Here is a 55,948-nt window from a genome sequence, read left to right on the forward strand (position 1 = left end):
GAGCTTGTCTCGCGATCTTTTGCTTTTAAAGATCAAAAGATCGCGAGACAAGCTCGCTCCTACAGCGGCAGGGGTATGGCTTAGAACGTCGTGCGCAGGCCTACTTCAACACTGCGGCCCGGTGCCGGGGCGATGTCTCGCAGGATTGAGCTGGCATAACGCACGGTCTGGTCGGTCAGGTTGTCGCCTTTGACGAAGGCCAGCCACTGGCTGCCGCCCACCGTAAAGTTGTAACCGGCGCTGGCGCCCAGGGTGGTGTAGCCATTGGTGCCCGACTCGTTGTCCGGTACGCGGCCCTGGTTGCTGGCGTGTTCAACATCGACCCGTGCCTGCCAGCGATTGAGTTCCCACAGCAAACCGCTGCTCAGGCGCAACGGCGCAATACGGGGCAACGCTTCGCCAGTATCGAGGTTGGTGGCGCGGGTGTAATCGCCCGACAGTTCCAGTGCAAATTTGCCGTAGGCGCTTTCGCCAAGCTTCCAGTGATCCTTGGCCTCAAACCCTACGAAACGTGCACGTACGCCGGAGTAGGTGTATTCCGGAATACCGCTGGCGTCTGGCTCGCCTTCGTCGTTCAAGGTGCGGCCCGTGCCGAGAAGGCCGATGTAGTTGGAGAAGTGGCTGTAGAACACGCCAACGCTGCCGTTGTGGGTGCCATTGTCAAAGCGCAGGGCCAAGTCGCTGGACACGGCCTTTTCTTTTGACAGGTTAGGGTTACCCAACTCGTAAGTGCCGGTGGCAACGTGTGCGCCGTTGGCATACAGCTCGTAGAAGGTCGGCGCGCGCTCGGTGTAACCCAGCGTCGCGGCCAGCGACCAGATCGGTGTCAGGGTGAACACCGCGCCTGAAGACAGGCTGCCCGCGGTGAAGCGCTTGGAGTTGTCGGCTGCTTCGAAGCGCTCATTGCCCTTGGCATTCGGGTCAACCACGGTGTGTTCCAGGCGCCCGCCGAGGCTGAGTTTGAGTCGCTCGGTGGCTTGCAGCTCTTCAAGAATAAATAGCGCGCCGGTGGTGGTGTCGGTCTGCGGTACGAAAGCCTCTTCGCCAAGGGCCGAGAATTCGTTGCGGTTGACTTGCGCGCCAATCACCCCGTTCAACGGGCCGATCGGCACATGACGCGCTTCAACACGTGCTTCGTAGCCTTTGTTCTTGAAGGTGGTGCCGACTTCGCCGCCTTCGATCTCGCGGTGTTCGTAGTCGGTGTAGCCGGCGTTCAGTTTGAGCGAGCTGAACGGGCCTTGCAGGTTGCGGATCTCCGAGGCGAAGGCGTAGTGATCCTGCTTCATGCGGATGCGCACGTCGTCTTCCGCAGGGGAGCCGTAGTTGGAGTCGTAGTTACTGTAGGAGATGCCCGCGTAGCCGTCATCCCATGTGTAGGAACCGCCAACCGCACCGCCGTCCTGTCGGCCACTGCTATTGCTCAGGCGGCCTTTCTTTTGATCGCTGTCGTCTTCGCCTTCCGGGGCGTGACGGTCGCGGGCGTAACCGGGGATTTTCAGGTCGTTGAACTGGCGGGCATTAGCGTCCAGGTGCAGGGCAAACGTGCCGTCACCGGCTTCCAGCTTGCCTGCGCTGCTGCGCGTGGTGTCGGCGCCGCCATAGCGCAATTCGCCTGCACCTTGAATGCCGTTGATGGCTTGGGTCGGGATGCGGTTGTCGAAGGTGTTGACCACGCCACCAATGGCGTTGCCGCCGTAAAGCAGGGCGGCCGGGCCTCGGACGATTTCGATGCGCTCAACGTTGACCGGGTCCAGTGGCACGGCGTGGTCGTAGGACAGCGACGAAGCGTCCAGCGCGCCCACGCCATTGCGCAAAATGCGGATCCGGTCGCCGTCCAGGCCGCGAATGATCGGTCGGCTGGCGCCCGGGCCGAAGTAAGACGACGACACACCCGGTTGCTTGTTCAAGGTTTCACCCAGGCTGGCTTGTTGCTGCAGTGTCAGGTCATCACCTTCCAAAACGGTAGTGGGAGAAGCCAGCTGGCTGCTGCCCAGCGGGTTGCCGGTGATGACTTGGGGTTGCAGCTCCAGGGCATAGGCGGGGGAGGCGATAAGCAGGGCCGTGGCGAGCGGCGTCAAACGCAGACGGCGCAGTGGGCGTGGCAAAGCAGGGGAGGACATTGCAGATTCCTTGGCAAGGGTGATGAAAAGCGTGGCGCTGAGCGCTCTGATAACGACTGTATAGTTACAATATAACATCGCATTTGGTCGCGCCAAGCGGAACTTTTTCTGCAAGGGCTCAGGCCCCGCTAAACTCACCGTGTTCCAAATGACTGGCCCCTGAGCTAAGGTGCGCGGCTTTCCTACTTCTGCTTAAAAAGGCTCGGCATGACTGAACCCAACAACAACCCCCTGCACGGCGTCACGCTGGAACAGATCCTGATTGCGCTGGTGGCGCATTACGAGTGGGAAGGGCTGGCCGAGCGCATTGATATTCGCTGCTTCAAAAGCGATCCGAGCATCAAGTCGAGCCTGACGTTTTTGCGTAAAACGCCGTGGGCGCGTGAGAAGGTCGAGAAGCTCTACGTGAAATACGCCCGCACCAAGCGCGAGCTCTGATCGGCGTATGCGTGCAGCGCACACTCACCGCTGGTTCGCGTTAATGGCCATTCTGGGCTGGAGCGGGTTGGCGATTCAGCTCGACCTTGTGCTGATTGCCCGCTGGACATCCGGCGCTAGCCTGCTGGGCGGGCTGGTCAATTACTTCAGCTTTTTCACGGTGCTGACCAATACCCTGACCGCCACCGTGCTGACTTACGCCGCTCTTGCGCAGGATTCCAAGGGCCGGAGGTTTTTCTTGCAGCCGTGGGTTAGCAGCGGGATTACTGTGAGCATCATCGTGGTGGGCGCCGCCTACAGCTTGTTGCTGCGCAACCTTTGGCAACCGCAGGGGCTGCACTGGCTGGCCAATGAACTGTTGCACGATGTCATGCCCGTGCTGTTCACCCTGTATTGGTGGTTTTGCGTGCCCAAAGGTACATTGCGCCTGAGCCATATCGCGGTGTGGGCGCTGTACCCGATTGTGTACTTTGCCTATTTGCTGTGGCGCGGGCATACGCTGGGCATCTACCCGTACCCGTTTATTGATGTCAACAAACTGGGGTATGCGCAGACGTTTGTGAACGCGTTGGGGATTTTGGCGGGGTTTGTGGCGGTGGCGCTGCTGATGGTGGCGATTGACCGCTGGCGCGGCCGATCATCCGCCAAACCTCTGTAGGAGGGGCCGCCCCGTCTTCGACGCCGCGCTGTCGCGCAGCAAACAGGACAGCGAGTATCTTCAGCATCCCCCAATCGGTTCCCTCTCCTTCGGGAGAGGGCTAGGGTGAGGGGCTCTTGATTTTTTGTACATATCCGTTGCTGCGGCAACGGCCACTTAGGGTTCCGGCCTTACGCCGTGCCACTTTGAAAAGCGCAAAGTGGCCAAACGCTTTTTGCCCCAACCCCTCGGTGCCTCGCTTAGGCTCGGCATGCCCTCACCACAGGCCTTGCTTAGAGTGCCGCCGCGATCGGCCATCCCTGGCCGTGTCGCGGCTAACCCGGCGTCCTGCCGGGTTACCCTCTGCGCAACACCTGCGTTCGGCCAGCGTGGTTTAACGGGGCCTCTTAGATCAAGATCAAAAACCAGATCAAGATCAACAGATCGCGAGCAAGCTCGCTCCTACAGTAAAACGGGATATTTGGGATTACTCTTGCGGGCTGTCGTCCAGGCGCCAGTAACCCACGGCTTTAACGAATTCATCGTTCAGGCCGTGGGTGTCGAGCAAGATGCGACGCACTTTGCGTGACAGCGCGCTTTCAGTCGCGACCCAGGTGTACAGCTCGCCTGCTGGAACCTTCAGGTGTTCGACGGTGCTCAGCAGGTCTTCTGCTGGCGCATCGCGGTGCACCCAAATCACTTCAACCGATGCAGCGCTGTTCAGCGGCTGTTGTTCCTGCGCGTTTTCAATTTCAACCACCACCAGCGCACGGCGATTGGCCGGTAGCTCTTCGAGACGGCGGGCAATGGCCGGCAGGGCGGTTTCGTCGCCGATCAGCAGGTAGCTGTCGAAGATATCCGGCACGATCATCGAGCCGCGTGGGCCGCCGATGTGCAGGAACTGGCCCGGTTGGGCTTGCGCGGCCCAGGTGGAGGCAGGGCCGTCGCCGTGCAAGACAAAATCCAGATCTAGCTCAAGCGCGTCCAGGTCGTAGCGGCGCGGGGTGTAGTCGCGCATGGGCGGCATGACTTTGTTTTTGATCCCGCCGCTCAGTTCCACGTTCTCCAGAGCGCTTTGTTCTTCGGCGGTCTGCGGGAAAAACAGCTTTACGTGGTCGTCGCTGCCCAGGCTGATAAAACCGGCCAACTCGGGGCCGCCCACCGTGATGCGGCGCATGCGCGGGGTCAGGTCGACCACGCGCAGCACCTCTAACTTGCGACGTTTGATTTCATGCATGACGCGGTGAATGGTTTGGGGGTTAGCGGTATTCATTCAGCGTTCTCCTGCGCAGGCTGGGCAGTAACAGGGCCATCGACGATGGCTTTGGCGGTGTTGTTGAGCAAGTCGCGTACCCGGGCAATTTCTGCCGGGTTCCAGCGACCATGGTGCATCTGCAAGGCATGGCGCAGGTTGTGCACCGCCTCGTGAATTTCGGCAGGCCGGTCATGGCCGCGCAGCGAGCGCTTGCTGACGTCGATGCGCATGCGCACACCGTCCAGTGCAATGGCTTGATCCAGCAGAGACTGGCGACCGGCGTCGGTCACGCTGTAGCGTTTTTTCCCGCCTGCGGCGTCGCCTTCAATCAGCTCGCTTTCTTCCAGAAAGGTCAGGGTCGGGTAGATCACGCCCGGGCTCGGGCTGTAGGCGCCATCGAACATGCCTTCGATCTGGCGGATCAGGTCGTAGCCATGGCAAGGCTGCTCGGCAACCAGGGCCAGCAGCAGTAATTTCAGATCGCCGGGGGCAAATACCCGTGGGCCTCGGCCGCCGCGTTGACCGGCGCGTTTTTCAAAACCGTCTTGACCGACATTGTGTTCGCGGTGGTGGGGGTGGTGATGCTCTCTCATTTTCGTCGTCCTCTGTGTGTGCGAAGCAACTTAAGATATATCTTAAGGTTGTGCAAATAGAATTGACGAACGGTAATTGTTCTCATCTTTGTGGGGAGTGGGACGGGTGAAAATGGGGCCGCTGCGCTGCCCATCGCAGCCTTCAGCAGCGGCTACAGGTTTTTACAGGCGCGCAAAGTGACGGGATAGAGCCCTTGCTCAGGGTAAATACGCCCTAGGTAGGGGAATGACTGTGCACCAACCCTGTGCAATACTCGCCGCCGATCTCAGTAGGGCATTTCCCTTTTGAACGTCCGACCCACGAGGTTAGAGGCCTTTGCAAGGGGAGTCTGGCAACCGGCCAAGCTCTTGGAACGCTCTAGTGATGCACATCCAATAACAATTATGAGGTTGTACTTTTATGCCAGTCGGCAACCACCAGCCCCACGGTGAAACCGCGCAGGGCGGCCCGCTCAAACGCGAACTGGGCGAACGCCACATCCGCTTGATGGCGCTTGGCGCCTGTATCGGCGTAGGCCTGTTCCTGGGCTCGGCCAAAGCGATCGAAATGGCCGGTCCGGCCATCATGCTGTCTTACATCCTGGGTGGCCTGGCCATTCTGGTGATCATGCGTGCATTGGGCGAAATGGCCGTGCACAACCCGGTAGCCGGCTCTTTCAGCCGCTATGCGCAAGACTACCTCGGCCCGTTGGCGGGCTTTTTGACCGGCTGGAACTACTGGTTCCTGTGGCTGGTGACGTGCGTTGCCGAAATCACCGCCGTGGCGGTGTACATGGGCATCTGGTTTCCGGATGTACCGCGCTGGATCTGGGCTCTCGCGGCACTGCTGAGCATGGGGTCGATCAACCTGATCGCGGTTAAGGCGTTCGGTGAGTTCGAGTTCTGGTTTGCCTTGATCAAGATCGTCACCATCATCGCGATGGTGATCGGCGGCATCGGCATCATTGCTTTCGGTTTCGGCAATGACGGCGTAGCGCTGGGTATCTCTAATCTCTGGACCCAGGGCGGCTTTATGCCGAACGGGATTCAGGGCGTGCTGATGTCGCTGCAAATGGTGATGTTTGCCTACCTGGGCGTCGAAATGATCGGCCTGACCGCCGGTGAAGCCCGTAACCCGCAAAAGACCATCCCGAGCGCGATTGGCTCGGTGTTCTGGCGCATTCTGCTGTTCTACGTGGGCGCACTGTTCGTCATCCTGTCGATCTACCCGTGGAACGAAATCGGCACCCAAGGCAGCCCGTTCGTCATGACGTTCGAGCGCTTGGGCATCAAAACCGCAGCGGGCATCATTAACTTTGTGGTGATCACCGCAGCCTTGTCGTCTTGCAACGGCGGCATTTTCAGCACCGGCCGCATGCTTTACAGCCTGGCGCAAAACGGTCAGGCCCCGGCCAACTTCGCCACCACTTCGCAAAACGGCGTACCGCGCAACGCACTGCTGCTGTCGATTGCCATGTTGCTGCTGGGCGTTGTGCTCAACTACCTGGCGCCGGAGAAGGTGTTTGTGTGGGTGACGGCGATTGCGACCTTCGGTGCGATCTGGACCTGGTTGATGATCTTGCTGGCGCAACTGCGTTTTCGCAAAAACCTCAGCCGTGAAGAGGCGGCCGCACTCAAGTACCGCATGTGGCTGTACCCTTACAGCTCCTTTGCGGCGCTGGCGTTCCTGCTGATGGTGGTCGGGCTGATGGCCTACTTCGAAGAAACCCGCGTGGCCCTGTTTGTAGGCCCGGCGTTCCTGATCTTGCTGACGGTGTTGTTCTACGTGTTCAAACTGTCGCCAAAAGATCAGACCGCAGTGGCTTCTTCAGCTCATTAAGGTCTGCTTAAAACGCTGCCTGTAAAAGAGAGCACGCCTCGCGATCTTTTAAAGACCAAAAGATCGCGAGGCATACGTCATGCCTTAGGCGCCATCCCCAGCCGCTTGTTCCAGTCCAGCCACTGGGCCAGCACGGCCATCAGCCCTACGCCCATCAGGGCGCTGAACACCTGCACTGCCCAGCCGTCGCCGCCCAGCGCATTGAACATGTCTGCCAGCGGGGCGAGGATCACGCCCAGGCAGAACACCTCCAGCGAATAACGACCCATGCGGCAGACTTGCCGGGCGAGCCATTGGTTCAGCCATTGGCCGTGGGGCACGATTTTGGCCACCACATACACCAAGGCCAGAAAGTGCAGTAAGCGCAGAGGGGACAAGTTGGTCTTGCTGATGGGGTACACCCACTCGCCCAACGCCACGGGCATGACTGCGTCGTGCAGGTGCGGCCATTTCCATGACACCGCCACCAGCCCGGTGACCAGCAGGTAAACCACCGCCCCCAGAAACAACGGTTGTTGGCTTAACGGCCGATGATCAACCGCTGGGTTGTCCTGGCCATACAGCGCCAGCGCGCCGCCGAGAATAAACAGGAACTGCCAGGCAATCGGGTTAAAAAACCACACGCCGCCTTCTTGTGAGGCGAAGTTCCAGTACGGCGCTATCAAGTACAGCGCCAGCGAAACACCCACCACGTAGCGCGCTTTGCGCAGCAGCATGGGCAGGACCAGCGGCAAGCCGATCAGCAGCACGATGTACAACGGTAGCGGGTCCATCAGGTTGGGCTTGAAGCGCAGCAGCAACTCATCGGTGAGTGCCTGCTGCGGGTTGCTCAAGAAGTACTGCAAACCCATTTCTTGCACCAGGTCACGGGTTTCAACGTGGCTGTTGGCAAAAAAGACGATGCCCATCAGCACCGCAAGCAAGAAGATATGCACCACATACAGCACCCAGGCGCGGCGCCAGATCTTCACGCTGGCGATCAACAAGCCATCACGCCGGGCAATTTTGCCGTAGGCCAGCACGGCGGCATAACCGGCCAGAAAGACAAAAATCTCCGCCGCATCACTGAAACCGAAATTACGCACGGTCAGTTCAGCCAGCGGGTTGTGCGGGATGTGGTCCCAAAAAATAAAGATCAGCGCCAGCCCGCGAAAAAAGTCTATGCGGTGGTCGCGTCCGTTAATCATCACGGCAAATTCTCAAGCAGAAGGTAATAAAGTCTTACGCGATAAACAGAAGTTTCGCGCCGCACATCGGCGGCGCGCAGGGTGAAGCTATTGGGCGAGAAATGCAAAGTTCGGGTATTACTGATTGTCACTGAAGTTCGGATTTATTCGTCCTGGTTGACGGACAGTTGTTTTTTATCCAGTAGGGTTTGCGTGAGTTTGACCATCACTTCGTCGAGTTCAGCACGGGCCTTGAGTTGTAACGCGTAGTAGTCCTCATCGAGCATCGGCGCTTTGGTAAGCACCTTTTGCTCATCCACCCCCAGCTTTTTCGCCAGGGTTTTCAAGTCATGGGTCAGCGTTTGAAGGGCATCGCTGTCGCCTTCGGCCTGCTTTTCGGCCCACTGTTCCTGCAGCTCCTGCAACTGATCGATGTCTTTGATGCGCTGTAGGTGCGGCTCACGCTCAGCCTCAATCTCTGCGCCGTAGTGCTCAGTCAGATAATCCATCCAGGGCTCTTCCTCGAGCATTTTTTTCGGCAGGTAGCCGGGGATTTTTTCCTGGTTAATGACCAGGTTGAAGGCCTCTTCAATTTGCGCGGGAGTGATTTTCGCCAGGGTGCGAAACTTCATATGCGAAGGCTGCCAAGGCAGTTCCAGGCGGTCGCCGAGGTCAACCTGATAGATCAGTTGCACTTCGAGCGGGTCAGGTTTGAGTTCTGCGATCTGTCCCGGCGAGAGCCGGGCTTCCTCGCGGGCTGTGTTGTAGGCGCTGGTCTGGAGGTCGATTTGGGTTTGCGCGATGTCATCCAGTTGCAGCAGGCGTGTCCGGCCCTTGATCAATTTGACCAGTTCGGTCTCTTTGGCGACGCCTTGCAGTAGACCGATCTCATGCAGCAGCACCTTGTAGCCAAATCGGCTGAATACCGTCTGGACGCGGTCAATGCAGGTTTGATGCTCAACCGCGCCGCCAAAAAATTCGTGCCTGAGCGAGGTGTCTTCAGCGGCCGCCGCGATGACACGCCACACCCGTTGGGTGAGTTGTTCACGTGCAAAGCGAAAGTCAGGCGACTCCGACAGGTCATGAATCACCCTGAAAAAATCCCGATTACCGGGCTCTGCTTGCAGGGCTGACCAGAGTTCGAGCCTGCCCTGGCGCTGGCTTGAAGGCTGCGTCTTATCCAGCCAGACGTCCGCCGGATGTGGCGCAGAGCCTTGCGCATGCACGCGCGCTTCAAAGCGCAAGCCCAGTTGTTCGCGATAAGCCATCACTGCTTCAAGTGTAGCGGTGGGCAGTGGGTTGCCATGAACATAGGTGCTGCGCAAGCGCTCTCGAGGCAACTGGAAAAAACTCTCCGGCAGGGCCGTCAGGTTGTTCTCCCGAAGATCAAGGTGGGTCAGGTCATCCAGCGTCTCAACACCTGTGGGCCATGCCATAAGGCGGGTATTTCTGAGGTTCAGTTGCTGCAATTGAGTCATGCGGCTGAAGACGGGGACCTCACCCAACGGGTTATTGCTCAAGTCAAGCGTGCGCAGTTGGGTCATTTCGCTGAATGTGCCGGCCGCCTCTGCGGTCAGGGTAATGCTGTTGCCACCCAGGTGCAGATGGGTCAATGAGTCCAGATCGAAAATGCTCGAAGGTATTTCAAGCAGATGCGTTGAACTCAATTTGAGCGAAGTCAGACCAGGGAAATGCCTCAGAAACCCATTGATACCGGGTTGCAGGTAAAAGTTGCTGAACTGCAATTGTTTGACATGGCTGAAGTCTGCGGTGAGTTCGGGAAGTGCACCGAAGTGGATACCGTCAATGTCCAGCGTTACGCCTGACGGTATCTCGGTGCTGCCTCGGGGTCTGGTGATTCTGCGTTGCCAGCACTTGATCAGCTTGTTGATGACCCGTTGCCTGTCCATGGGATGAACCAAACGGACATGGTGGCGACTGACCTGAGCCAGCTCCGGCGGTTTGGCTTTCCAGTTTTCGAGGTCTTTGACCAGCGTTCTAAACTCTGTCTTCAAGGCTTCGAGGCGCTGCAGGCCTTCGCGGCTGTAGAGGTCTTCAAGCCCCAAAAACTCTTCAACCGCCTCGGCTGTATGGGTTGGGTACAACTCGGTTATCAGGCTTCTGACTCGCCGCGGGTTTGATCTGAAACAGGCGAACGGTGATCGGGCGCAGCGCGCTGCAGCCGGCTGAGGGAATGAATCGACGGGGCGTCCTTTTGCCAGTTGCATGGGTGAAGTGTCTTGGCCACGGGGTATTTGCAGCACATCCCGCAGGGCGCTGCGGCTCATGGGCGCGCGCTGCGCCAGCGCTGCCTTGAGGGCCGGGCCCTGGGCCGGATGGGGAAACCCCAGTGCTCGGCGCTGTACATCGGGCAGGGCATGCAACACGCTGGCGTAGAGGTCATCCAGGCCATGCAGGTTGAGGTTATTGGCGTCGTAGGTCTGATAACGAGCCCCTTCCTTGACCAACACTTTAAGGATTGGAGCATCGGCTGCGCCCACATGGTCGAGCAGCCGGCCTGAAAATTCGCCGTCGCGCACTTCGATGCGCACGTCTTTCGACCAGCCCGGCATGTCCGCAAGGCTGTGCAAAATCAGTTTTTGCGTGTCGGCATTGTTCAGGTATTCAAGGTAAAGGCCTTCAAAGGCCCGGGTCAGGCGCAGTTCCTGAGCGTAAAGAGTGGCTTCCTGGGCAATGCGCACGGGCACCCGTATTTGCTTTTCGAGTACTTCCAACTCGGCTTGCGTGGCAGAGACCAGCAGTTCATTGACCACCGGGCCGGGAAGGGTGGGGAAGCGCTTGAGTAATTGCTGTGCTGCAGGTGAATCCGGCATGGGCGGTGACATGTAACGCGAGGTAAAGAGTTTGCCTGTCCGTTGTCTGGCTCGCCGGGTCAGGCGTTTGTGCAAGGCGTCGGCCTTTTCCGCCAAGCTGCTGCCAATCTCACCCTGCTCAGTACTGAGCCCCACCAGCGCGGTCACTTCTTCGGGAGCCAGGGATTCGAGCACCACTTTCAACATCTCGCCACGGCGCAACTGGCTGTCGAGGACCTGGATGATGGGCAGTTTTTTGGTCGCGTTATTGCCGTACTCAGTGATGGTTTTTCCCTCTGTATCGATAAAGCGCAAGGCTTTGGTGGGAGGCCACATATCCTCCTCAACCAGCAGTTGGAGCTGAATCTGCGGGTCGGCTGTTCGATCTCCCGCCTGCATCCGCTGGATAAAACGTTGCAAGTCCTGGTCGATGGCCAAGCGTGTGATGCTGTCATCGAGCAGTGCCGGAGGCGGGCTTTGGTCGACGTGCACCTGAAGGAGTTCAGCGTCGTCGACACCGCAGGCATGCAGCATCTGTTCAACCGTGTCACTGTCGACGGTGCTCAGGGTGGGGTGCAGGCGCCTGAACAAGGTGTTTTTATCCCAATCGGCATGCTCTTCTGCTCCGTGTTTCCAGGCGCCGTGGTTGTTATGGGACAACTCAGGCCCATAGGCCGATGGTTGCGTGGGGTGGAGCAGTCGATACGTCTGCTCGCCGGTTTTTTCAACGCAGTAGTGCTTGTCTTCCAGCTTCAGGTAATAGCGGCTCATGTGGTAATACAGGCCCTTGGCATCGGGCTTTAGCGCCGGGGGCAGGCTGATGTCATGTTCGAAGGGGGTGATATCGGGCTTCCAGAGCCGGGTTTGCCCTTGCTCTTGGGTAAAAACTGCCAATTCTTCAATCAGCGGCACGGGTTTTACCGGCAACGGGCGGGCGAATTCCGAGGCTAATTTGCCAATGGCCGCGGCAGTGGCCAGATTGATCAGCACACTTTTGGTGTAGGCCCAGGCGAGGTCCTTGTCATCTTGCTCCCAGGCTTCAATGCCGTGGTAAACGTCGTTCATGATCTGCGCTGCAAAAACCACCGCCATGACTTCGCCCAGCCCCGGCACAAAGAATGCGGCGACGTTCAGCACATTCAGGCTGACGTCCAGGTAATGCTCCAGGCGATCCAGTAAGGCGATGCGATTGATGTCATCGGTCGGCACGGCCAGGAACCGTGCATCCGCCATCAATTGCTGGATCTTGCGGGTATACAAATGCTGGAAGAGATTACCGGAGACAGGCTGCTGGGTCATTCCCAACGGGTCTCTGCCGCCTTTTGCAAAACGGTTGTTAAAACGTTTGGTCAGTGCAAGTTTCTGTGATTGCGGGGCCAGGTGAATAAAGAACTCACGGTAAGTGGCGTCTTGCAATTTAATCATTAAGTCGGCGTGGGCGGCTCTTAAATTGTCGTACTCTTTCAAGCAACTGATCGGGTCGCCAGGGATATAAACAATACAACGCTGTTCTTGTTCAAGAGGGTCGCCATGAAAAAGGACCATGGATGAAAATTGCACTTCATCCAGTTTCATATAGTTACAGCTTATGGGCAGAGTGCCAAATAAAGATCGTTCATCTCCCGCACCCAAACGCATCAAGGTGGCGTGGGTCTCGGGCTTGATATGTTTACTCATCAAGGCCACATCGGCTTGTAATAACAGCATGCTGCGCTCATGGTCGATAAAAGCAGAGGCGACCGCGAGTTTGTCTTGCGCGTGAGGCGGTCTGACAATGGCGGCCAGATGTTCCTGGTAGCGTTTCCCGATATCCAGTTCCCGGCATAAACGGGCGAAGGCAGCGGGGTCAATCTCAAGCAGTTTTGGCGCCGGGTCGCTGGAGCGCGTGGATTTGTAATCCCAGAGATGTGAGCCTCTCGGTATGCCGCCCGTTTCAGCTTGCTCCGGCAAAAAATTGTGCAGGGCGGCTTGCAAGAGCGTCTGTGTGGCACGGCTTGTAATCTCCCCTGTGAAGGTATTGAGCGTCGTGAGGGTGATCACGTTTTTTCTGACATCACAGGCAATCCCGAACGCTTTTAACAAGGCGTCTTGCAACAGGGGTTCGGCAAAGGCCTCGACACTGCTGATGTCGTCCAGATAATGGCGAAGATTGATCAGGTGAGTACGTGACAGTGCTTGATGTTCGCGAAGACCTTGTTGCTGTTCAGCACTCAGAAGGTTGTAACCGGACATCGGCGGATAGGCTTGATTGTGCAGGGCTGGAATCAATGAAGCATGAAAGTTATTGATCGCTGATTGTGCTTTGGCTTTGATCAGGTCGTGATGAATACCCAGGTCTTTTAAATCAGGCGGTTTTAATGATGTGTGGGTTAACGGAGCAGTTGGCATGAGTGATATCCGCAGTAGGGGAAGTCATGCCAGTCTAGAAACAATGCCGGGACTATTAATAGGTTAAATAACTGATGGTGCGGTCGGTCACTTGAGCAAGTATTCAAGTGTTGTTGTTAACTATGTAATACCTTATTGCTCTACTGCTGTGTTGGACCTGTACCCGAACATTAAACTTTTGATGTTCGGGAACAGGCATCCGATCACGCAGCGGTGATCACGTCAGGTTCAAAACTGTCCGCTCGGGCCATTTGCCACATGCGCGAATAGAACTCGCCATTGGCCTCGCCGGTCAGCAGCTCGCCGGGTTTGAGAAACACGTGCAACTGGGAGAACAGCTTGATTTCTGTGCGAGAGATACGCCGTACCAAATGTTTGGCGTTCAGTTGTGCGGGGTGCTCAAGACCCGCAGCGGCGAGCATTTCGGCCAGCGCCTTGAGGGTGTTGGTGTGGAACTGGAACACCCGCTGAGCTTTATCGGGCACTACCAGGGCGCGCTGGCGCAGCGGGTCTTGGGTGGCTACGCCGGTCGGGCATTTGTTGGTGTGGCAGCTCTGCGACTGGATGCAGCCAATCGCGAACATAAAGCCGCGTGCCGAGTTGGCCCAGTCCGCGCCAATGGCCAGCACGCTGGCAATATCAAAGGCGCTGACGATTTTGCCGCTGGCCCCGAGCTTGATCTTGTCGCGCAAGTTGAGGCCGACCAAGGTGTTGTGCACAAACAGCAGGCCTTCGCGCATCGGCGCGCCCATGTGGTCGGTGAACTCCACGGGTGCGGCGCCGGTGCCGCCTTCCTTGCCGTCAATCACGATGAAGTCAGGCAGGATGCCGGTTTCGAGCATGGCCTTGCAGATCCCCATGAACTCCCACGGGTGGCCCAGGCAGAATTTGAAGCCCACCGGTTTACCGCCCGACAACTCACGCAGTTGCGCGATGAAGTGCATCATTTCAATGGGGGTTGAGAAAGCGCTGTGGCGTGACGGCGAGATGCAGTCTTCGCCCATGGGTACGCCACGGGTTTCGGCAATTTCCGGGGTGACCTTGTGCTTGGGCAAAATGCCGCCGTGGCCTGGCTTGGCGCCTTGGCTCATCTTGATTTCGATCATGCGTACTTGCGGGGTTTGCGCCTGGGCGGCAAAGCGCTCCGGGTCGAAGCGGCCATCCGAGGTGCGGCAGCCAAAGTAGCCGCTGCCCAGTTCCCAGGTCAGGTCGCCACCGTTCTCGCGGTGGTAGGTGCTGATGCTGCCTTCGCCGGTGTCATGGGCAAAGTTGCCGAGTTTGGCGCCTTTATTCAGGGCGCGAATCGCATTGGCGCTTAACGAGCCAAAGCTCATGGCCGAGATATTAAAAATCGAGGCTGAATACGGTTGGGTGCATTGTGGGCCGCCGATGGTAATGCGAAAGCTGCTGGGGTCGGTCAATGGCGCGGGGCGCATGGAGTGGCCGATAAATTCAAAGCCCGGTTCGTACACATCAATCAGCGTGCCGAACGGTTTGTCGGCCGTTTCATTCTTGGCCCGCGAATACACCAACGAGCGCTGCGCCCGTGAAAAGGGTAGCGCGTCACTGTCGGACTCCAACAGGTACTGACGGATTTCCGGGCGAATGGCTTCAACCAGATAACGAATATTGCCCAGAATCGGGTAGTTGCGGCGCACCGCGTGGGGCCCCTGGAGCAAATCGAAAATGCCCAGCAGGCTCAGGGCCAACGTCACCGCAGTGAAGGGCCACAGCCACTCGTGGTGCATAAATGGAAGGCTGGCGAGGGTGAAAATGACACAAAAGGCAAAGAAGGCGTAACGGCTTAGTAACGACAGGCTCATACGGTTTTCCTTGGATTTGACGCTCAGGTCGGTCAGGCATTCTGCGCCTGTCGGTAAAGCCCGGACAAGGACTAAGGGCTCTGCGGCCGGGCTGAAGAGCCCTGAGCTTAGTCTGTCCGGGGTGTGCCATGCGCCTGTTGTGCCTGCGAAAAAATCGTAAAAAGCCTCTGGATTGCCTCAACGTGCCGCCCATGACAACTGCCCTGCGCGTCCACGGCATGCAATGGTCAGATCGGCTTGAAGCCTAGCCCCGCACGAAAGCGATTTTTGATGTAGTGACCATCACGCGGTGGCAGCACGCGTGGCGGGTTTTCAGCTTTGATCTTGATGGTCGCCAGCTTGATGCCGTCGCGCGTGGCGACACGCTCGCGCAGGTTGTGCACGCCTTGCATGTCACGGATTTCATCGGTCCAGCTGAAGCCGCAGGTCTTCGCGACCTGGTCCAGGGCAATACCAAAACCCGCATGACTGACCTGCATGCCGGTCTCGCCAAAGTGGCCGTTATCCAGCACCGCAATGGTCAGGTTGGCGGGTTTCTGAAGGGCGGCGGTGGCCAGGGCGCCGAAGCCCATCAGCAACTCACCATCACCCGTGACCACCACCACCGACTTGTCAGGCTGAGCATTGGCCAGGCCCAGGCCAACGGTGATGGCACTGCCCATCGCCGCCCACAGGTAATAATTCAGATCATGGTCGCCTGCGGCCATGACGTCATAAGCCGCTGAGCCCAGGCCGGTGACGACCAAAAGGTCCTTGCGGTCGGCCAACAGGTGTTTAACGACTTCGCGGCGGCACAGCGTGTGGTTTGCGCTTACTTGACCCATTTCTTTTCTCCAATCAGGCGTTGACCAAGCAGCAGAGCCGTCGCGCTATCGCCGTTGAATGCCATGGTTGCGGCACCGTGAAGCAGTGGCGCTACGTCTTGCGGGACGTCCGCGCGCCAGGTCATGACGTTCATCAGCTTCAGTGAAGCTTCGGTGGCCTGGCCCATAGGGTTCTGCCACGCGTTGAATTCAGCCCAGTCGCCGCGCAGGGTGACGACCATCAACAGCGGGAAACCGGCGCACACTTGAAGCGCCAGTGTATTGATGCAGTTTCCGACGCCACTGGACTGCATCAAGAGCGCGCCACGCTCCCCTCCCAGCCAGGCGCCAGCGAGGTAGCCGATGCCTTCTTCAGTAGTAAGCACGACGGCCTTGATGTCGGGGTCTGCATAAGCCATGCGGATGGCGGCTGAATGCCCCGCATCCGGGACGAAGACCACGTGTTTGACGTTATGGGCCTTGAGCACGCGAAAGACTTCTTCCTGCCACTCTTGCCCCACGGTGTGTTCTGCTTCTGTTGACATACCCATCTCCCGAGCAGTGCTGTTTTTGTGTTTTCAGCCATTCTGGGAGTGCTGGAACCCAACGGCGACTACCGCTTTTGTCTTTGAGATATGCCCGTTTTGTATCGTTGGTCGCCGTCTGTGTGGTTTGCCGGGCCCACACGGTAGTCTCCACAGTCGCAAGGTCTAACGGATAGGCCGAAATGCTATAGCTTGCCCTCAGCCCCCTGAGAGCCTTGGTGCAAAGCCTGCCCGCACGTCTTCAGGGCCAATGCACCGGCGGCCTGGCGCCTTCCCCCTGGCAGCATTGCGGGTACACTGAGGTGTCTTCGCCGCATGTCGCGCCGAGCCTGAATTTGACTGGCCTGGTAATGGATGTCGTTCAACTCAAGACCCTGATTCATGTTGCCGAGCTGGGTAGCCTTAGCAAGGCCTCTGACCGGCTTCACATCGCACAGCCGGCCCTCAGCCGACAAATTCGATTGCTGGAAAAAGAACTCGGCACTTATTTGTTTGATCGGCACGGGCGGGGAATGGAAATCACCGATGCTGGCCGCGAAGTGTTGGCGCATGCCACACGAATCATGGAGGAAATGGAGTCAATACGAAGTTCGGTTGCCGGTGGGAAGTCTTCATTTCGGGGCACCGTCATCATCGGCACTACGCCGACCGTCGCGGAAATCGCCACGGTCCCGCTGGTTCGAAAAGTCAAAGAACAACACCCAGATCTCGGTATCAGGTTCTCTTCTGCCTACAGCGGTCACCTGCTCGATTGGGTGCAACGTGGGGAGTTGGAGCTGGCGATTTCTTATGACCCGCAACCTCTGCATACGCTGCGGATCATGCCGGTGATGATGGAAAACCTGCTATTGGTGGGGCCCGCCAGCGCCAATCTGCGCATGGATACGCCAGTGTCATTCGAGTCTCTGGGAGGGAAACCATTGGTGTTGCCCAGTGCCCGACACAGTCTTCGCGTCATTCTGGATAACTGCGCGCGTGAAGTCGCCATCAAGCTAAAAACGAGCGTTGAAGCTGACTCTTTCGGCGCGATGATCGATCTGGTCCGCCATGGCTTTGGTTTGACCGCTTTGCCATTAGCTTCGATTCACGCACAGATCGAGTCCGGCGTGCTCAGTGCCGCACCTTTGGTCGACCCTGTCCCCATGCGTAAACTGGTCCAGGTGTTTCCTGCGGACAGGCGCGTCAGCCCGGCTGCAAAATGGGTAGGCGATACCTTTATCGAGATTGCCGCCGATCTGGTAAGTCGCAAGATGTGGGCAGGGCACATGCTCTGAGCCACTTGATTGGCCGGTCCCGTCATTCAAGAGACGGGATGGGGGGCGCCCTGGTCCCTTTGAGCCTGTAAAAAGATCGAGAACAGCTCTGATTGCGACTTGATGCCCAGCTTGCGGTAGATGTGCTTCTTATGAACTTTCACGGTTTCTACCGAGATATCCAGCTTGCGGGCAATCTCTTTGCTGGAGCAGCCGCTGAGCATCAAGCGGCCCACATCCAGTTCGCGGGCGGTCAGGTGCGTGCCCCATTCGTCGTTGAGCTCGGGGGGCTCGGGCGTACTTACTTGCTTGAGTTCGTAGGGTAGACGCTGGCGCAGCAGGCTCAGCACCCAAGGCTGGATCAGCGACAGCAGGGCGATCTGTTCGCGGTCAAAACGCTGGCGCGAGCCCAGTGACAGGCACAAGGTACGGCCGTCCGGCTGGTGGCTGTTGAACTGGATCTCATCGGCTACCACGTTCAGTCGAAAGTAGCGCTGGTAGTACTCGGTGAGTTCGAAATGCTCCGGCGCCACTTCGGCCAGGCGCAGCAAGCCGGTGCGCGAATGTTCGCGGCTGGCGATGTAGAACGGGTCAAGCAGGTAAAGGCCGTTGAGGTAGTCCTGAAACAACTGGTCGGGGCTGCCGTCCTGGCCCGGGCATTCGGCAAATACCAGCGGTTTGTGCTCGCTGCTGAACAGCAGCACCACCCAACTGTCAAACGGCACGTAGTGCTCCAGCAGGCGTACCAGTTGAGTCCAGAAGTTGGCCTGGTCCAGAGCGTCTATCATTTGCCCAACTGAACGGTGCCAGGCGATGTCTTCAAGCGACATGGTCATCAATCTACCCCTATCGGGTTACCCCCGCCGCGTGATTCCCTGGCAGGTTGTGGCTAAGCATACTGCGGCAACGAGAACACTTATAAAAGAACGGGAATACCCATGAAGGTCGAATTTGCTCAATTGGCAGGCCGTGACAACGGTACCGCCTACAACCTTGAACGGGCCCTTGCGTCCATTGCAGCGTGCGCGGCCGACACACAGTTGATCGTGTTCCCGGAAACGCACCTGATGGGTTTCCCCTCTGCCGAAACAGTAGCAGCGGTTGCCGAGTCTATCGACGGCCCGACTGTGCAGGCCATTATCCAGGCGGCTCAAGCGCGCAACATTGCCGTGGTCATCGGCATGGCCGAAAACGACGACGGCAAATTCTACAACACCACGCTGATGGTCAACCGGGTGGAAGAGGGCGATGGCGGGTTGTTGTTCGCGGGCGGCAGCGCCCTGGTGGACCCATTCGGCACGCTGCTGTTTGAAGCAGGGCGTGAAGAAGGCCAATTCCGCGTAGAGCTGGATCTGGCGCAATTGAAAGCGGCTCGCAAGGACTACCGCTACCTGGACGACCAGCGCTTGAAATTACCGGGTGAGGTAATCGAGCGCGCTGACGGGACACGGGAACTGTTGATCCCAGCGTAATTGGGACGCGGAGCGTCCAAGGCGACCTTCCTGCGCTGTGCGCGGGAAGGCTCGACCATAAAAAAAATCAGCTTCACCGACTTTCAGTTCTGCCATAAAACCAATAATCGCGCGGAGATTCACCCATGGCTCGTTTGCAACGCACCCTGTCGCTAGGGTCGGTGGTGCTGTTTGGCATCGCCTATATGACACCGATCATCGTGCTCGGCACGTTCGGCATCCTGGCGCAATCCACCGGCGGCATGGTGCCGGCCGCGTACCTGGCCGCCCTGGTGGCGATGTTCTTCACCGCCATGAGTTACGGGCATATGGCTTCGGCCTTCCCGGTGGCCGGTTCCGCTTACACCTATGTGCGCAAGGCCATTAGCCCCAAGCTTGGCTTCATTGCCGGTTGGGCGGTGCTGCTCGACTACCTGTTCTTGCCAATGGCCATCTGGCTGATTGGCGCTGCGTACCTGCACTCGGCGTTCCCTGCGGTGCCGCAGTGGATTTGGGTCTTGGCCTTTATTGGCATCACCAGCCTGATCAACATCGTTGGCCTCAAGCTGGCCAACGGCGTCAACGCCTTGCTGATGTTGGTGCAAGCATTGGTGCTGATCGCATTTGTGGCGCTGTGTGTGCATTACATCGGCGGTGACGCGAGCAAGCCGTTGTGGACCATCGAACCGTTCTTCAATGGCCAGATGCAAATGCCGTTGATCATGAGCGGTGCGGCCATCGCCTGCTATTCGTTCCTGGGTTTTGATGCGGTGAGTACCCTCACTGAAGAAACTCGTGACGCACGTCGAACCATTCCACGGGCAATCATGCTGATCACCTTGATCGGCGGGCTGATCTTTGTCGGCGTGTCGTACTTCGTGCAGATCGCTCACCCGTCGTTCCAGTTCGCGGACGTCGACTCGGCGGCTTACGAGATTGCCCGTAACATCGGTGGCGACCTGTTCGTCTCGGTCTTCATGATTGGTTTGATCGTCGGCCAATTTGCCTCGGGCCTGTCGGCTCAGGCCAGTGGTTCGCGCCTGCTGTTTGCGATGGGCCGTGACGGTGTATTGCCCAAGTCGTTCTTCGGCACCCTGCACGCCAAATACGGCACGCCGGTGAACAGCATTCTGCTGTGCGCTGTGGTTGCCCTGCTGGCGCTGAAACTGGACGTGACCACCTCGACGTCGTTCATCAACTTCGGCGCCTTCCTGGCGTTCACCCTGGTGAACCTGTCGGTGATCTTCCACTACTGGATCGGCGGCAAAAATCGTGGCCTGCGTGAAGTCGTGCTGTTCCTGGTGTTCCCGACCATCGGCCTGCTGGCAGACCTGTGGCTGATGATCAGCCTTGACCACCTGGCCATCTACCTGGGCCTGACCTGGCTGGTGATTGGCTGTATCTACCTGGGCTTCCTGACCCGTGGTTTCACCAAACAGCCACCGGAAATGGACTTTCAGGAAGCGTCCTGATAAGCCTTGAGTCTAACCTTATTGCAATCGGTTCTCGTTTGGGTGTATTTGTTGTGTTACTGTATAACACATCAAAAACACCCAGACGCCCCGGAGGCTTTATGAGACCTGGTATCCATCCCGACTACCGCACCGTACTGTTTCACGACACCGCCGCTGACGTTTTCTTCCTGATTGGCTCCACGGTCGACACCGATCGCAGCCACACCCACAGCGACGGCAACACCTACCCTTATGTGGCCCTTGACGTGTCCAGCGCTTCCCACCCGGTGTACACCGGCCAGCAGCGCAAGACCCAGTCCGAAGGTCGGATCGCCGGGTTCAACAAACGCTTCGCCACCTTTGGCTCAGGCAAAAAAGCCGAAGCGTAATCAGGCCAGCTGATTTACCTCAGGGCCGCTTCAGATAATGAGGCGGCCCTTTTTTATGGCTGCTATTTACGCGGACCGTCTGTCGCGGGTCGACTTTTCGTACATCGAGTGTTGGGGGATTAAGAGTACGGTGATTATTAACGAATAACGTTAAGCGTTAAATTATGATAAAAAGCTTCAGATGCGCAGACACCAGAATCTTTTTTGAGACCGGCCGAACCCGACGGTGGCTCGCAATAGCTTCGGTGGTTGAGCGAAAACTGACCATGCTGGACGCTGCCCTTGAACTCGCCGATTTGCGCTCGCCACCTGGAAACAGGTTAGAGCCACTGTATGGGGATAGAGAAGGCCAATACAGTATTCGAATCAACGGTCAGTATCGGATCTGTTTTTTTTGGGGCCCCAACGGCGCAGAAAATGTCGAAATTGTGGACTACCACTGAGGTGAATCATGTTTAAAAACGGCATGCGGCCCATACATCCCGGAGAGATTCTCAAGGAGGAGTATCTGGATCCGCTTGGCCTGACAGCCGCTGCACTGGCGCGAGCCTTACGGGTTTCTGCACCGACAGTGAATGAAATTGTATTGATGCGTCGTGGCATTAGCGCGGATGTGGCGTTGCGCTTGGCTATCGCCTTGGACACGTCGGCGCAATTTTGGCTGAATCTGCAAACAGCTTACGATCTGCGCACCGCTGAAATTGCAAAAGGGGCGCAGATTGAAAGAGAAGTCGAGAAAGTAGTCCATTGCGCCTGACGAAAAGAACACCGCAGTCAGTCAGGAGGCGGTTCAGTGTGTTGAATACAGCGCTCGACAATGCATCGGTTGTGGTCGACTTGAGACTCGTGTGATCCTTGCCGCCTTTGTGTTCAAGGCGTCTTTTTTCATGTCCAAAACCATCCGTATTGCTGCTGCTTTATTGATCGAGCCCAATGGCCAGACCTTGCTCGTACGCAAGCGCGGTACTCAGGCTTTCATGCAGCCCGGTGGCAAGATTGATGCAGGCGAGCAGCCTGCCGAGGCCTTGGCCCGTGAGCTGCACGAGGAACTTGGGCTGATCATCGAGCCTACGGACGCCGTGTACCTGGGTAACTTTTCGGCAGCCGCCGTCAACGAGCCGGGATATACCGTGGAGGCCGAGTTGTTCCAGGTCACCATCGACGAGCCGGTCACCCCGGCCGCCGAGATTGAAGAGGTGCGCTGGATTGATCCGGCAGCCGATGGCGATCTGATTCTGGCGCCCTTGACACGTGACCTGATCCTGCCGTTTTATCGCCAATCGCTGGCCTGATATCACACCCAAGGACTGCCCATGATTCCTGCTCATGACCTGCTGATTTTTGCTGCGGCCTGTTTGTTGATGGTGCTGACGCCAGGGCCGAACATGATTTACCTGATTTCACGTTCGATCTGTCAGGGGCGTAAAGCGGGGATCACTTCCCTGGTCGGCGTCGTGGCCGGTTTCTTCGTGCATATGTTTGCTGCGGCAGCGGGGCTGACAGCCGTGTTTCTGGCCGTGCCGATGGCGTATGAGGCGTTGAAATGGGCAGGCGCGCTGTACTTGTTGTGGATGGCCTGGCAAGCCTTGAAACCTGGGGCGCGCTCTCCGTTCGAAGCGCGTGACCTGGCGCCGGACTCAACGCCAAAGCTGATGCTGATGGGGTTTATGACCAGTGTGCTGAACCCCAAAGTGGCGATGTTTTACCTCTCGATATTCCCGCAATTCATCACCCCTGAGCATGGCTCGGTGTTTATCCAGAGCCTGGTGCTGGGCTTTACTCAAATCACTGTCAGCTTCAGCGTTAACCTGCTGATCGCTTTGTTTGCTTCCGGTATCGCCGTGTGGTTTGCGCGTAACCCCACGTGGTTGATCGCGCAACGTTTTGTGATGGGTTTTGTATTGGCGGGGCTGGCGATCAGGCTGCTGTTGGAACAACGTAAAACCGTTTGATTGGGACCCACCGTAATGGCTATTGAACTGCTTGATCCCTCCTACGCCAAGGCTTATCGCCAGTTGATGCTGGAGGCGTACTCGCTGCACCCTGAGGCCTTTGTGTCTGGTATTGCTGACCGTGAGAAATTGCCGCTGAGCTGGTGGGAAGGGCAATTGGATGACGAGTTAAGCGCCCTGTTTGGTGCTTTTATTGACGCGCAACTGGTGGGCATTATCGGATTGGCGTTTGAGCCCTGGGAAGACGCGCAGCACAAAGCCACGTTGTTTGGCCTGTACGTACCCCACGCCTTTCGCGGGCAAGGGGTGGGCGAGCAACTGGTGCAGGCGGTGCTGTCGCTGGCCGAACAAGAACCTGATATCAAAGCGGTTGAACTGACCGTGAGTGCCAGCAGCACGGCGGCGCTGGCACTGTATCGGCGTTGTGGTTTTGAGCAATCGGGGCTGGAAGACAGTGCGATTCGGGTGGGCGACGACTATTACGACCGGGTGCATATGCGGCGTCTGACTACGCCCGAGGAATAACGGCAGGAGCGGTGCTTTATTTCACTGCGCTTACGCCATCCAGCGTCGAGAACGACGTGTCTTTTGCGGTCAGCAAGAAGTCCCGCATGTAGGGCGCATCCAGCATGTCGGTGCGCACGGCGGCATACAGCGTGGCGAACAAGCCTTTCTCACCCAGGCGCTTGGCCTGCACATAGCCCCGTGAGCTGTATTCATGCAGCGCCCAATGAGGCATTCCGCACACACCTCGGCCACTGGCCACCAATTGCATCATCATCACTGTCAGCTCGGAGGTCCGAACGTGTGCCGGTTCAATATCCGCAGGCTCAAGGAAGCGGGTGAAGATGTCGAGGCGGTCTCGCTCCACCGGGTAGGTGATGAGGATTTCTGTGCTCAGGTCTTCCGGCACGATAAACGGCTTGCTGGCCAACGGATGTTGGTTGGCCACTGCCAACATGGCTTCGTAGGTAAACAGCGGCACGTAAGTCAGCCCGGCGATTTCTTGCGGGTCAGATGTCACCACCAGGTCCAGATCACCCCGTGCCAACGCGGGCAAAGGCGCGAAAGCAAAGCCCGACGCCAGATCGAGTTCAACCTCAGGCCAGGCATCGCGGAACTGGTCGATGGTGGGCATCAGCCACTGGAAGCAACTGTGGCATTCAATCGCCATGTGCAAGCGCCCGGCGGTGCCGCCCACCAGCCGCGTGATATCGCGTTCAGCCGCACGCAGCAATGGCAACATGGCGTCAGCCAGTTGCAGCAGGCGCAACCCGCCGCTGGTGAACCGCACGGGTTTGGTCTTGCGCACAAAGAGCGGCATGCCCATGCGCTCTTCCAATTCCTTGAACTGATGAGACAGCGCCGATTGAGTCAGGTGCAGGCGCTCGGCCGCTTCAACCAGGCTGTCGGACTCGCGTAAAGCGTGCAGGGTTTTGAGGTGACGAATTTCCAGCACGGTGACTCCATGAGTAAACTTGATGATCAACACGAAAGCGTTGAGTTTGTCTCATGTTGCCGTGGGTGTCGATGGTTGAACTGGCTACCCTGTAGGAGCGAGCTTGTCTCGCGATCTTTCAAAAATTAAAAGATCGCGAGGTCATGCGCTTACCTGACAATCTTGTCGACATGAATATCGAGTTTTTTCAGGCGATACCAAAAGCTGCGCTCTGAAATCCCGATCAATTGCGCGGCCGCTGCCTGCACGCCTTGGGCTTGTTGTAAGGCGGCCAGGATGTAGGTCTTTTCAACCTCGGCCAGGGCGGCTTCGAGGTCAGGCGGCACGCAGACTTCAGGGGTCAGCAAACTGCTGTTCTGCAGCGGCTGGGCACTGAACAGGTAAGGCGGTAAATCGCTGTCTTCGATGGTGCTGCTCTGGGCCACGATGGTGGCGCGTTCCACGCAGTTTTGCAGTTCGCGAATGTTCCCCGGCCAGTTGTATTGCGTCATTGCTTGCAAGGCGCTCGGGCTAAAACCGCTGATCCGTTTACCTGCGGTTGCACCCAGGTTGTGGGCAAAGTGCCGCGCCAGCGGGCCGATGTCTTCAACGCGCTCGCGCAAGGCGGGCAGCGGGATCGGGAAGACGTTCAAGCGGTAGTACAAGTCTTCGCGAAACTCTTTGTTGGCCACGGCTTCCAGCAGGTTTTTGTTGGTCGCGGCAATCACCCGCACGTCTACTTTACGTTCCCGCGGGTCGCCTACGGGTTCAATCACCCGTTCTTGCAACGCGCGCAAAATCTTGGCTTGCAAGGCCAACGGCATGTCGCCTACTTCATCGAGAAACAACGTGCCTTTGTCGGCCTGCATAAAGCGCCCGACGCGATCGGCCACCGCGCCCGTAAAAGCGCCTTTGCGATGGCCAAACATCTCGCTTTCCAGCAGCCCTTCAGGAATGGCCGCACAGTTGACCGCGACAAAGGGCTTGTCTGCCCGGCTGCCATGCCGATGGATGGCGCGGGCGACCATTTCTTTTCCGGTGCCGCTTTCGCCGGTCAGCAAGATGGTGGCGTTGCTGTCGCGCACCGAGTCGATGGCTTGCAGGACTCGACGAAAACTCGGGCTCTCACCCACCAGGCTGTCTATGTGCTGGTGTTCGTCGAGTTCGGCGCGCATGCGCGCGTTGTCGCGCACGATGTCGCGAAACTGCAGGGCTTTGCTGACGGTGATGTCGAGCTCGTCGATGTCGAAGGGTTTGGCGATGTAGTCGTAGGCACCGTTACGCATCGACTGTACGGCGTTTTTCACCGTGCTGTAGGCGGTCATCACGATCACCGGCAACTGCGGGTAGCGCACTTTGACCTCGGCCAGTAACTGCGGGCCGTCCATGCCGGGCATGCGCCAGTCGCTGATCACCAGGTCAATATCTTCCTGCTCAAGAATGGCCAGGGCTTGCAGGCCGTTGCCAGCGGTGAACACGTGAACGTCGTTCTGGGTCAGCGCCGAGCTGAGCAGGTCACAGAGTTTGGGCTCATCGTCGACTACCAGTACGTTATGGCTCATGACTCATCCCCTCCGTGGGCCGGAATATACAAGTTGAAGGTGGTGCCAGCGTCTTTCTCGCTGAGGCATTCAACACGGCCGTCATGGTTTTCCAGGATCGAAAAGACTTTGGGCAAGCCCAAGCCGGTGCCCGAGGCTTTGGTGGTAACAAATGGGGTGAAAATGCGTTCGATCATGTCAGCTTCAATACCTTGGCCTGTATCGATAATGCTCAACACGGTATCGCCGTTGTCGTCCTGCGCAATGCGCAAGGTCAGGTAGCCACCGTCCGGCATGGCGTCAATGGCATTGATGATCAAATTCAGGCACGCCTGTTTCAACTGCCGGGCATCGGCATACAGAGTCGCACCGGGGGCCTGATCGTCGATCTGGGCCTCGATCTTGTGGCTCTTCAGCTCGGGCTCGCAGAAGCCCAGGATGTCTTCGACCAATGGCCGCGCCAGTTGCTGCGAGCGCACCGGGGCGCTGGGTTTGGCGAAGTCGAGGAACTCGGTAATGAGTTCGTTGATGCGCGTGACTTCACTGACCACGTATTCCAGATGGCGCTTGTCGGTCTCGCCCAGGTCGGCCCGGCGGTGCAGCAACTGGGTGGCGGTTTTAATGATGCCCAGCGGGTTGCGGATCTCGTGTGCCAGGCCCATGGCCACTTCGCCCAGGGCATGCAGGCGGTCGCGCCGACGCAGTTGGCCTTCGAGGTGTTGTAACTCGCCCAGGCGCGCAGTCATGTGGTTGAAGGTGCTGCTCAACTCGGCCAGTTCATCGTGCCCCGACACTGCGACGCGCTGGTTGTAATCTCCCGCCGTCACTGCGCGTACGCCCTCGGACAAGGCGCGCAGCGGCCGCGTCAGTCGCTCTGACACCAGCCAGCCGACGGTCAGTGACAGTAGCGAGCCGAGCAGAAAAATCAGCGCAAACAGGTTGGTCTGATTGACCAGTCCGACGAGGCTGGAATGGCGCAGCAGGCCGCTGTAGATCACGCCTTGCAACTCGCCGTTGTCGTTAAGGATGGGCCAGTACAGACCGCTGTAGCGGCTGGTGAATTGCTCACTGGGCAGCTTGGTCTCGCGCAGGGTCTTCTCGATGCTGTGGGAGAGCGTGGGCTTGTGTTCATCAAAGTGCTGGCTGGAGAAGATCTCGGCAAAGCCATTGGCATTGGACAGGTACAGGCGCAGGTCGAGGGAGTGCACATCCGCCACGCTGGTCAGGAAGCTGCTGTCCATGAAGGTCGCCACCAGCAGTTGGAAGTCCTCGCCGTCTTGAGCGGTAGGAAACGTCGACACCACGGTGCCGGTCGGTACGCCGCCGACATTGATGGTCTGCAAGACGGCGTTGGGAGCCAGGCTGATCTGGTCGACGATGTTGTCGCTGGCGGTGCTGAACACCACTTTATGGTCGCTGGTGCGAATCAGTGCCACCACATCAATGCCCATCGCGTCGGCAATGTCGGCGGTGAGTTTGTCGTGGCGAATGGCTTTGTTGGAAGACGGCGGGTGGGTGTATTGCTGGAACAACTTGGCGACGCGGGCGTTGTCCTGAAGGATCTCGCTGATTTCGTCTTTGACGATTTTGGTCGACTCCTGCAGCCAGACCCGCACGTTACTGTCGAAAATCTGCGACAGGGTGGTGGCGGCCAATTCTGCGGCAATCATGGTCGGTACGACGCTGACCAGCCAAAAAGCCAGTACCAGTTTGCGCTGCACCGTCCAGCGCGACACTTTGAAGGGCTGGGGTTTGCGCGAGGATTCAGGCGTGATGGGCATTATGTCTCGCTTATCGCGGCAGCCAGAGCAGGGTCGTGGCGGTCTGGGCGGATGAACAGTTTGACCAGTTTGAGCACGCCATTGATCAAGCGGTTGCGATGGCGGAAGAACAGGGTGTTGTTCTGAAACGTGCAACCCAGGCGAATCTTGCTGGCATAGCCTGCCTGACCACATTCGTATAAGGCAATGTTGTTGCGAATACAGTAGTCGACATTCACTACCCAACTCCTGAAATACAAGTTGTACTCGCGGCTGAGTGCCAGGTCATGCCCAAAAAACTTGTCGATCAACCGATGCTCGTCGATCAGCACCAGGTTGAAGGCGACCAGGTGGTCGTCGACCCAATACAACACGCACAGCGCCCGGTCACCCAATTGCTCGAGAATACCGGTGAAATAGGCAGGCGGTAAGCGTTCAAATTGCAAATCACTGCGTTCGAGGGTGGCTTCGTAGAGGCGCATGACTTCGGGCAAGACGTCGTCGATATTGTTGCGCCATTCCACCCGAGGTTCTGGCGCCCGCAGCTTGCGGCGCATGTCTCTGCGCGTCGATTTACCCAGAGAGCCGAGGTAGCTGTCGACCGAGCCATAGGGCACCGGGAGCATGGCGCTGGGCAGGCTGGGCATGGATTGAAAACCCGCCGTCTTGCAGCTGTGCGCCCAGTCATTGTCGTGGCTGGGCACGTCTTTCACAGCAATCAGGCCGATGCCCAGTTGGGCGGCGTCGCTGTGGGCCAGCTTAAGGAGTTGGGCGAGCAGGGCGGGGCGTTCGGAGGCGGCAATGTGGCTGGCCGTGCCCGCGCTGCATTGTTCTGTCACCGGCGAGCCGATGGCGTACAGGTGTAAGTGCATCAACCCGGGCATCACGCGATTCAATTGCTCGGTAAAGCGTTTACCGATGCCTTGAACCGTGGTGTCGAGCCGATAGCGGGTGGTGAATGCGGTGGCCGCTGCAATCAAGGTCGAGCCTTCGAACAGCGTCAGGTAACGCCATTCGAAGCCCTCGATGCCGGCTTTTTCGACCGCCATGATGTAGTCCCAATCCTCCAGAGCACCTGGGAAACAGTCATTCCAGGCCTCGCGCTCGATGGCCTGGAGTGATGAAAAGGCGTGGGCAGTAATCATGAGGCGTCCTTGGGGTCAGGCTTGTTGCAAATACTCAATCGGTTGCGCGGTGACGTTGCTGTTCTTTTTTACGAAGGCGGCACTCAACTCGATCACGCGGCGGTATTGCAGGTCGACGGTGATCATGTGGTAGCAGTTGTCGAGCAACACTTTGGTCACCTGGCCGCCCAAGTGGCGCTCCACGTAATCGGCATTCCAGCGGCTGGTGATGTCGTCTTCGATGGAGTGCAGCACCAGCGCAGGCGTGGTGATCGACGGCATGCGTTTTTTCACCACAGCGTTCATCCGGTGCAGTTCGCGCACGGTCACGCCTTCCATCGTCAATAACCCGGCATTGCTGCTTTCGCCGGCTTTCATCTGGCGTTCGACAATCGCCCGCAAGCGCTCGTTCTTGATGCCGTAAGGCGGTTTTTCTTCAAAGCTGCACAGGTGCACACCGCCCGGAATTGCCATCAGCAGCGGGGTCAGGAACGCCAGTTTGTTGATGCTCCAGCCGTCGTAACGCAAGGTGGTGGAATACATCAGCAAACCGGCGACCTGGCCGGGGTGCTCGGAGGCCACGTACATCGACATCACGGCGCCCATCGACAAGCCGCCGACGAACACTTGCTGGTGACGTTGGCGAATGCCGGCGAAGGTTTTGCGCACGCCTTCGTACCAGTCTTGCCAGCCGGTGGCTTGCAGGTCGCTGTTGTCACCGCAGTGCCCGGCCAGGGTCGGTACGTACACCGTGCACGTACCGTCTTTGGCCAGGCCCTGGGCCACCCGACGGAGTTCCGTCGGGGTGCCGGTGAGGCCGTGGATCAACAGGATCCCGACCTCACCTGCGCCGAGAACGAAACCGGCGTCGCCTTCGCCCAGATCGATCTCTGACGCGTTCACCGTTTCATCGCCCGGTGCAGCAGGCGGTCGAGCAGGGCCAGGCCCAAGTCGATTTCTTCGTAGCTGATTTCCAGCGACGGTGCCAGGGTGATGACGTTTTTGTAGTAGCCGCCCACGTCCAGAATCAGACCCAGACGCTTGCCGTCGATTTCGATGTCGCCCTTCATGCCTTCTTCAACCATGTAGTCCAGGGTTGCCTTGTCTGGCGTGAAGCCGTCCGGGCCGCAGATTTCGCAGCGCAGGGCCAGGCCCAGACCGTCGACGTCGCCGATGATCGGGTAGCGTTTTTGCAGCTCTTGCAGGCCTTCCAGGAAGTATTTGCCTTTGGCCATGACCATCGCGCCGTAGTCGACTTCGCTGGTCATTTTGAACATTTCCAGGCCCACGGCGGTGCCCAACGGGTTGGACGCGAAGGTGGAGTGAGTCGAACCTGGCGGGAATACCTTCGGGTTGATCAGCTCTTCACGGGCCCAGATGCCGCCCAGCGGGTTGAGGCCGTTGGTCAGTGCCTTGCCGAAGACGATCACGTCAGGTTTGACGTCAAAGTGTTCGATGGACCACAGCTTGCCGGTACGCCAGAAGCCCATCTGGATTTCATCGACCACCATCAAGATGCCGTGTTGATCCAGCACTTGCTTGAGTTCGCTGTAGAAGTTCATCGGTGGAATCACGTAGCCACCGGTGCCCTGGATCGGCTCGACGTAGAACGCTGCGTATTCACTTTGACCGACTTTCGGGTCCCACACGCCGTTGTATTCAGTTTCGAACAGACGGGCGAATTGCTGTACGCAGTGGCTGCCGTATTCTTCTTTGGTCATGCCTTTAGGGCCGCGGAAGTGGTACGGGAACGGGATGAAGTTGGCACGCTCACCGAAGTGACCGTAGCGGCGACGGTAGCGGTAGCTCGAGGTGATCGAGGACGCGCCCAGGGTACGGCCGTGGTAGCCGCCTTCGAAGGCGAACATCAGGCTTTTGCCGTTGCTGGCGTTACGCACCACTTTGAGGGAGTCTTCGATGGACTGCGAACCGCCGACGTTGAAGTGCACGCGACCGTCGAGGCCGAACTTGTTTTTGGCGTCGACTGCGATGCGCTCCGACAGCTCGATCTTGCCTTTGTGCAGGTATTGGCTGGCGATCTGCGGCAGGGTGTCGATCTGTTGTTTCAGCGCGTTGTTCAGGCGTGGGTTGGCGTAACCGAAGTTAACCGCCGAGTACCACATTTGCAGGTCGAGGTAGGCCTGGTCTTCGGTGTCCCAAACGTAGGAGCCTTCGCAGCGGCTAAAAATACGTGGTGGTTCGATGTAGTGGACGGTATCGCCATACGAGCAGTACTTGGCTTCTTTTTCCAGAAGAATCTGGTCTTCAGCGGTAGCGATTCGAATATCAGACATGATTGAAGAGTTCCTGCTGGTCACGAGAATAATGAGGGGCGTTAGCGGCGTTGCTTGGCAATTTGGCGAGCAACGCCGGGAGTTCTGCGAAAGAGTCGAAGCGTGCGTACGGGATGCCGTTGCGCTCGCAGTGGTCGGCCAGGCTGTCTTTGGCAAACACGAAGTCGGCGGTCGAGGCCACGCACATGTCGGAACGGCCATCGCCAATCACCAGCACGCGTTTGCCGCTGGGCGTGGACTTGCATTTGCAGTTGCCCGAGGCGGCGCGGCAGGCGTCGCTGGAGTAAGGGAAGTCAATGCGCCAGCTGTTCTGGTCAACCTGACGCAAGCGGTTGGCGAGGATCGGCAACAGGGTTACGTAGTTGCGTGCCAGGATGCGCGCGATACCTTGTTCGATGCCGTCGCTGACCACTTCCAGGGTCGCGCCGAGACCGAGGACGTGATCGACGAAGTCCGGGAAGTCCGGGTCAATCTCTACAGTATCGAAGTAAGCCAGCAATTCGGCTGGCGAGGCTTTGACCAGCGACAGCTGGCGGCTCAGGCATTCACGCGAACCGATTTCACCTTGCACCCATTGTTCTTCGATCGTCTCCCAGCTAGGGTCAGCGAAGCGTTGAAGAATGTTGTCGATGACGTCGGTACGGGTAATGGTCCCGTCGAAATCACACACGATATGCCATTGCATCATCTGCATTGTCCTGTTGAGGAGAGGCGCTGTTTGCGCATAAACAGGTAATTGCATTGACTGTGCCAACTTGCCAAAGCCCAGCGGGCGCGGGTCTTGGCGGCGGGTGCGAGCAAATTGGCGTTGTGGAGCTACAATTTTTGTAGCTCGCTACAAACAACATCAGTGCTTGCGTCGATCGGCCAAAAAAGCGATTGATGCGCGCATGAATTTCTATGGAACCCGTTTTATGAAAACGCCTTTGTCTGCTTTTGTGCTGTTCACCTTGCTGAGCGCCGGTGCGCACGCGGCCGATGGCCCCAGTGGAGAAGTGGGCGCAGGGGTTGGCTATCAGCCCTACGACCCGAGCGGCAGCCGCTACCAGACAGTGCCGCTGCCGTATTTCGATGTGGACTGGGGCGATTTCAGCCTGGACACCGACGATGGCCTGACCTGGAACGCGCTCAACGCCAATGGCTGGACGGCGGGGCCATTCATCAACTATTTGCCGGGGCGTAATGCCAACGGTTCGCTGCGCGGCCTGCGCGATGTGTCTGACATGGCGCAACTGGGCGGCTTTGTGCAATACAGCCCGGCTGACTTCTGGCGTTTATATGTGCAAGTGGGCCAGGCGGTGGGCGCCGCTGGCGGGCAGGGCGGGGTGTTGGGCCAGGTGGGCGGCGAGTTGGGTTATCCGTTGGGCTTCGGGATTATTGGCAGCAGCCAATTGTCAGCGCACTTTGCCGATGGCCGGCAAATGTCGACTTTCTTTGGGGTCGATGCCAGTGAGGCGCAGGCGTCGGGCATTGCGCGGTACAACGCCAGCGGCGGTTTCCAGAATGTCACCCTGACCCAGAACTTTGAATTCCCGCTGGCGCAACATTGGTCGCTGGTGGCCAGCGCGAGCTGGATACGCCTGGTCGGCTCGGCGGCGGACAGCAGCATCGTTAAAGAAATAGGCGATGTGAACCAGGGCACGGTACAAACAGCGGTGAGCTACAAGTTCTAAACATGTAGCCGCTGACGAGGCACGAGGCTGCGACAGGTTGCGAAGCGACCTCCAGACGGCGGTCCTGCGGCCCGCATCGCAGCCTCGTGCCTCGTCAGCGACTACAGTCAGTGTTCTGGCTCGCCATCGGCCAGCAGCGCAATCCCGACAATAATCACCGCCACACCCGCCCAGTGCAGCAGGCTGATGTGTTCTCCAAGCCCCAGCCACGACCCCAGCAAAACCCCCACAAACACCAGCGAACTCAGCGGGAAGGCCAGTGACAGGCTGCTGCGCCGCAGAATCAGCATCCACACAAAAAAGGCCCCGATGTAGCAGGCAATCGCCACCCAAACACCCGGGTTGGTCATGACCGCTTGCAACCATTGCAGGGTGAAATCCATCTGGCCCAGTTGATCGCCGCCGACTTTGGTCGCAATTTGCCCGCCGCTTTCGAGGATGATCAGCAGCGCCCACAGCACCACGGTACCCAAGCGGCCATGCAGCCAGCCGTCGGTTGTTGTGTTCATCGGTTCAGTCTTTTCCACGCATTAGCTCCTTACGCTCCGGCGATGCAGACCAGCATCACGCCAAGGGTGATCACCAGGGTTCCCATCCAGCGTCGACGGCTGACGTGTTCCCCCAAAAACACCTTGCCAGCGAACACCACACCGCAATACGCCAGCGCGGCGGCGGGGAATAACAGGCTCAGCGGTGCGCGTGACAAGGCTTCTAGCCAGACAAAAAATTCGATCACATAGGCGCCGATCCCCGCCCACAGGAGGGGCGCGTTAAACACCTGGCCCCAGAACGCATTAAGGCGAAAACCGCCTTCGAGTTCAGGCAAACGGTCGAGGCCGACCTTGAAACACAATTGGCCGATGACATCGAGGACGATAGAAAACGCCACCAGAAAAATCACAATCAGCGTCACGGGAACAACTCCTCAAACAGCGCAATCAGCGCGTCGTTAGTGGTTGAGTTGCGCAAGAGGTCAGTGTCACTCCAGCGCTCCGGCGGCGGTTGATCGGACTTGGCCTCCCAGCGTTTGAGCACGTTGCTGTGCGGGGCTTTGGCAAACTCGCCGCATACATCAATGCCCAGCACACGCTTGCTCGCGGCCAGGGCGCGAATGGCGTGCAACAAATGGCTCAAGCGCATGCCGCCCTGGTCCCAGTTGGTGGCCGCGTCTTCACTGGCCAGCACGTCTTTGTCGATGGTGATCCATATGGCGTCTGTCGGCAGGCCTTGAATCAGTTGCTCGATAAAGGTCGGCCAGTCCTGATCGGCCAAGTTGCGCCAGTGCAGGAGGTTTTCCCGTTGTTCATGGCCTGCGGCATCACCGATCCGCCCCCAGACTTTGGTGGGCGCGTGTTGCCAAGGGAAGAGCTGCAAGTCGCCCCGTTGCACAGCACCGAGGTTGCCGCCCTTGAACTGCGGGTTCTCCAGGTCATCGCTGCACGGGCCGAGGGTGATGATGCGTTTGATATTCGGCAGTTTCAGTGCGCGATTGACCCACGACCCGCAATGACGGCGGGGCGCAAAGCGAACCCAGTCGGGGTGGTTATCGAAGTGGATGAGCGTCACCGGCTCGCTCAGGTCAGCCAGCAGGGCCGGGGTGAGATGGTGATAGTCACCGGAGCCGACAAAGAAGATTTCCGGCTTGTTCGCACGGGGTTTTGGGCGTTGCTGCAGCTGTTTGACGAAGCGCTGATAATTGCGCTCGGTTGACCAAAGACGCAATTTTGGGCCCAGGGCCAATAAATCGAGGCGTGTTGCGCGGCCATCGGCCAATCGCTGCGCGATAGGCGCTTGAGCGGTCAGGCTGTGATCGAGATCGAGAATGTTCAATGTGTGATTTACCCCATTCAATCGCCGCCGGACCAGGCCGGGCGGGCTTTTCAGGGTAAATGCAAGGTGCGTGCCTGCTTTACAAATCTGCCGTCTGTAGGAGCGAGCTTGCTCGCGAGCTGTAGATTTTTAAAAGATCGCGAGCAAGCTCGCTCCTACAGATAATTGAAGTCAGTGCAACCGTACCCAAACGCTCACCAGCACAGTAGCAGCCATCAGCCAGGCCACTGCTGCCAATGCCAGCGAAGCTTCAAGACGCAATCGGTCGACCAGTACATACAACGCGGCCAGGTAAACGAAGTACGGGATGATCGACCACATGCCGAACACAATGGTGGTCTTCAGGTCGTCTACCGAGCGCCCTTTGCCGACGATGTAGTGGGCAATCAAGGCGAAGGTCGGGAACAGCGGCACCAGCCCTGCAATGTAGTAGTTTTTGGTTTTGGCCAGGATCGCCAGGATGATGACGACCGCTGCCCCCAACGCCGCTTTTAGAATCAGATCCATCAGTGTGCTAGCCCGTATTTTTTAACTTTGTCGAATAACGTGGTTTTGGCCATGCCCAGCTCCTGGCTGGCTTGAGTCAAGTTGCCACCGCTGCGTTGCAAGGCATCGCTGAGCAAGGTCCGTTCGAAGGCTTCGACGGCCTCGGAAAAGCCCAACCCTTGCGAGGCATTGCTGCCGGGCTTTTTAAACGCGGGCAGGCCCAAGGCAAAGCGCTCGGCCACGTTGCGCAGTTCGCGCACGTTACCCGGCCAGTCATGGCTCATGAGGTTGGACAAAGTTTGATTGTCCAGCTCTGGCGCGGTGCGGTCGAAACGCAGGGACGACTGCTGGAGGAAATATTCGAACAGTTGCAGGATATCTTCGCGACGCTCACGCAAGGGCGGCAGTTCGAGGGTGACCACGTTCAAGCGGTAATACAGGTCGCTGCGAAATTGGCCGGCTTTGCCCAGTTGATCAAGGTCGGACTTGGTCGCGGCAATGACCCGGCAATCGACGTCGATGCTCTGGTTCGAGCCCAGGCGTTCCAGGGTCCGCTCCTGCAACACCCGCAGCAATTTGATTTGCAGGTTGAGCGGCATGCTTTCAACTTCATCGAGAAACAGCGTGCCGCCGTTAGCGTGCTCGATTTTGCCAATCCGGCGTTTTCCGGCGCCGGTAAAGGCATTGGCTTCGTGACCGAATATTTCGCTTTCAAACAGGTTTTCCGGGAGCCCGCCGCAGTTAAGCGCGACAAATTGCTGGGGCTGGCGGCGGCTGAAATCGTGCAAGCAACGGGCGACCAGTTCTTTGCCGGTGCCGGTTTCGCCTTCAATCAGCACGTTGGCTGACGTATCGGCGACGTTCGCAATCAATTCGCGCAATTGCTGCATGGCCGGGGAGCGGCCGATGATACGTCCCTCAAGCGAGTCGCGCTCGGCCAGTTGCCGGCGTAGCGACCACACTTCACGGGCCAGGCTGCGTTGCTCAAGCGCTCTGCGTGCGACATCGACCAGTCGTTCCGGGGAGAACGGCTTCTCCATGAAGTCATAGGCGCCGTCGCGCATTGCGCCCACGGCAATAGAGATATCGCCATGCCCGGTAATCAACACCACCGGCAGGCTGCGGTCGCGGGCCTTAAGGCGTTTGAGCAGCTCAAGACCATCGATGCCCGGTAAACGAATGTCGCTGATGACGATGCCGGGGAAGTTATCACCCACCCGTTCCAGCGCCTGTTCGGCGCTGCTGACGCCTTCGCTGTGAATGTCTTCCAGCGCGAGCGCCTGTTGGCATCCCAAGAGTACGTGAGGGTCGTCTTCAACAATCAGGACGGTCAGCTCGTGGTTCATATCGGCTCGGCCTTAGCGGGTTGCACCAGCGGTAAAAGGAGGACAAACGCAACACCACCGGCCTGCGGAAACTCGACACTGAGGTTACCGCCCGCCGCTGCAGCGAGGCTGGCAGATAGCGTCAAGCCAAGGCCAAGGCCTTGTTCGCCGGGTTTGGTGGTGAAAAACGGTTCAAACAGATGCTTACGGTTTTCCAGGTCAATACCCGGGCCGTTGTCGCGCACGCGCAGGCGGTATTTGCCGTCGAGGTGCTCGCCCTCAAGCCACAGCTGCGGGGCTGTTGGCTGTTCTTGCAGGGCGTCGAGGGCGTTGCCGATCAAGTTGAGCAGGATCTGCTCAAGCCGGGTTTGATCGATCTTGAGGTCGGCATCGCTGAAGTGTCGTTGCAGTTCAATGCCGGAGCCTTCAAGACGGCTGGCGAGCAGTTGCAGCACGGCTTCGACCGCTTTGTTCAGGTTGGCCTGGCCATGATCGTCGCCGCGTCGGGCAAACGAGCGCAGGTTGGCAGTGATACGGCCCATGCGATCGACCAGGTTATTAATGGTGCTGAGGTTGTTGGCCGCAACGGTCAGGTCGCCGCGCTCCAAAAAGCGCACGGTATTGCCGGACAGGGTGCGCAGGGCCGCCAGAGGCTGATTCAGTTCGTGGGCAATGCTGGTGGACATTTGCCCGATGGCCGCCAGTTTTCCGGCCTGCACCAGTTCGTCTTGGGCGCGGCGCAGGGTTTCTTCGGCCTGGCGCCGCTCGCGAATCTGGCCTTTGAGGCGTTCGTTGCTGGCGCGCAAGTGGGCAGTGCGCTCAGTGATTTTGCGTTCCAGCTGGTTATTGGCCTCTTGCAAGGCCTCACGGGCTGCCAGCCGGGTGGCGATGACTTTGCGCCGTTCATTCCAGGCAATCAGCAGAAAGGCCAGCAGCGCAAACGCACCTGCCAGCAGCATGCCCTGGTTGGCAGCTTCACGGCGCAGGTCCTGCAAGGGCGTCAGCAGGGTGATGTCCCACGGCGTGTCGTTAAGCCTGCGGGTTTGTGCCAGATAGCTGACTTCTTTGTCGTCGGTCACCACCTCGCTGTTGGCGGTAAAGGTGACTTTTTCAACGCCGTCGCCCAGTCGCTCGCGCTCAAGGGGTTCGAGTTCGATCAGCGGCCACCAGTAGTACTGCAGGCTGCGGGCCAGCTTCTCTTTGATGTCTGCAGTCAGCGGGCGTACCGACTTGAGCCGCCGGCTTGGATCGCTGGACAGAATAATGATGCCGTTTTCATCACTCACGTAGGCTTCAAGGCGCGCGCGTTGCCAGCGTTCTTCCAGGGCTTCGAGGCGCACTTTGATCACCGCGACGCCAATGATCTTGCCTTGTTCTTCCAGGCCATGGGCCAAGTAATAACCCGGCTCGCCCGTGGTGCTGCCAATGCCATAGAAACGCCCGGGCTGGCCACGTACCGCGTCCTGAAAATAGGCGCGGAAAGACAAGTCCTCGCCCAGGTAACTGTCGACATCCCGCCAGTTACTGGTGGCGACGACCCGGCCGGTGGTGTCGAGCACGTAAATGGCCCGGCTGCGGCTGCGGCGGTTCAAGCCTTCGAGGTATTGATTGACGGCGACCCGGTTTTGCACGCTCGGGTCAGCCAGTAATGACGACACACTGGACTCCAGCTCTAGCAGGCTGGGCAGGTAAGTGTATTTGCTGAGTTCGCTTTCGACCGTGCGCGCGTGCAGTTCAAGCTGGCGCTCGCCGCTTTCGCTCAGGGTGGTGATGCCAAAATGTTCACTGATGCGGTAACCCGCATAACCTAAACCGATCATCATCAGGATAATCAGCGGCGGCAGCAGCAAGTGACGAAGCAGACGTGGTTTCACGGCAAGTGAGGGCGGGGCACCGCGATAAAGGTTGGGGTCGCATTTCATCACAGATGCCTTGGGTCAACCACTGCGCACTAATGTATTACGGGCATGTAGCCGCTGCCGTAGGCTGCGATGGGCTGCATCGCAGCCCCGGCTCTATTGAAAGCGAAGGTCCTTCGGTCCTTATCGCAGCCTTCGGCAGCGACTACAGTCGCGTTATTTAGTGCTGCAGGATTTTGGCGAGGAAGTGCTGGGCACGCTCGGAACGGGCGCTTACGTCACCAAAGAACTCTTCTTTCTCACAGTCTTCGACGATCTTGCCCTGGTCCATAAAGATCACCCGGTTGGCCACCTTGCGTGCAAAACCCATTTCGTGGGTCACGCACATCATGGTCATGCCTTCGTGGGCCAGTTGCACCATCACGTCGAGGACTTCGTTCACCATTTCCGGGTCGAGTGCCGAGGTCGGTTCGTCGAACAGCATGACAATAGGGTCCATGGCCAAGGCGCGGGCAATCGCGACACGCTGCTGCTGACCGCCAGACAACTGGCCAGGGTGCTTGTGGGCATGGGCCGACAAACCTACGCGCTCCAGCAGTTCTAGGCCTTTTTTGGTGGCTTCTGCTTTGCTGCGACCCAGGACCTTGACCTGCGCAATGGTCAGGTTTTCGGTGATGGTCATGTGCGGGAACAGTTCGAAATGCTGGAACACCATGCCAACGCGCGAACGCAGTTTTGGCAGGTTGGTCTTCGGGTCGGCAATCGATGTGCCGTCAACCACGATGTCGCCTTTCTGGAACGGTTCAAGGGCGTTGACGCACTTGATCAAGGTCGATTTGCCCGAGCCCGACGGGCCGCAGACTACAACCACTTCGCCTTTTTTGACTTCGGTACTGCAATCGGTCAGTACCTGGAAGTCCCCGTACCACTTGTTGATGTTCTTGATCGAGATCATACGGCAAACCTTTTTTGCAGACGCTTGACCAGCAGCGAGGCGGAAAAGCTGATGATGAAATACACCAGACCGGCGAAAATCAGGAATTCGTTGGAGCGGCCGATGATATCGCCACTGGAGCGCGAAGCATTGAGGAAATCAACCAGGCCCACGGTGTAAACCAGCGAGGTGTCCTGGAACAAAATGATGCTTTGCTGCAACAGCAACGGGGTCATCTTGCGAAACGCCTGAGGCAGGATGATCAGGCGCATGGCCTGGCCGTAGCTCATGCCCAACGCTTTGGCTGCGCCCATCTGGCCTTTGGGAATCGACTGCACACCGGCCCGTACGATCTCGCAAAAGTAGGCGGCTTCGAACATGACGAAAGCCACCATGCACGACTCGAAAGCACCGATTGGCGTGTCTTTGCCGGTGATCCAGCGCAGCACGAACGGCACGGCCAGGTAGAACCAGGTAATCACCAGCAGCAGCGGGATCGAGCGGAAGTAGTTCACATAAGCGCCGGCCAGATTGGCCATCCACTTGCTGGACGACAAACGCATCAATGCCAGCACGGTGCCGAGTGCAACACCACCGATAACCCCGAGCACCATCAGCTTCAAGGTCATGATCATGCCGTTCCACAGGCCCGGCAGGGCTGGAACAATACCGCTGAAATCGAAGAAGTCCATTATTTACCCCCCAAAGACATCAGACCGGGCACGGCGACTTTCTTCTCGATCAGACGCATCAGCAACATCAGGCTCATGTTCAGGGTGAAGTAGATCAGCGTGGCCAGGGTGAAGGCTTCAAACAGGTTGGCGGAGAACTCGGCTGTCTGTTTGGTTTGCGCCAGCAGCTCCATCAAACCGATCAGGGACGCCACCGAGGAGTTCTTGAACACGTTGAGGAACTCAGAGGTGAGCGGCGGAATAATGATGCGGTAAGCCTGGGGCAGCAGCACGTTCCAGTAGATTTGCGACAAGCTGAAACCCATGGCACGGGCAGCCGACTCCTGGCCGCGCGGCAAGGCTTCAATACCGGTACGCACTTGTTCGCACACCCGTGCGGCGGTAAACAGACCCAGACACACCACTACGCTCAGGTAGGCCGAGGTCGTCGGGCTGAGGTCTTGCTTGTACCAGTCCTGCAGGTTTTGCGGCAGCAGATCGGGTACCAGGAAGTACCACATGAACAGCTGTACCAGCAGGGGTACATTTCGGAAAATTTCCACGTAAACCGTGGCGATACTCGCGATAAAACGGTTCGGCAAGGTGCGCATCACGCCCAGCAGCGAACCCAGTATCAGCGCAACAATCCAGGCGACAACAGCGATCGCGATGGTCCAGCCCAGTCCGGTAATAAACCAGTCGAGATACGTCTCGCTGCCTACGCCGGTGGACTTGAAGAATACGCTCCAGTCCCAGTTGTAATTCATTCAGGGTCTCCCCTCAGATGGGTCTATAGACAAGCACTTGCTTCAGGGAATCCGTTCTCTCCGACAGTGCAGTCGGGCACACGCGTCCCGCTCGACAACCAGCGGTTCGAGTGCTTACTAATCAATAAGAAGCTAATACAGCAGGAGAACAAAGCCTGCGAGTGCGCTTATGCGCACTCACACGCTTAGGTGTTCAGGTATCAGGCTGCTGGTTTTTCTGGCGCAGGCTTGTCATTTGGATTGGCAATCAACTCTTTGAGCTCATCGCTCATCGGGAACTGGAGGTTCAGACCTTTTGGCGGGATAGGGGACTGGAACCACTTGTTGTAGGAATCGTTAACTTTGCCCGACTTGTAGTAAGCAACAATGGCGTCATCTACAGCCTTTTTGAAGTCCGGATCGCCTTTGCGCACCATGCAGCCGTAGATTTCGTACGACTGTGGTGTACCTGTTACGGCCCAGTCACCTGGCTTCTTGGCTTTGGCCATTTCACCGGCCAGCAGGGCGTCGTCCATCATGAAGGCAACCGCACGGCCCGACTCAAGCATGTTGAAGGCTTCGCCGTGGTCTTTCGCCGAGATCACGTTCATGCCCATCTGCTTGTCAGCGTTCATGGCCTTGAGGATACGCTCGGAGGTAGTACCTGCGGTGGTGACGACGTTTTTGCCTTTCAGGTCAGCGAAATCTTTGTACTGCGAGTCCTTTTTGGACAGCAGACGGGTACCGATTTCGAAGATGCCGATCGAGAAATCCACTTGTTGAGCGCGTTCGGCGTTGTTGGTGGTGGAGCCACATTCAACGTCAACGGTACCGTTTTGTACCAGCGGGATACGGGTCTGGGAGGTGACCAGGTTGTACTTGACCTTAAGGTCAGGCATGTCCAGGTCTTTTTTCAGCGCTTCAACGATTGCCAGTTGCACATCATGGGAATAGCCAACCGGCTTGCCTGATGCGTCAGCGATGTAAGAAAACGGAATGGAGGAGTCACGATGCCCAAGGGTGATGGTGCCGGATTCTTTGATTTTCTTCAGTGTGCCGGTCAGTTCAGCGGCGAATACTGGAGTGCTAATCAGAGCTACAGCAATGGCTGCACTCAAAAGTTGCGGAACGATGCGCATCGATTTTTCCTCGACATTGTTTTTTTTATTTGAGCCCGTTCACGAGCTCTTTAGGTACTTCGAAACGCTAAACAGATTAAACGCTGTTTTCGCATTCGGCCCTGAGTGTAGAGCATGAGTCATGCCAGAGACGGAATTAAACTTCAACCTGCTGATTTATATAGGTTTTAAAGTTTTATTAGGTGGGGTTTTGAGGGCGTTGCGCCCGGAAAGCCGAATAGCAGGGCGATAAGCGTTCGGAAAACCGAATGAGGAAATACCGCTTATCGGTGGGGGAGAAGCAACAGCGCGATCTTTGAATGTTTAAAAGATCGCGGGGTTTACACCTGCAATGGCGTACTCATACGTGAAGGGGTTAAGCCGCTTCAACCTTGCGCTGCTTGAGGTTCAGGCTGGCCATGTAGTGCGCAAGGCGCTCTTGCTCGGCGGCTGTGGTGAACAGGCCCAATTTGGTCCGGCGCCACAGGATGTCCTGCGCATCCAGTGCCCATTCCTGGCGGCACAGGTAGTCCACCTCGCGGCTATAGAGGCCGCTGCCGATGTGCTCACCCATCTCGCTCAAGCTTTGCACGCCGTCCAGCAACTGCCAGGAGCGGCTGCCATAGGTAATTGCCCAGCGTTTGGCAATAGCAGCGTCCAACCAGTTGTGTTTGCTGATCAAGGCCGCGCTCAGGGCTTGAGGCGTGGTCATGTCTTCGCCGCCCGGCAAGGTCGCTGCGGCCGTCCAGCTCGGTTTGATCTGGGTGAAGAACGGTGTCAGTTGCGCCATGGCCGACTCGGCCAGTTTGCGGTAGGTGGTCAACTTGCCACCGAACACGGACAGCAGCGGGGCTTCGCCCGAAGCGCCTGACAGGGACAAGGTGTAATCGCGGGTTACCGCTGACGGGTTGTCCGACTCGTCATTGCACAGTGGGCGTACGCCCGAGTAGGTGCGCAGAATGTCGTCACGGCTCAGTTGCTGCTTGAAGTGCGAGTTGACCACGTTCAACAGGTAATCGGTTTCTGCCTCGGTGATGCTGACCTTGGCCGGGTCGCCCGTGTATTCGCGGTCTGTGGTGCCAATGATGGTGAACTGGTCCAGGTACGGAATGGTGAACACGATCCGCTGGTCTTCGTTCTGCAAAATAAACGCGTTAGGTGCGTCATACAGTTTGGGCACGATCAGGTGGCTGCCTTGAATCAGGCGGATGCCGTACGGCGAGTCCAGCTTTAGATCCTCTTTAATAAACTTGGCCACCCAAGGGCCGGCAGCGTTTACCAAGGCTTTGGCGCGAATCGAAAACAGGCTGCCGTCAGCGCGCTCAAAGTTCAATTCCCACAGGCCTTTACTACGTTGCGCGCCGACGCAGCGAGTCTGGGTGTGGATGTGAGCGCCGTTTTCGCGCGCAGACATGGCATTGAGTACGACAAGGCGAGCGTCATCGACCCAGCAATCGGAGTATTCGAAGCCTTTAGTGATTTCAGGCTTGAGCGGGCTGTCGGCGCCGAATTTAAGGCTGACAGAACCGGCGAGTTTTTCGCGTTTGCCCAAGTTGTCGTATAGAAACAAGCCCGCACGAATCATCCACGCCGGACGCAGGTGCGGGCGATGCGGTAATACAAAGCGCATGGGTTTGACGATGTGCGGGGCTTTGGCCAGCAACACTTCACGCTCGGCCAGGGCTTCGCGCACCAGGCGGAACTCGTAATGTTCAAGGTAGCGCAGGCCGCCGTGAATCAGCTTGCTGCTGGCAGACGAGGTATGGCTGGCCAAGTCGTCTTTTTCGCACAGAAACACCGACAGGCCGCGACCTGCAGCGTCAGCCGCAATGCCGACACCATTGATCCCGCCGCCAATCACGGCAACGTCGTATACCTCTGAGAGGGGGGTGGCAGGCAAGGTGGTCAAGGGCATGTCGGGGCCTCGCGTTGTTCACGCATATTTGAATTCGAACATTAATGTTCATTTCCGAAAATGTTAGCGGATAAAGACGCGCACAGCCAGCTTACTTCGATTGAAAAAACTCATCGAAGAGCGTTGAAAGGAAGATTTTCGAACATTTAGGTTGGGGAGGGCGTTTTGTGGGAGCGGGCTTGCTCGCGATTCAGGCGACACGGTCGCCCTGAATCACGGTGTAGATGCCATCGCGAGCAAGCCCGCTCCCACACATATGGCTTAAACCACTTCGAGGCGGATTTTGTTCTGTGCCAGCAATTGGGTCAGTTCAGGCACCGGGTGCTGGTCGGTCACCAGGCAGTCAATCAAGCTGATCGGGCCCAGTCGTACCATGGCGTTACGGCCGAATTTACTGGAGTCCGCCGCCAGAATCACTTGTCGGGCGTTGGAGATAATGGCCTGAGAAACGCGCACTTCCTGGTAGTCGAAATCCAGCAAGCTGCCATCCGAATCGATACCGCTGATGCCGATCAGGGCGAAATCGAATTTGAACTGATTAATAAAGTCGACGCTGGCCTGGCCCACGATGCCGCCGTCTCGGCGTACGTTGCCGCCGGCTATCAGCACTTCAAAGTCGTCTTTGGCGCTGAGGATTGAGGCAACGTGCAGGTTGTTGGTGATGATTTTCAGGTGGTTATGGTTGAGCAGCGCCCGGGCAATCGACTCGGTGGTGGTGCCGATGTTGATGAAAATCGAGGCGTGGTCAGGAATCTGGGCGGCGATAGCTTCACCGATACGGCGTTTTTCATCGCGCATCTGGTCGGCGCGCATGGCGTAGGCCGTGTTTTCAACGCTGGAATCATAGGCCGCGCCACCGTGATAACGACGCAGCAAATCGGCCTCGGCCAACTGGTTAATGTCGCGGCGGATGGTCTGCGGTGTAACAACGAACAACTGGGCCATTTCCTCGATGCTGACATAGCCGCGCTCGCGAACGAGTTCGAGGATCTGCTGTTGGCGTGGAGGCAGATTCATGGAGTTTCCTTTGGGCGGCGAAGCAAAAGTCGCTCATGATGCCGCAGGTAGGCCCCGACCTGCTATACACAGGTGCCATGAATACAGATATGACAACGGGCGCGAAGGGCGCCCGTTGGGTGTTTTACCGGCAATTGAGCCGTGCTGGCTTACGTGCTGGCTTAGTTGCTTTCTTCGTGGGGTTCCCAGTCGCGCGTACGCTCTACGGCCTTTTTCCAACCGGCGTAGAGCTTCTCTTTGCTCGCTTCTTCAAGCTGAGGTTCGAATTCGCGCTCGATCACCGCTTTGCTGCGCAATTCATCCAGGCTGCCCCAGAAACCGCAGGCCAGACCGGCCAGGTAGGCGGCGCCCAAGGCTGTGGTTTCGCGCATTTGTGGGCGTTCGACCATGGTGCCGAGGATGTCTGCCTGGAACTGCATCAGGAAGTTGTTGGCTACCGCGCCACCGTCAACGCGCAAGGCTTTAAGGCGTTCGCCCGAGTCCTGCTGCATGGCGTCCAGTACGTCGCGGGTCTGGTAGGCAATCGACTCAAGGGCTGCACGAATAATGTGGTCTACCCGTACGCCACGGGTCAGGCCGAACAGTGCGCCACGGGCATACGGGTCCCAGTAAGGCGCGCCCAGACCGGTAAACGCAGGCACCAGATACACGCCATTGCTGTCTTTGACCTTGTTGGCAAAGTATTCGGTGTCGTGTGCATCGTTGATGATTTTCAGCTCGTCGCGTAGCCATTGCACTGTCGAGCCGCCGTTGAAGACCGCACCTTCCAGCGCATAAGCCACTTCACCGCGCGGGCCGCAAGCGATGGTGGTAAGCATGCCGTGGGTCGACTGAACCGCGTTGGTGCCGGTGTTCATCAGCAGGAAGCAGCCGGTGCCATAGGTGTTTTTGGCCTGACCTGGCTCGACGCACATCTGGCCAAACAACGCGGCTTGCTGGTCACCGGCAATCCCGCCGATGGCGATGCCGCTTTTGGTGCGGCCATAGATTTCGGAAGAGGATTTAACCTCTGGCAGCATTTCGCGCGGGATATCCAGCACATCCAGCATCTTGGCGTCCCACTCCAGGGTGTGGATGTTGAAGAGCATGGTGCGCGAGGCGTTGGTGTAATCGGTGACGTGGGTCTTGCCGCCGGTAAATTTCCAGATCAGCCAGCTGTCGACGGTGCCGAACAGCAATTCGCCCTTGCGCGCGCGCTCGCGGCTGCCTTCGACGTTGTCGAGGATCCACTTGAGCTTGGTGCCGGAGAAGTACGGGTCGGTGACCAGACCGGTGGTTTCGCGGATGTACTGTTCATGACCGCCGCGCTTGAGCTGTTCGCAGATTTCGGTGCTGCGACGGCATTGCCAGACGATGGCGTTGTAGATCGGGCGACCGCTGATCTTGTCCCACACCACCGTGGTTTCACGCTGGTTGGTGATACCGATTGCCGCTACCTGGTCGTGGTGCAAACCGGCCTGGGCCAGCGCTTCGACCATGACCGCGCTCTGGGTAGCGAAGATTTCCATCGGATCATGTTCAACCCAGCCGGCTTGCGGGTAATGCTGTTGAAACTCGCGTTGCGCGGTGCAGACCACGTTGGCGTCACGATCAAAAATGATCGCTCGCGAACTGGTAGTGCCTTGGTCCAGCGCAATGATGTAGTTCTTATTCTGAATGTCGGTCATGGGGTTGCCTTGCAGAATGAAGTAATGGTTTCCGGGCGCGAGCAGGTTACGGGCAGTAGTCTCATGCGCCCCGTTTCATAAGTCGATATCAGGACGCCTGGGTTTTAACCTCGGCGACCGCTGGAGCGTGCGCAGGTGCGGACTCTGGCTGGGGCAAGTGACGGGCAATCAGCCCGCGATAAATGGCCGCGCCGAGGCAGGCACCGACGATGGGTGCAAAAATTGGAATCAGGAAATAAGGAATATCGCGGCCACCCGTGAAGGAAATTTCGCCCCAACCAGCAAAGAAAGTCATCAGTTTAGGTCCGAAGTCACGCGCCGGGTTCATCGCAAAACCGGTCAGCGGGCCCATCGAACTGCCGATCACGGCAATCAACAGACCAATCAGCAGTGGCGCCAGCGGACCGCGTGGCAGGCCATTCTTGTCGTCGGTGAGGGCCATGATTACGCCCATGAGGATGGCGGTGATCACCACTTCAACGAGGAAGGCTTGCAACGTGGAGAGCGCCGGGTGCGGGTAAGTCGAGAAGACCGAGGCTAATTCGAGGCTGGCCTGGCTGCCGCGAACCATGTTGTGCGCTTGTTCGTAATCGAAGAACAAATTGCTGTAGAGCGTATAAACCAACGCCGCCGCACAAAAGGCACCGGCCACTTGAGCAAGGATGTAGAACGGCAGTTTACGTTTATCAAAATCGGTAAACAGGCACAGCGCAATGCTGACCGCCGGATTCAGATGTGCACCGGAAACCCCGGCTGTCAGGTAAATCGCCATGCTGACGCCAATGCCCCAGATGATGCTGATTTCCCATAAGCCAAAGCTGGCGCCCGCGACCTTGAGAGCCGCAACGCATCCTGTACCGAAAAATATGAGCAGTGCAGTGCCGAGAAATTCGGCGAGGCACTGACCTGAAAGCTTGGGGTGCTGCGTTGCAGTCGTCATTTGAAACCTCTTTTTTGTTGTTTTTTGACGTCGTTAGTCAGGGGTGGCAGTGCAGCAATACAGAAAAAACAGATGCCGTTTTTTTGGAAATTCATGGGTCGGTAACAGAACATAAGTATTAGGCGGTATGTTCAGATTCGAAAAATATAGACAACAAACACTGCTGTCAAAGGTCGAAAGTGAACGATGCGCCACATTTTGACTTTCACATGAGTTTTGGGTGCTGGTTTTATGTAAGAAAAAAATACAAATTGGCAGGTAAGGGTGTAACGTTTCAGCGCTAAATAGTGCCGGGAAGCCCGTTCCAGCGCGTTTTTTATTGGCTAATGGCCTAAAATCCGGCCCTGGATTCTTTAGTCAATTGACCACAGGGGCTGTCATGACGCCTGCATTGGACCTGCTAAAAAAAGTTCGCGCCGAACATCGAGTACACAGCTACGAGCATGACCCCAAGGCCGCGTCCTACGGGCTGGAGGCGGCAGAAAAGCTCAATCTCGAACCGGCTCAAGTGTTCAAGACGCTGTTGGCCAGCAGTGAAAAGAGTGAGTTATTGGTTGCGGTTGTACCGGTCGTCGGAAGTCTTGACCTTAAAGCGCTGGCGCAGGCGGCCGGGGTCAAAAAAGTCGAAATGGCTGACCCTGCGGCCGCTCAACGTGCCACGGGTTACCTGTTGGGCGGGATCAGCCCGCTGGGGCAAAAGAAGCGTCTGCGAACGTTTATTGATGAAAGCGCCAAGGTGTTCGAGACGATTTATGTCAGCGCCGGACGGCGCGGGCTGGAAGTGGAACTGGCTCCGGCCGTGCTGGCTGAGCATACGCAGGCCAAGTTTGCACCGATCGGGCGGGCGTAAACGGTATGAGTAACCTCGTCTCGCGATCTTTTAACGATCAAAAGATCACGAGACAAACCATTCGTATCACTGAGCGGTGCTAAAACGCCTTACGCCGGATTCCGAGTGAGGAATCTGAGCCGCTGTGCTGCCGCTGCCCTGAAACATCACCAGGTGTTCTGCCGCCACCCGGATGCCGACTTCCGTGCCGGGTGCGTGATCGGCATGGCTTGGGAAAATCGACTCCAGTTGGCTGCCCGTGGGTAATTGCAAGCGGTACAGGGTCGATGCGCCAAGGAAGGTCTTACCGATGATTTTGGCTTTAAGCGCGCTATCAGGGGCGTAGACGATGTCATCCGGGCGCAGCAGGACATCAACAGCCCCGCCAGTTGGCCAGCTATAAGCCCGGTTGCCGCGCAATACGCCCAGCTCGGTTTGTACCGACTCAGGGCTGAGCAATTGCCCACGAATGAAATAGCCCTGGCCTATAAAGCTCGCTACATATGGCGTCAGCGGCTCGTGGTAGAGGTTGTAGGGCGTATCCCACTGCTCCAGGCGACCCTCTTTAAACACTCCTACATGATCACTGACGGCGAAGGCTTCTTCCTGATCGTGGGTCACCAGAATGGCACTGGTGCCACGCGCTTTAAGAATGTCGCGCACTTCATGGCTCAGCTTGCGGCGCAATTCACCGTCAAGGTTCGAGAAGGGCTCGTCCAGCAACAGCAGTTGGGGCTCAGGAGCCAAAGCCCGGGCGAGCGCAACGCGTTGCTGTTGGCCACCCGAAAGCTCGTGCGGGAAACGCTTGCCCAGGTCTTTTAGATTGACCAGTTCCAGCAGTTCCTCGATCACGCGGTCTTTGTTCGGGTGCTTGCGAATGCCAAACGCAATATTGTCGGCCACGCTCAAGTGTGGGAACAGGGCGTAGTCCTGAAACACCATGCCGATGCGACGTTTCTCTGGGGCCAAAGTAAAACCGGCACTGGAGATAACTTCACCTGCGAGCTGGATTTCACCCTGGTGCACCGGCTCAAAACCGGCAATTGCCCGCAGCGTTGTGGTTTTGCCGCAACCCGAGGAGCCGAGCAGGCAGCCAATATCACCGGCATTGAGGTGCAGGTTAAGGTTCTGCACCACGCTCTGGCCTTGATAGCCACAGGCCAGATCGCGCAGGTTGAGCAATAGCGGCTGACTCATGCGGGTTGGTACGCAGGTTTGACCAGAAACTCCAGCAACGCTTTTTGCGCGTGCAGACGGTTTTCCGCTTGGTCCCAGGCTACAGAGCGCGGGTCGTCCAGCAGGTCGAGGCTGATTTCTTCACCACGGTGAGCGGGCAAGCAGTGCATGAACAGGACGTCTTCGGCGGCCAGGTCAAGCAGGGCGCGGTCAACCTGGTATGGCGCAAACAGCTTCAGGCGTTTGGCGGTTTCTTCTTCCTGGCCCATGGAGGTCCAGACGTCCGTGCTGACCAGGTGTGCACCGCGCACCGCTTCACGCGGGTCACGCACGATGCTCACGCGATCGCCGGCCAGCGCCACGAACTCAGGGTTCGGCTCGTAGCCTTCAGGGCAGGCAACGCGCAGGTGGAAGTCGAACTGGATGGCCGCTTCTATATAGCTGTTGCACATATTGTTGCCGTCACCGATCCAGGCCACGGTTTTGCCTTTGATCGAGCCACGGTGTTCGAGGAAGGTTTGCATGTCGGCCAGCAACTGGCACGGGTGCAGGTCATCGGACAGGCCGTTGATCACCGGGACGCGCGAATTGGCGGCGAATTCGGTCAGGGTGTTGTGGCCAAAAGTACGGATCATCACGGCGTCGAGCATGCGCGACATTACAATTGCGCAGTCGCCAATCGGCTCACCGCGGCCCAATTGAGTGTCGCGAGGGGACAGGAAAATAGCTTGGCCGCCCAGCTGGATCATGCCGGCTTCAAATGACAGACGGGTGCGGGTCGATGACTTTTCGAAAATCATGCCCAGGACGCGGTTTTTCAAAGGTTCAAAGAGAACGCCGCGATCACGCAGGTCTTTTAGCTCGATACCGCGACGGATGACGCTGACTAGCTCTTCGGGCGTGCAATCCATCAGGGAGAGAAAGTGCCTTGCGCTCATCATTAACTACCTTCTTTGCAACGACCGCAGAACTCAAAGCCGGGTTTTTCGGAAAAACGGCGAGACCTGCGGCGAAAGCCGCACGGGGCGACGAAATAGGGGAAGGCGCGATCTTATAAGGAAATGTCGCGTCTTGCCAATATGGGTCACGTTTTGAGGTTTATGCGAGTCTTGCGTTGCATGAGCACGCGGCTGAAACCACGGTTAAGTGATTCGCCTCACCTCAGCTGCCCAGTTGTACACTGCCCTCAGGTTGTTTTGCAATTCTGAGTGAACGTGGGGCATGACTGCCCACGTGTGCAAAGCCGGAATGTGAGATGAAGTTGCGACGATTGTCTGTCTGGGAGACCGAGCGTCATGCTCGGCTTTCCGTTACAATGCGCCACCGTGCCGACAACTGAGTCGGAAAGTTCAGCCGAGGTGCTCCATGGATATCATCGAAACTATCAAAGATCAGATTGCCAACAATACCGTTCTGCTTTACATGAAAGGCGCTCCGAATGCCCCGCAGTGTGGCTTTTCGGCTAAAGCGGCCCAGGCCGTCATGGGCTGCGGTGAGAAGTTCGCGTACGTGGACATCCTGCAGAACCCTGAAATCCGTGCCAACCTGCCGAAATACGCGAATTGGCCGACCTTCCCGCAACTGTGGGTAGGCGGTGAGCTGGTTGGCGGTAGCGACATCATGGCTGAAATGTTTGCAGACGGCTCTTTGCAGACGTTGATCAAAGAAGCGACTGCAAAAGCGGCCGCGGCCAAAACTGAAGCTTAATGGCTGACGTTGCTGCTACTTGAGTGATCAAGTAGCAGCCCATAAAAAAGCCCCGCCTCTGTATAAACAGGGCGGGGCTTTTTTGTGGGCGTTAGTTACTCACCCATCTGCGATTGCAGGTAATTCTCAATACCGATTTTATCGATCAGGCCCAACTGAGTTTCCAGCCAGTCGATATGTTCTTCTTCGGATTCCAGAATATCCTCCAGAAGTTCACGGCTACCAAAGTCGCCAACAACTTCGCAATGGGCGATGGCTGCTTTGAGGTCAGCGTGGCCGGTACGCTCAATGCGCAGGTCGCACTCAAGCATTTCCTTGGTGTGTTCACCAATGTGCAGTTTGCCCAGGTCTTGAACGTTCGGCAGGCCTTCCAGGAACAGGATGCGCTTGATCAGTTTGTCAGCGTGCTTCATCTCGTCGATGGATTCGTTGTATTCGTGTTTGCCTAACTTTTCCAGGCCCCAATCTTGATACATACGTGCATGCAAGAAGTATTGGTTGATCGCAACCAGCTCGTTACCGAGGATTTTATTGAGGTGCTGGATGACTGAAATATCGCCTTTCATCGCGAGGGCCTGCCTTAGTTAACCGTATATAAGGCAGAGTTTGATCTGCGTATTAACGACTGTCAAACCTAAGTGTTTGAATAATAAATGAAAATTAATCGGAATAAGAATGTTTGTGTTCCGCGTTTTGGCCCTAAGTACTTGAATTTTTGGCATAAAAAACCGGACGCTAAGTCCGGTTCATTAGAAAATTGATAATTACGCTGCAGAAAATTCTGCTGGAAAACCCAAGGCCGCCTGGCTGGCTTGAAGCGAGGTCAGGGTTTCGCGAACCACTTGCTTGGCCAGGCAAGCACATTTGCCGCATTGGCTGGCGACGCCGGTGGCTTCGCGCACTTCTCGGTAGCTGCAGCAACCTTCGTAGATTGCATCGCGAATTTTTCCGTCAGTAACGCCAGTGCAGAGGCAAACGTACATAAATAAGAACCATCGCTGGTTGGGATTCAATGAAACGGATCTTAATGTTAACGAGAATGATTGTCAAAGTAGATTAGGGCGCGGTGGGGGTTTGTTCAGGTTGTGCAGACGAGCGGTGTATGATGCCGCTCTTTTTACGCGGTGATCGGGTCGCAAGCCTGTTGTTTCTCAAGGGCTTTGCAGCTGGATCCCGTTTTTCACGTCGCACCCAGGAGATATCCAATGAGCGTACTCGTAGGCAAACAAGCCCCTGACTTCACCGTCGCAGCCGTACTTGGCAATGGCGAAATCGTTGATAGCTTCACGCTGTCCTCCGCTATCAAAGGCAAATACGGCCTGGTGTTCTTCTACCCACTGGACTTCACCTTCGTTTGCCCATCGGAACTGATCGCTCTGGATCACCGTATTCCTGAGTTCCAGGCGCGTAACGTTGAAGTGGTTGCAGTCTCTATCGACTCCCATTTCACTCACAACGCATGGCGCAACACCCCGGTGAACAATGGCGGTATCGGCTAGGTGAAATACACCATGGCTGCCGACATCAACCACGCGATCTGCAAAGCCTACGACGTTGAAACTGAAGGCGGCGTAGCACTGCGCGGCGCATTCCTGATCGATAACAAGGGCGTTGTTCGCTCCCAGATCGTTAACGACCTGCCACTGGGCCGCAACATGGACGAACTGCTGCGTCTGGTTGATGCGCTGCAATTCCACGAAGAGCACGGCGAAGTGTGCCCGGCTAACTGGAAGAAAGGCGACAAAGGCATGACCGCTTCGACTGAAGGCGTTGCGGCTTATCTGACTGAGAATGCTGGCAAGCTGTAAGCTTTTTGGCGGCATAAAAAAAACCGGACCTTGGGTCCGGTTTTTTTATGCGCGGTGGTTAGCCCGAACGACGTGATCAGTCGTTGAAGTCTTTCCAGCCGCCCATTTGCTTCCAGCTGTTGACGATGCCACAGAACAGCTCAGCGGTTTTTTCGGTGTCGTAACGCGCCGAGTGCGCCTCACGCCCGTCAAAATCGATGTCAGCTGCCTGGCAGGCCTTGGCCAGAACGGTCTGGCCATACGCCAGGCCAGCCAGGGTTGCGGTGTCGAAGCTCGAGAACGGGTGAAACGGGTTACGTTTCATGTCCAGACGCGCCACGGCCGCATTCAGAAAGCCCAGGTCGAAGCTGCTGTTATGACCTACCAGGATGGCGCGTTTGCAACCATTGGCCTTTAGCGCTTTGCGCACACCCCGGAAGATGTCGGTCAGCGCTGTTTCTTCACTGACCGCCATACGCAGCGGATGGTCCAGCTTGATGCCGGTGAACTCTAGGGCTGCGGCTTCGATGTTGGCGCCTTCAAAAGGCTCCACACGGTGGAAATAGGTGTGTTCCGGGAACACAAAGCCTTTTTCGTCCATGCCGATGGTGACCGCCGCGATTTCCAGCAGCGCGTCGGTAGCGCTATTGAAACCGCCGGTTTCAACATCGATTACGACTGGCAGATAGCCGCGAAAACGCTCGGCCATCGGATGGCGCGAACCGCCGCCATGACCGCCCTCGTGCTCGTCATCAAAATGGTCGTCGCTCACGCGTTTTCCTCAAGCAGGCGCCAGCGCAGTTTTTCACCGGCGCGCAGCGGGATTACGTTCAGCTCGCCGAAAGGCAGGCTGCTCGGGGCGGTCCACTCTTCGCGAACCAGGGTGATGTGTTCGGTGCTCGGTGCCAGACCGTAGAAGCGTGGGCCATTCAAGCTGGCAAAGGCTTCGAGCTTGTCCAGCGCATTGCGCTGTTCAAACGCTTCGGCATAGAGCTCGATAGCAGCATAGGCGGTATAGCAACCGGCACAACCGCAGGCGGCTTCTTTGGCATGCTGGGCATGCGGTGCCGAGTCAGTGCCCAGAAAGAACTTCGCACTGCCGCTGGTGGCCGCATCCAGCAGGGCTTCCTGGTGGGTGTTGCGCTTGAGGATCGGCAGGCAATAGAAGTGCGGGCGAATACCGCCAACCAACATGTGGTTGCGGTTGTACAGCAGGTGATGCGCGGTAATGGTTGCGCCTACGTTGGCCGAAGCCTCGTTGACGAACTGGACCGCATGCGACGTGGTGATGTGTTCAAACACCACTTTCAACGTCGGGAATCGCTCCACAACACGACGCAAATGCTCTTCGATGAAGACCTTTTCGCGATCGAACACGTCGATATCGGCGCGGGTCACTTCACCGTGGATCAGCAAAGGCATACCCACTTCGGCCATGGTTTCCAGGACCGGGAAGATCGCATCGATGCTGGTCACGCCCGAGTCGGAGTTGGTTGTTGCGCCAGCCGGATACAGCTTGGCAGCGTGTACATAGCCGCTGGCTTTGGCTGTACGAATGTCTTCTGGCTGTGTTCGGTCGGTGAGGTAGAGCACCATCAGCGGTTCGAAACGGCTGCCAGCCGGGCGAGCAGCGAGAATGCGCTGTCGATAGGCATCGGCTTCAGCTGCGTTACGCACCGGAGGTACGAGGTTAGGCATGATGATGGCGCGGCCAAAGGTGCGCGCAACATCCGCCACAGTGTGAGGCAACACAGCACCATCGCGAAGATGAATGTGCCAGTCGTCGGGACGCAGCAGGGTCAGGCGGTCAGACATTGGGGGGATTCCAGGCGGGTCAAACTGATGCGAATGCTACCGGAAAACACTCTCTCAGGCACTCGCTATCAAGTTTTAGCTGCGTTAACCGATACATTCGAGGTATGTCGTAAAAACGGTGAACGGTGTTTTGCCAGTAACCATCTGCGGAGCCCTCAGTGCGCCAGCGTTATTTCATCCTGCTCAGCTTGTTTGCCAGCGTTCCTGCCATGGCCCTGACTTTCCAGACCCGTCTGGAGAATGTGGAGTGGAAAGTGGAAGGTGACAAATTTGAGTGCCGCCTGATCCAGCCGATCACTGATTTTGGCGCCGGGGTGTTTGCGCGCCGCGCCGGAGAGCAGGCTGTCTTTCGTCTCAATGCCTCCAACTCGGTATTGGGCGAAGGTTCGGCAACGTTATTGGCGGCAGCGGCGCCATGGCAGCCAGGGCGCGGTGATATTGATCTGGGCACCGTGCGTATCGGGCGCGGCAACGTGCTGTTTAATAGCTCGCAGGCGCAGGCCGGTCGATTGTTTCGAGGATTGCTGGAAGGACGCAGTCCGCTGATCAGGCATTACTCGGCGACGGGCGGTTTGTCGGAAGTTCGCCTTCTGCCCGTGAAATTTCGCCAGGCTTATGGCGAATATGAAGCCTGTACCACCAAGCTCCTGGCCAAGAATTTCGATCAAGTCCGGCAAAGCCAGATCGGTTTTCCGGGGAGCGGCAATGAACTGGATGCCAAGGGCCGCGCGGATCTGCAGATCATGCTGGAGTACATGAAGGCTGACCCTACGGTTAACCACGTCATGCTGGACGGTTATTCGGATAATTCCGGTAATCGGTTGACCAATCGCGAGCTGTCCCGGCGTCGAGCTTTGGCGGTCATGAACTACCTGCAGGAAAACGGCCTGCAGGAATCGCAGATCACGATGCGTTTTCATGGCGAGCAATACCCATTGGTGCCCAATACCAGTGTGGCTAATCGGGCGAAGAATCGCCGTGTCAGTGTGCGCCTAGAGCGCATGCCAGAGCCTCCCAAGCCGCCCCCAGCGGTGGGTATTACCAATCCTGCGACGTTGTCGTGAGGTTTTTTGGCGTCGTGTTGCTGAAAGTTACTGTCGCTTTGTCGTATTAAGCTGTCGCCCCTCTGTAAATTAAGCCCCGCGGGCGGTAGACTGTTCGGCTTTTCGAACAACCCGTGGAGTGATGGCATGGCGGACGTAAACAAGGTCGTTCTGGCTTATTCGGGCGGCCTGGACACTTCGGTGATCCTGAAGTGGCTGCAGGATACTTATAACTGTGAAGTCGTAACCTTTACCGCTGACCTGGGTCAGGGCGAAGAGGTTGAGCCTGCACGTGCCAAGGCGCAAGCCATGGGCGTCAAGGAAATCTACATCGACGACCTGCGCGAAGAGTTT

At 57.6% G+C, this 55,948-nt stretch carries 53 protein-coding genes and 1 pseudogene (1 of these 54 cut by a window edge); 18 read left to right on the forward strand and 36 right to left on the reverse strand.

What is annotated here, in order from left to right; translation table 11 throughout:
* Positions 1-80 precede the first annotated feature (80 nt).
* A complete protein-coding gene (locus AAEZ03_RS13700) occupies positions 81-2,120 on the reverse strand; it encodes a TonB-dependent receptor (protein ID WP_350579356.1) in 2,040 nt (679 codons plus the stop codon).
* Positions 2,121-2,327: 207 nt separating this feature from the next.
* Between AAEZ03_RS13700 and AAEZ03_RS13705 the strand changes: the two genes are divergently transcribed.
* Together AAEZ03_RS13705 and AAEZ03_RS13710 are read left to right on the forward strand one after the other, a co-directional pair.
* Positions 2,328-2,558: a VF530 family protein gene (locus AAEZ03_RS13705; RefSeq protein ID WP_048367018.1), complete on the forward strand. Its 231-nt coding sequence runs from the start codon at positions 2,328-2,330 to the stop codon at positions 2,556-2,558.
* Between the two features lie 7 nt (positions 2,559-2,565).
* Positions 2,566-3,216 (forward strand): Pr6Pr family membrane protein, encoded by a 651-nt coding sequence (locus AAEZ03_RS13710; protein WP_350579359.1) that lies wholly within the window; start codon positions 2,566-2,568, stop codon positions 3,214-3,216.
* Positions 3,217-3,682: 466 nt separating this feature from the next.
* Here AAEZ03_RS13710 and AAEZ03_RS13715 read toward each other — a convergent pair whose 3' ends face one another.
* Both AAEZ03_RS13715 and AAEZ03_RS13720 read right to left on the reverse strand, forming a co-directional pair.
* Positions 3,683-4,468: a siderophore-interacting protein gene (locus AAEZ03_RS13715; RefSeq protein ID WP_350579360.1), complete on the reverse strand. Its 786-nt coding sequence runs from the start codon at positions 4,466-4,468 to the stop codon at positions 3,683-3,685.
* Positions 4,465-5,043, reverse strand: a complete 579-nt coding sequence (locus AAEZ03_RS13720; protein WP_350579362.1) for a PadR family transcriptional regulator — start codon at positions 5,041-5,043, stop codon at positions 4,465-4,467. The genes AAEZ03_RS13715 and AAEZ03_RS13720 overlap by 4 nt, the downstream gene beginning before the upstream one ends.
* 400 nt (positions 5,044-5,443) lie before the next feature.
* On the opposite strand from AAEZ03_RS13720, the gene AAEZ03_RS13725 reads away from it, so the two are divergent.
* Positions 5,444-6,862, forward strand: coding sequence for an amino acid permease (locus AAEZ03_RS13725; protein WP_048367014.1), 1,419 nt, complete (start codon positions 5,444-5,446; stop codon positions 6,860-6,862).
* A gap of 77 nt (positions 6,863-6,939) precedes the next feature.
* Here AAEZ03_RS13725 and AAEZ03_RS13730 read toward each other — a convergent pair whose 3' ends face one another.
* The 5 genes from AAEZ03_RS13730 to AAEZ03_RS13750 all read right to left on the reverse strand — a co-directional run bounded on the left by AAEZ03_RS13730 (position 6,940) and on the right by AAEZ03_RS13750 (position 16,400).
* Entirely contained in the window at positions 6,940-8,049 is a 1,110-nt protein-coding gene (locus AAEZ03_RS13730) for an OpgC family protein (protein ID WP_273218803.1), read from the reverse strand.
* Positions 8,050-8,192: 143 nt separating this feature from the next.
* Positions 8,193-13,229, reverse strand: a complete 5,037-nt coding sequence (locus tag AAEZ03_RS13735; protein WP_350579365.1) for a dermonecrotic toxin domain-containing protein — start codon at positions 13,227-13,229, stop codon at positions 8,193-8,195.
* 203 nt (positions 13,230-13,432) lie between these two features.
* On the reverse strand, positions 13,433-15,052 hold the full coding sequence (locus AAEZ03_RS13740; protein ID WP_350579367.1) for an FMN-binding glutamate synthase family protein: 1,620 nt from the start codon (positions 15,050-15,052) through the stop codon (positions 13,433-13,435).
* A 227-nt stretch (positions 15,053-15,279) separates the two neighbouring features.
* The gene (locus tag AAEZ03_RS13745) at positions 15,280-15,876 is read right to left on the reverse strand and encodes a thiamine pyrophosphate-dependent enzyme (protein ID WP_262124900.1); all 597 of its coding nucleotides are present in this window, start codon (positions 15,874-15,876) and stop codon (positions 15,280-15,282) included.
* Positions 15,864-16,400: a thiamine pyrophosphate-binding protein gene (locus AAEZ03_RS13750; protein ID WP_350579369.1), complete on the reverse strand. Its 537-nt coding sequence runs from the start codon at positions 16,398-16,400 to the stop codon at positions 15,864-15,866. The genes AAEZ03_RS13745 and AAEZ03_RS13750 overlap by 13 nt, the downstream gene beginning before the upstream one ends.
* Positions 16,401-16,750: 350 nt before the next feature.
* Here AAEZ03_RS13750 and AAEZ03_RS13755 point away from each other — a divergent pair, with 350 nt between their 5' ends.
* On the forward strand, positions 16,751-17,674 hold the full coding sequence (locus AAEZ03_RS13755) for a LysR family transcriptional regulator (RefSeq protein WP_262124948.1): 924 nt from the start codon (positions 16,751-16,753) through the stop codon (positions 17,672-17,674).
* A gap of 26 nt (positions 17,675-17,700) precedes the next feature.
* Here the strand turns inward: AAEZ03_RS13755 and AAEZ03_RS13760 are convergent, their stop codons facing one another.
* Positions 17,701-18,489: a helix-turn-helix transcriptional regulator gene (locus tag AAEZ03_RS13760; RefSeq protein ID WP_262124897.1), complete on the reverse strand. Its 789-nt coding sequence runs from the start codon at positions 18,487-18,489 to the stop codon at positions 17,701-17,703.
* 102 nt (positions 18,490-18,591) lie between these two features.
* Between AAEZ03_RS13760 and AAEZ03_RS13765 the strand changes: the two genes are divergently transcribed.
* From AAEZ03_RS13765 to AAEZ03_RS13800, 8 genes are all read left to right on the forward strand, one after another.
* The gene (locus AAEZ03_RS13765) at positions 18,592-19,125 is read left to right on the forward strand and encodes a nitrilase-related carbon-nitrogen hydrolase (RefSeq protein WP_350579372.1); all 534 of its coding nucleotides are present in this window, start codon (positions 18,592-18,594) and stop codon (positions 19,123-19,125) included.
* Between the two features lie 125 nt (positions 19,126-19,250).
* Positions 19,251-20,576, forward strand: coding sequence for an APC family permease (locus tag AAEZ03_RS13770; RefSeq protein WP_350579374.1), 1,326 nt, complete (start codon positions 19,251-19,253; stop codon positions 20,574-20,576).
* Between the two features lie 101 nt (positions 20,577-20,677).
* On the forward strand, positions 20,678-20,947 hold the full coding sequence (locus tag AAEZ03_RS13775; RefSeq protein ID WP_048367004.1) for a type B 50S ribosomal protein L31: 270 nt from the start codon (positions 20,678-20,680) through the stop codon (positions 20,945-20,947).
* A gap of 164 nt (positions 20,948-21,111) precedes the next feature.
* Positions 21,112-21,390, forward strand: coding sequence for a type II toxin-antitoxin system RelE/ParE family toxin (locus AAEZ03_RS13780; protein ID WP_153333732.1), 279 nt, complete (start codon positions 21,112-21,114; stop codon positions 21,388-21,390).
* 8 nt (positions 21,391-21,398) lie between these two features.
* Entirely contained in the window at positions 21,399-21,704 is a 306-nt protein-coding gene (locus AAEZ03_RS13785) for a HigA family addiction module antitoxin (protein ID WP_048367001.1), read from the forward strand.
* A gap of 130 nt (positions 21,705-21,834) precedes the next feature.
* On the forward strand, positions 21,835-22,239 hold the full coding sequence (locus tag AAEZ03_RS13790) for an NUDIX hydrolase (protein ID WP_123751477.1): 405 nt from the start codon (positions 21,835-21,837) through the stop codon (positions 22,237-22,239).
* 21 nt (positions 22,240-22,260) lie between these two features.
* The gene (locus AAEZ03_RS13795; RefSeq protein ID WP_048367000.1) at positions 22,261-22,899 is read left to right on the forward strand and encodes a LysE family translocator; all 639 of its coding nucleotides are present in this window, start codon (positions 22,261-22,263) and stop codon (positions 22,897-22,899) included.
* A 15-nt stretch (positions 22,900-22,914) separates the two neighbouring features.
* Positions 22,915-23,424, forward strand: coding sequence for a GNAT family N-acetyltransferase (locus AAEZ03_RS13800; protein WP_123751453.1), 510 nt, complete (start codon positions 22,915-22,917; stop codon positions 23,422-23,424).
* 16 nt (positions 23,425-23,440) lie between these two features.
* On the opposite strand, the gene metR is transcribed toward AAEZ03_RS13800, so the two are convergent.
* The 7 genes from metR to AAEZ03_RS13835 form a co-directional block, all read right to left on the reverse strand.
* Complete coding sequence (gene metR / locus AAEZ03_RS13805; RefSeq protein ID WP_048385979.1) at positions 23,441-24,358, reverse strand: transcriptional regulator MetR; 918 nt, start codon at positions 24,356-24,358, stop codon at positions 23,441-23,443.
* A gap of 149 nt (positions 24,359-24,507) precedes the next feature.
* Positions 24,508-25,899, reverse strand: a complete 1,392-nt coding sequence (locus tag AAEZ03_RS13810; protein WP_282364032.1) for a sigma-54-dependent transcriptional regulator — start codon at positions 25,897-25,899, stop codon at positions 24,508-24,510.
* Entirely contained in the window at positions 25,896-27,659 is a 1,764-nt protein-coding gene (locus AAEZ03_RS13815; RefSeq protein WP_282364031.1) for a sensor histidine kinase, read from the reverse strand. Before AAEZ03_RS13815 ends, AAEZ03_RS13810 begins: the two co-directional genes overlap by 4 nt.
* Entirely contained in the window at positions 27,659-28,783 is a 1,125-nt protein-coding gene (locus AAEZ03_RS13820) for a GNAT family N-acetyltransferase (RefSeq protein WP_350579379.1), read from the reverse strand. Before AAEZ03_RS13820 ends, AAEZ03_RS13815 begins: the two co-directional genes overlap by 1 nt.
* 15 nt (positions 28,784-28,798) lie before the next feature.
* Positions 28,799-29,665, reverse strand: coding sequence for an alpha/beta hydrolase (locus AAEZ03_RS13825; RefSeq protein WP_350579381.1), 867 nt, complete (start codon positions 29,663-29,665; stop codon positions 28,799-28,801).
* The gene (locus AAEZ03_RS13830; RefSeq protein ID WP_048366989.1) at positions 29,662-31,056 is read right to left on the reverse strand and encodes an aspartate aminotransferase family protein; all 1,395 of its coding nucleotides are present in this window, start codon (positions 31,054-31,056) and stop codon (positions 29,662-29,664) included. The genes AAEZ03_RS13825 and AAEZ03_RS13830 overlap by 4 nt, the downstream gene beginning before the upstream one ends.
* Positions 31,049-31,744 carry an MtnX-like HAD-IB family phosphatase gene (locus AAEZ03_RS13835; protein ID WP_123751458.1) on the reverse strand — a complete coding sequence of 232 codons (696 nt, stop codon included), beginning with the start codon at positions 31,742-31,744 and terminating at the stop codon, positions 31,049-31,051. The genes AAEZ03_RS13830 and AAEZ03_RS13835 overlap by 8 nt, the downstream gene beginning before the upstream one ends.
* 226 nt (positions 31,745-31,970) lie before the next feature.
* Here AAEZ03_RS13835 and AAEZ03_RS13840 point away from each other — a divergent pair, with 226 nt between their 5' ends.
* Positions 31,971-32,729 carry a MipA/OmpV family protein gene (locus AAEZ03_RS13840; protein ID WP_262124888.1) on the forward strand — a complete coding sequence of 253 codons (759 nt, stop codon included), beginning with the start codon at positions 31,971-31,973 and terminating at the stop codon, positions 32,727-32,729.
* A 107-nt stretch (positions 32,730-32,836) separates the two neighbouring features.
* Here the strand turns inward: AAEZ03_RS13840 and AAEZ03_RS13845 are convergent, their stop codons facing one another.
* The 14 genes from AAEZ03_RS13845 to AAEZ03_RS13910 all read right to left on the reverse strand — a co-directional run bounded on the left by AAEZ03_RS13845 (position 32,837) and on the right by AAEZ03_RS13910 (position 47,237).
* A complete protein-coding gene (locus AAEZ03_RS13845; RefSeq protein ID WP_153327264.1) occupies positions 32,837-33,238 on the reverse strand; it encodes an EamA family transporter in 402 nt (133 codons plus the stop codon).
* A gap of 29 nt (positions 33,239-33,267) precedes the next feature.
* Complete coding sequence (locus tag AAEZ03_RS13850) at positions 33,268-33,642, reverse strand: DMT family transporter (RefSeq protein ID WP_350579385.1); 375 nt, start codon at positions 33,640-33,642, stop codon at positions 33,268-33,270.
* The gene (locus tag AAEZ03_RS13855; protein ID WP_350579388.1) at positions 33,639-34,559 is read right to left on the reverse strand and encodes an arginase; all 921 of its coding nucleotides are present in this window, start codon (positions 34,557-34,559) and stop codon (positions 33,639-33,641) included. Before AAEZ03_RS13855 ends, AAEZ03_RS13850 begins: the two co-directional genes overlap by 4 nt.
* A gap of 171 nt (positions 34,560-34,730) precedes the next feature.
* The gene (locus AAEZ03_RS13860) at positions 34,731-35,057 is read right to left on the reverse strand and encodes a GlpM family protein (protein WP_174479326.1); all 327 of its coding nucleotides are present in this window, start codon (positions 35,055-35,057) and stop codon (positions 34,731-34,733) included.
* An 8-nt stretch (positions 35,058-35,065) separates the two neighbouring features.
* Positions 35,066-36,391, reverse strand: a complete 1,326-nt coding sequence (aauR, locus tag AAEZ03_RS13865) for a two-component response regulator AauR (protein ID WP_048369406.1) — start codon at positions 36,389-36,391, stop codon at positions 35,066-35,068.
* Positions 36,388-38,292 carry a two-component sensor histidine kinase AauS gene (gene aauS / locus AAEZ03_RS13870; protein ID WP_350579391.1) on the reverse strand — a complete coding sequence of 635 codons (1,905 nt, stop codon included), beginning with the start codon at positions 38,290-38,292 and terminating at the stop codon, positions 36,388-36,390. The genes aauR and aauS overlap by 4 nt, the downstream gene beginning before the upstream one ends.
* 157 nt (positions 38,293-38,449) lie before the next feature.
* Complete coding sequence (locus tag AAEZ03_RS13875) at positions 38,450-39,184, reverse strand: amino acid ABC transporter ATP-binding protein (RefSeq protein WP_123751463.1); 735 nt, start codon at positions 39,182-39,184, stop codon at positions 38,450-38,452.
* Positions 39,181-39,855, reverse strand: a complete 675-nt coding sequence (locus AAEZ03_RS13880; protein WP_048386004.1) for an amino acid ABC transporter permease — start codon at positions 39,853-39,855, stop codon at positions 39,181-39,183. The genes AAEZ03_RS13875 and AAEZ03_RS13880 overlap by 4 nt, the downstream gene beginning before the upstream one ends.
* Positions 39,855-40,601 (reverse strand): amino acid ABC transporter permease, encoded by a 747-nt coding sequence (locus AAEZ03_RS13885; protein WP_123751464.1) that lies wholly within the window; start codon positions 40,599-40,601, stop codon positions 39,855-39,857. Before AAEZ03_RS13885 ends, AAEZ03_RS13880 begins: the two co-directional genes overlap by 1 nt.
* A gap of 200 nt (positions 40,602-40,801) precedes the next feature.
* Complete coding sequence (locus AAEZ03_RS13890) at positions 40,802-41,719, reverse strand: glutamate/aspartate ABC transporter substrate-binding protein (RefSeq protein ID WP_350579395.1); 918 nt, start codon at positions 41,717-41,719, stop codon at positions 40,802-40,804.
* Positions 41,720-42,074: 355 nt separating this feature from the next.
* Positions 42,075-43,613 (reverse strand): glycerol-3-phosphate dehydrogenase, encoded by a 1,539-nt coding sequence (gene glpD / locus AAEZ03_RS13895; protein ID WP_123751466.1) that lies wholly within the window; start codon positions 43,611-43,613, stop codon positions 42,075-42,077.
* Positions 43,614-43,874: 261 nt separating this feature from the next.
* Positions 43,875-44,630 carry a DeoR/GlpR family transcriptional regulator gene (locus AAEZ03_RS13900; protein WP_048369413.1) on the reverse strand — a complete coding sequence of 252 codons (756 nt, stop codon included), beginning with the start codon at positions 44,628-44,630 and terminating at the stop codon, positions 43,875-43,877.
* 161 nt (positions 44,631-44,791) lie between these two features.
* On the reverse strand, positions 44,792-46,297 hold the full coding sequence (gene glpK / locus AAEZ03_RS13905) for a glycerol kinase GlpK (RefSeq protein ID WP_048386009.1): 1,506 nt from the start codon (positions 46,295-46,297) through the stop codon (positions 44,792-44,794).
* A gap of 88 nt (positions 46,298-46,385) precedes the next feature.
* Positions 46,386-47,237 (reverse strand): MIP/aquaporin family protein, encoded by an 852-nt coding sequence (locus tag AAEZ03_RS13910; RefSeq protein WP_048369415.1) that lies wholly within the window; start codon positions 47,235-47,237, stop codon positions 46,386-46,388.
* A gap of 379 nt (positions 47,238-47,616) precedes the next feature.
* Between AAEZ03_RS13910 and ybaK the strand changes: the two genes are divergently transcribed.
* Entirely contained in the window at positions 47,617-48,087 is a 471-nt protein-coding gene (ybaK, locus tag AAEZ03_RS13915) for a Cys-tRNA(Pro) deacylase (protein ID WP_278938318.1), read from the forward strand.
* 66 nt (positions 48,088-48,153) lie between these two features.
* On the opposite strand, the gene AAEZ03_RS13920 is transcribed toward ybaK, so the two are convergent.
* Positions 48,154-49,263 (reverse strand): ABC transporter ATP-binding protein, encoded by a 1,110-nt coding sequence (locus AAEZ03_RS13920; protein ID WP_048386013.1) that lies wholly within the window; start codon positions 49,261-49,263, stop codon positions 48,154-48,156.
* Positions 49,260-50,180, reverse strand: coding sequence for an ornithine carbamoyltransferase (gene argF / locus AAEZ03_RS13925; protein ID WP_123751963.1), 921 nt, complete (start codon positions 50,178-50,180; stop codon positions 49,260-49,262). The genes AAEZ03_RS13920 and argF overlap by 4 nt, the downstream gene beginning before the upstream one ends.
* Positions 50,181-50,607: 427 nt before the next feature.
* Between argF and grxD the strand changes: the two genes are divergently transcribed.
* Positions 50,608-50,949 (forward strand): Grx4 family monothiol glutaredoxin, encoded by a 342-nt coding sequence (gene grxD / locus AAEZ03_RS13930; RefSeq protein ID WP_123751896.1) that lies wholly within the window; start codon positions 50,608-50,610, stop codon positions 50,947-50,949.
* Between the two features lie 95 nt (positions 50,950-51,044).
* Here grxD and bfr read toward each other — a convergent pair whose 3' ends face one another.
* Both bfr and AAEZ03_RS13940 read right to left on the reverse strand, forming a co-directional pair.
* Complete coding sequence (gene bfr / locus AAEZ03_RS13935) at positions 51,045-51,515, reverse strand: bacterioferritin (protein WP_048369419.1); 471 nt, start codon at positions 51,513-51,515, stop codon at positions 51,045-51,047.
* A gap of 198 nt (positions 51,516-51,713) precedes the next feature.
* A complete protein-coding gene (locus AAEZ03_RS13940) occupies positions 51,714-51,932 on the reverse strand; it encodes a bacterioferritin-associated ferredoxin (protein WP_048369420.1) in 219 nt (72 codons plus the stop codon).
* A 222-nt stretch (positions 51,933-52,154) separates the two neighbouring features.
* Between AAEZ03_RS13940 and AAEZ03_RS13945 the strand changes: the two are divergent.
* Positions 52,155-52,757: pseudogene (locus tag AAEZ03_RS13945) on the forward strand (peroxiredoxin).
* Between the two features lie 76 nt (positions 52,758-52,833).
* Here the strand turns inward: AAEZ03_RS13945 and rnt are convergent.
* Both rnt and pyrC read right to left on the reverse strand, forming a co-directional pair.
* Positions 52,834-53,508, reverse strand: a complete 675-nt coding sequence (rnt, locus tag AAEZ03_RS13950) for a ribonuclease T (RefSeq protein WP_048386017.1) — start codon at positions 53,506-53,508, stop codon at positions 52,834-52,836.
* Complete coding sequence (gene pyrC / locus AAEZ03_RS13955) at positions 53,505-54,551, reverse strand: dihydroorotase (protein ID WP_153327205.1); 1,047 nt, start codon at positions 54,549-54,551, stop codon at positions 53,505-53,507. The genes rnt and pyrC overlap by 4 nt, the downstream gene beginning before the upstream one ends.
* Positions 54,552-54,709: 158 nt before the next feature.
* Between pyrC and AAEZ03_RS13960 the strand changes: the two genes are divergently transcribed.
* Both AAEZ03_RS13960 and AAEZ03_RS13965 read left to right on the forward strand, forming a co-directional pair.
* Positions 54,710-55,615, forward strand: coding sequence for a flagellar protein MotY (locus AAEZ03_RS13960; RefSeq protein ID WP_350579405.1), 906 nt, complete (start codon positions 54,710-54,712; stop codon positions 55,613-55,615).
* A gap of 126 nt (positions 55,616-55,741) precedes the next feature.
* Positions 55,742-55,948, forward strand: the beginning of a protein-coding gene (locus AAEZ03_RS13965) for an argininosuccinate synthase (protein ID WP_048369425.1). Its footprint extends 1,011 nt past the window's final position; 207 of the gene's 1,218 nt are visible here — the first part of the coding sequence; the start codon lies at positions 55,742-55,744; its stop codon lies off the right edge, out of view.

Origin of the sequence: Pseudomonas sp. HY2-MNA-CIBAN-0224 (assembly GCF_040310285.1) — a bacterium.
Classification (GTDB): Bacteria; Pseudomonadota; Gammaproteobacteria; order Pseudomonadales; family Pseudomonadaceae; genus Aquipseudomonas; species Aquipseudomonas helleri.

Excerpts from the sequence above, each read along its gene's own strand:
- AAEZ03_RS13700 (WP_350579356.1), bottom strand. The coding sequence starts at position 2,120 with ATGTCCTCCCCTGCTTTGCCACGCCCACTGCGCCGTCTGCGTTTGACG.
- AAEZ03_RS13705 (WP_048367018.1), top strand. The coding sequence starts at position 2,328 with ATGACTGAACCCAACAACAACCCCCTGCACGGCGTCACGCTGGAACAG.
- AAEZ03_RS13710 (WP_350579359.1), top strand. The coding sequence starts at position 2,566 with ATGCGTGCAGCGCACACTCACCGCTGGTTCGCGTTAATGGCCATTCTG.
- AAEZ03_RS13715 (WP_350579360.1), bottom strand. The coding sequence starts at position 4,468 with ATGAATACCGCTAACCCCCAAACCATTCACCGCGTCATGCATGAAATC.
- AAEZ03_RS13720 (WP_350579362.1), bottom strand. The coding sequence starts at position 5,043 with ATGAGAGAGCATCACCACCCCCACCACCGCGAACACAATGTCGGTCAA.
- AAEZ03_RS13725 (WP_048367014.1), top strand. The coding sequence starts at position 5,444 with ATGCCAGTCGGCAACCACCAGCCCCACGGTGAAACCGCGCAGGGCGGC.
- AAEZ03_RS13730 (WP_273218803.1), bottom strand. The coding sequence starts at position 8,049 with ATGATTAACGGACGCGACCACCGCATAGACTTTTTTCGCGGGCTGGCG.
- AAEZ03_RS13735 (WP_350579365.1), bottom strand. The coding sequence starts at position 13,229 with ATGCCAACTGCTCCGTTAACCCACACATCATTAAAACCGCCTGATTTA.
- AAEZ03_RS13740 (WP_350579367.1), bottom strand. The coding sequence starts at position 15,052 with ATGAGCCTGTCGTTACTAAGCCGTTACGCCTTCTTTGCCTTTTGTGTC.
- AAEZ03_RS13745 (WP_262124900.1), bottom strand. The coding sequence starts at position 15,876 with ATGGGTCAAGTAAGCGCAAACCACACGCTGTGCCGCCGCGAAGTCGTT.
- AAEZ03_RS13750 (WP_350579369.1), bottom strand. The coding sequence starts at position 16,400 with ATGTCAACAGAAGCAGAACACACCGTGGGGCAAGAGTGGCAGGAAGAA.
- AAEZ03_RS13755 (WP_262124948.1), top strand. The coding sequence starts at position 16,751 with ATGGATGTCGTTCAACTCAAGACCCTGATTCATGTTGCCGAGCTGGGT.
- AAEZ03_RS13760 (WP_262124897.1), bottom strand. The coding sequence starts at position 18,489 with ATGACCATGTCGCTTGAAGACATCGCCTGGCACCGTTCAGTTGGGCAA.
- AAEZ03_RS13765 (WP_350579372.1), top strand. The coding sequence starts at position 18,592 with ATGAAGGTCGAATTTGCTCAATTGGCAGGCCGTGACAACGGTACCGCC.
- AAEZ03_RS13770 (WP_350579374.1), top strand. The coding sequence starts at position 19,251 with ATGGCTCGTTTGCAACGCACCCTGTCGCTAGGGTCGGTGGTGCTGTTT.
- AAEZ03_RS13775 (WP_048367004.1), top strand. The coding sequence starts at position 20,678 with ATGAGACCTGGTATCCATCCCGACTACCGCACCGTACTGTTTCACGAC.
- AAEZ03_RS13780 (WP_153333732.1), top strand. The coding sequence starts at position 21,112 with ATGATAAAAAGCTTCAGATGCGCAGACACCAGAATCTTTTTTGAGACC.
- AAEZ03_RS13785 (WP_048367001.1), top strand. The coding sequence starts at position 21,399 with ATGTTTAAAAACGGCATGCGGCCCATACATCCCGGAGAGATTCTCAAG.
- AAEZ03_RS13790 (WP_123751477.1), top strand. The coding sequence starts at position 21,835 with ATGTCCAAAACCATCCGTATTGCTGCTGCTTTATTGATCGAGCCCAAT.
- AAEZ03_RS13795 (WP_048367000.1), top strand. The coding sequence starts at position 22,261 with ATGATTCCTGCTCATGACCTGCTGATTTTTGCTGCGGCCTGTTTGTTG.
- AAEZ03_RS13800 (WP_123751453.1), top strand. The coding sequence starts at position 22,915 with ATGGCTATTGAACTGCTTGATCCCTCCTACGCCAAGGCTTATCGCCAG.
- AAEZ03_RS13810 (WP_282364032.1), bottom strand. The coding sequence starts at position 25,899 with ATGAGCCATAACGTACTGGTAGTCGACGATGAGCCCAAACTCTGTGAC.
- AAEZ03_RS13815 (WP_282364031.1), bottom strand. The coding sequence starts at position 27,659 with ATGCCCATCACGCCTGAATCCTCGCGCAAACCCCAGCCCTTCAAAGTG.
- AAEZ03_RS13820 (WP_350579379.1), bottom strand. The coding sequence starts at position 28,783 with ATGATTACTGCCCACGCCTTTTCATCACTCCAGGCCATCGAGCGCGAG.
- AAEZ03_RS13830 (WP_048366989.1), bottom strand. The coding sequence starts at position 31,056 with ATGTCTGATATTCGAATCGCTACCGCTGAAGACCAGATTCTTCTGGAA.
- AAEZ03_RS13835 (WP_123751458.1), bottom strand. The coding sequence starts at position 31,744 with ATGATGCAATGGCATATCGTGTGTGATTTCGACGGGACCATTACCCGT.
- AAEZ03_RS13840 (WP_262124888.1), top strand. The coding sequence starts at position 31,971 with ATGAAAACGCCTTTGTCTGCTTTTGTGCTGTTCACCTTGCTGAGCGCC.
- AAEZ03_RS13845 (WP_153327264.1), bottom strand. The coding sequence starts at position 33,238 with ATGAACACAACAACCGACGGCTGGCTGCATGGCCGCTTGGGTACCGTG.
- aauR (WP_048369406.1), bottom strand. The coding sequence starts at position 36,391 with ATGAACCACGAGCTGACCGTCCTGATTGTTGAAGACGACCCTCACGTA.
- aauS (WP_350579391.1), bottom strand. The coding sequence starts at position 38,292 with ATGAAATGCGACCCCAACCTTTATCGCGGTGCCCCGCCCTCACTTGCC.
- AAEZ03_RS13875 (WP_123751463.1), bottom strand. The coding sequence starts at position 39,184 with ATGATCTCGATCAAGAACATCAACAAGTGGTACGGGGACTTCCAGGTA.
- AAEZ03_RS13880 (WP_048386004.1), bottom strand. The coding sequence starts at position 39,855 with ATGGACTTCTTCGATTTCAGCGGTATTGTTCCAGCCCTGCCGGGCCTG.
- AAEZ03_RS13885 (WP_123751464.1), bottom strand. The coding sequence starts at position 40,601 with ATGAATTACAACTGGGACTGGAGCGTATTCTTCAAGTCCACCGGCGTA.
- AAEZ03_RS13890 (WP_350579395.1), bottom strand. The coding sequence starts at position 41,719 with ATGCGCATCGTTCCGCAACTTTTGAGTGCAGCCATTGCTGTAGCTCTG.
- glpD (WP_123751466.1), bottom strand. The coding sequence starts at position 43,613 with ATGCCCTTGACCACCTTGCCTGCCACCCCCCTCTCAGAGGTATACGAC.
- AAEZ03_RS13900 (WP_048369413.1), bottom strand. The coding sequence starts at position 44,630 with ATGAATCTGCCTCCACGCCAACAGCAGATCCTCGAACTCGTTCGCGAG.
- glpK (WP_048386009.1), bottom strand. The coding sequence starts at position 46,297 with ATGACCGACATTCAGAATAAGAACTACATCATTGCGCTGGACCAAGGC.
- AAEZ03_RS13910 (WP_048369415.1), bottom strand. The coding sequence starts at position 47,237 with ATGACGACTGCAACGCAGCACCCCAAGCTTTCAGGTCAGTGCCTCGCC.
- ybaK (WP_278938318.1), top strand. The coding sequence starts at position 47,617 with ATGACGCCTGCATTGGACCTGCTAAAAAAAGTTCGCGCCGAACATCGA.
- AAEZ03_RS13920 (WP_048386013.1), bottom strand. The coding sequence starts at position 49,263 with ATGAGTCAGCCGCTATTGCTCAACCTGCGCGATCTGGCCTGTGGCTAT.
- argF (WP_123751963.1), bottom strand. The coding sequence starts at position 50,180 with ATGAGCGCAAGGCACTTTCTCTCCCTGATGGATTGCACGCCCGAAGAG.
- grxD (WP_123751896.1), top strand. The coding sequence starts at position 50,608 with ATGGATATCATCGAAACTATCAAAGATCAGATTGCCAACAATACCGTT.
- bfr (WP_048369419.1), bottom strand. The coding sequence starts at position 51,515 with ATGAAAGGCGATATTTCAGTCATCCAGCACCTCAATAAAATCCTCGGT.
- AAEZ03_RS13940 (WP_048369420.1), bottom strand. The coding sequence starts at position 51,932 with ATGTACGTTTGCCTCTGCACTGGCGTTACTGACGGAAAAATTCGCGAT.
- pyrC (WP_153327205.1), bottom strand. The coding sequence starts at position 54,551 with ATGTCTGACCGCCTGACCCTGCTGCGTCCCGACGACTGGCACATTCAT.